This is a genomic window from Pseudomonas chlororaphis subsp. chlororaphis, from assembly GCF_003945765.1.
Lineage (GTDB): Bacteria > Pseudomonadota > Gammaproteobacteria > Pseudomonadales > Pseudomonadaceae > Aquipseudomonas > Aquipseudomonas chlororaphis.
Window position 1 is genome coordinate 2,895,402 of the sequence record NZ_CP027712.1, and the last position, 56,445, is coordinate 2,951,846.

The following is a 56,445-nucleotide window of genomic DNA, read 5'->3' on the forward strand; positions in this document are numbered from 1 at the left end:
GGGGTAGATCCTTCCAGATGGACAGAATTGATCAGAAGATTCTTGCCGAGCTGCAGGCGGACGGGCGTTTGTCGGTGACCGAGCTGGCGGAACGGGTCGGCCTCAGCCTGTCGCCGTGCCATCGTCGCGTGCGGGCGCTGGAGGAGTCGGGGGTGATCCAGGGCTATCGCGCCCAGTTGTCGCCCAGCGCCCTGGGCCTGACGTTTTCGGCGATGGTCTTTGCCACGCTGCGTGAGGGCGATCACCAGGCGGTGGCCGCCTTCGAAGCGGCGCTGCTGCCGATCCCGCAGGTCGTCGAGGCGCAACGGCTGTTTGGCGAGCCGGATTACCTGCTGCACGTCATCACCCGCGACCTGCCGGCCTTCCAGCAGCTTTACGATGATCGCCTGTCCAAGCTGCCCAACGTCCAGCGCCTGACCTCGACCCTGGTGATGAAACGGGTGATTCAGGACCGCTCGCTGCCGTTGTGAGACGCGTCGACAAACACATCAGAACAACACTTCAGGGAGATACCGATGCGTGAACGAAAATCGGCAAGATTGCTGGTCATCAACCCTTCGCGAAAGGTCCTGCTGTTCCGCTTCCTGCACAAGGAAGGAGCGCTGGCGGGGGATGACTATTGGGCCACGCCCGGTGGCGGGCTTGAAGGGGACGAAACCTTCCAGGTCGCGGCGATTCGTGAACTGCACGAGGAAACCGGTATTCAGGTCAGCGCGGTGGGAGAGCCAGTGGCCGGTCGCCGGTTCCCCATGCAACTGCCCTGTGGCGAATGGGTGACCTCCGTCGAGCAATATTTTGTGGTGCACGCGCCAGACCAGCCGCTCTCTCGTGCCGGCTGGACCTCATCCGAGGCCCAGGTGATGGCCGATCATCATTGGTGGTCCGCCGATGATCTGCGAGCCACCGAGGCCACCGTCTGGCCGCAAGCGCTGGTGCACATGCTGGAAGAAGCGGGGGTGTTCGAGCGGTCCTTGTAGCGTTTTACCGCGGGCTGATTCTGGCTTGATGCGGGGCTGCCGATCTCCCGCGCGGCCGGGATTTTCCGGCTGGCGGTTTATGCCGTCGATCCAGATTCGCCCTCGACATTCACAACGGCGCCGTCGGCTCGTTCCTCTCTCTACCAACCATTAGAGGGAACGCCCGATGAAAAACACCGAACTCAGCCACATCATCCTCAGTGACCACTCGCGCATCGAGGCCGCCATCAGTACCGGCGCGGCCTGGGAAGTCTGGTTCCAGGTCGAGTTTCTGATGCTGCTGCGCGCAGCCCACCTGGGGTGCACTCGCGAAGCGCCTTACCCACCGCCGAACGGCACCCTGCACCTGGATGTACTGGCCAGCCAGGGTGTCGAGATCTATGCCATCGAGGTGAAAGTCGAGAGCGCCACCAATGCTGGCAACAAACTGTTGGCGGAAACCCGCAAGGATATCGAGAAAATCGCCAAATACACCGAGCCTGTCGAGGCCCGCTGGGTGGTTTCCCTGGCCTATAGCGACGTGGCCAAACGCTCGTTGCGCGGTTTCACGGTGGAGAACAGCGGCCACGCCATCTACCACGAGGCCGGTGCGATCGGCTGCATGATCTTCTCGGTTTGACCCGCGCAGGCGCCAGCAGGGCATGAGGCCTTCCTGGCACCTTTCGACAGTTCGCGCCCTTAGTGAGAGAACAACTGCCGGTCGCCCTGTTTCTGCGAGCCTGCGACGTAGTACGCCTCGAACCAGGCGGGCTGGCCCGAGATCGCCGTGGGTTTTTTCAGCAACAGTGGCGGTGGCTGCTTCCCCTGGGTCTCATCGGCGCTGGTGAAGGCTTTTTGCATCACGCTGCGAAAGTGCAGGTGATCGAATATCAGCAGGGCCTGGATGGCATAGACCACGGCGATTTTCTGGTCCTCGATCAGGACCAGGTGATCGCCGTTTTTTTCTTCCCCCGAAATGGACAGGTTCGAGGAACCGGTGAAGACCTTGGCGCTCGGCAGGTTGAAGTCGGTGACGACGAACTTGTTGTGTACCGAAATACCGGTGCCGCCGGACCACTCGCTGCGAAAAGGTTCCGGTGCGTACTTGGCGAGATAGGCGAAATCCACCTCGGCCGATGTGCCATCGGGCTTGATCACATCCATGCCCGAGGCCTTGTCGGTCACGCCATAGTTGAACACCGGACGCTTGTAGAGGCGGCTGATCGACTCGTACAGGGGGCCGCTGGTGATCTGGTTGAGGAAGGCGATGTTGAACAGCACCGAGCGGCTGGCCTGGTCGATCGCGCCGCCGATCGGGCTGAGCGACAGGTCGCTGCCGCTGTGTGGCGAGAAACAGAAATGCAGGCGCGGGCCGGCGGTCGTTGCGGTGCCGGTTTCGATCACGTGCCATTTCTGCGCCAGGTCGCTGGCCTCGAAGTTTTTCGGATCGCTGAAGCTGGCGTCGAAGACCCGGCCGAACAGGTCCGCTACCTCGAGGTGCTTGAACAACAGCGCATTGTTGTTCTGCACATAGCAGCCGCGGAAGCTGAAGTTGGTGGAGCCGCACAGCACCTGGTAAGGCTTGCCGTTGCGCCGGGCGATCAGCACCTTGTGATGCTGCAGGCCATGGAAGTGGCTGCGTCGAACCCGGTCCGCGCCGGCCGAGGCCACCAGGCGGCTGGCGGCCCGGGTCTCGCAGCTGTCGGGGGCGGCGTGATCGCCGGCGTCGTCGATAATGATGCGCAGGCGACTACCCAGCGCCTCCAGTCTGGCGAGGATGTCCGGTTCGTTGAAGTCGTAGGCGAAGACATCGAGGGTGGTGTCCGGCTGCCGTAGGACTTCATCCAGCACCGCGAAAATCATCGACACCGCCTCGAAGCCGAGCCACTGGTACATGGCTGTCTCGGTCTTCGGGTGGTCGAGCCCGTCCTTGGTTTTCGATGGAATCAGGCTCTTGCCATACACATCGACCTTGACGCCCGCGGGCACCCGGTCGCGGAAGGCCTGCGAGGAGGTAAAGCCCCGGGTGAAACCAATGTCGAGGATGCCTTCGTAGCTGATGGGGTCGAGGTCGATCGCCAGTTCGATGGCCGTGCCGGGAACCAGCTGGCCGTCGTTGGCCATGTGCATCATCCGGCCCCGGTAGGTGAAGGTGCCTTGGTCGACCTCATGGGGGACGTGAACCCAGCGAAACTTCTGGAAGGGCGCTTCCAGCGAGGAAAACTTGCGCTGGCCATCGACCGCGCTGTGGGTTGGCTCGTCGTAGGCGAAGGCGATGCGGTTGGGCAGGGGCTTGAAGTCGGTGCTGCCGGGAAACCGGCATTCGATGGCGAACCCCACCAGGTCGGGGGGAGGGGTGTCGACATCGAAACCGATCAGGCACATGCGTTCGCCGCGCCACAGCTTCATGGTGAAACCGTCGAGCGTCTGGGTGTTGTAGAAATCGGCCATGGGGGCGCTCCTTGCGCGGGGGGACGAGTCAAGCCGGGGCTGGATGTGTGCAGCGTAGAACAGCGCGGCGGGCGGTGGCGGTTTTAGCACGGGCCGGGTCGCGGGGGCGGGTTGTACTGCGCCCCGATGCTCTTATATGTTGCAAGCCCGACCCGTTCGACTCCTTGCAGAGAAGCCCTCGATGAACCTCGCCACCCTGTTGCTGTTTCTCCCGGCCTGCTTCGCCCTGAACATGGCGCCCGGGCCCAACAACCTGTTGTCGGTCAGGAACGCGACGGCCTACGGTTTTCGCACCTCCTGCCTGGCGGGTGCCGGGCGACTGGCCGCGTTCGCCCTGATGATCGCCCTGGCCTCGGCCGGGCTGGCAGTGGTGCTGCAAGCCTCGGAACTGCTGTTCTATGCGATCAAGATCCTGGGCGCGGCGTACCTGCTGTACCTGGCGTATCAGCTCTGGAGCGCCGACACCCAGGCCGAAACCGAAAAAAAGACCGCGCCCCTGGGGCTGGCCGCGCTGGCCCGGCAGGAGTTCCTGGTGGCCATCGGCAACCCCAAGGCGATCCTGATCTTCACCGCCTTCCTGCCGCAATTCGTCGACCCCGCGGCCCCGGTCCCCGGCCAGTTCCTGGTGCTCGGCGCCTTGTTCCTGCTGCTGGAATGGATAGCCATCAGCGCCTACGCCTGCATGGGTCTGCACATGCGCCGCTGGTTCGCCGAGCCGCGCGGCAAGAAGATCTTCAACCGCTGCTGCGCGGCGTTGTTGTCGGCGGCGGCTTCGGTGTTGCTGTTGGTGCGGCGGGCTTGAGTTGTCCGTAGATGTGCGTGCTCTTGCCGGGGGCCGTTGACGTCGCCTTCCAGCGTGATGGTTGGCACTTTGAACGATATGCAGATCGCTTCGCAGCACCTGCCCTAAGGGGCGAATGCCACCCATGGCTTTTACGGCGCTGGCTGCAATGGCCAGTGGGAAAGCGCTTTGGGGCGGGACGAGCGCTGGTATTCAATGGCGCCGCACAGGCAGTTGCCCTGGAAGGTGTCAGTCATTCAAGGGCGCACCTTGAAGCGCAAGGGCGCTCATATAAACGGCCGGTGTTGGGGAGGTAGAAGGGCTGGTTTCGGCCGTGGATTCAATCGGCCGATGCAGCGGATTGGCCATAAGCGGGTACTCAAGCTACGGGCCTGGCGTTTTGCTCGCTGCGGTTCAGTCTTCCGGCAGGTTATTGAATATTTTTTCCAGGGTTCCGTTCAGTTTGGTGATCTGGGCCTCGGTCAGGCCTTTGAAACTGGTGCGGAAGATATCGCTGGTGCAGTGCTGGACTTCTTCGATGGTATGGCGGCCGATATCGGTGAGGGAGACCTGAGTCACGCGCCCATCGCTGGCGCTAGTGTTGGTCTCCACCAGGCCATCGGCTTTCATGCGATAGACAATTTTGGTGATGGTCGAGAGCTTTGCGATGGCATGGATGGAGATTTCCGAAATGCTTGATTCGCCATTTTCCTTGAGGATGAACAGAATCCGCCAGCGCGGGATATCCATATCGATTTTTTTCAGCGCTTTCTCCATGGCCATGGAGTAGCGGCCATGCAGGCGAGCCAGCCAGTAGAAGGGAAAGTCTTCCTTCTTGAAGTCTTCACTGGCGGGGTTGTATCGGCTCAGGCGCTTTTTCGGGGTGGTCATAAAGGTTGGCGTAGTCTTTCTGGTGAGCTGGGTTGATAGCGGGCGCCATTGTCGCGCCGCACGCAGCAAAAAACCAGCAGACAGGTCACAGCGTGCCTTGGGCAAGGCCTTCAGGTCGGACGCTCGTGTGTGAGGTTTTGACGAAAGTGTCGGCCACCCTTGATCGGTTAAAACAGGGTGGGTAGGAGTGCGAAGGCCGGGGTACGGTTGAGCATGCAGAGCCGCGCCTGGGGCTGTTCGGCGCTGCTGCGAATCGCAGGTGCGAGCCCGCTGATTGGCTCGATCGATTCCGTCAGGCGGCTGGCCGCCTGACGGACCCTTGAACCAGCCACTGAGCGCTCTCGCGATTACCAGCGCGGGCCGAGTTCGGCGCACATTTTGCGAACCATGGCGTCGAAGAATTTCACCGCGAAACCGCTGTCCCGAATGAGCATGGCCGTGAGTTCGGCGCACTTGCGGCTGATCGCCTCCGGCAGCGGATTGTCTTCACCGCCCAAGGCGCCGGCCTGGCACTGGATTTCGGCGGCGCGCTGCACCGTCCACAACAGGAAGAACGCCTTGGCGATACTGCTTTCGCCGACGGCAATGCCGTGGTTGCGCAGCACCAGAATGTGCTTGTCGCCGAGGCTGTCGATCATTCGGGTTTTTTCGTCATCAAACAGCGTGATGCCTTCGAAGGTGTGGTAGCCGATCCGACCGTAGAGTTGCGCCCCATAAAAGTCGTTATGAGCAAAACCGGCCTTTTTCATGACAATCGCCGAAATCGGCGTGGTGTGCGTGTGGATCAGGCACTGAATATCTGCGCGCGCACCGTGCACTGCGCTGTGCAGGGCGAAGCCGGCAGGGTTGCCGTCATAGGGCGAGTCTTCGAGCTTCTTGCCGTGCAGGTCGACCTTGAGCAGGTTGGCCGGCGTCACTTCGGTGTAATTCAGGCCGAACGGGTTGACCAGATAGTGGTGCGCCGGGCCGGGCAGGCGTGCGGAAATATGGTTGAAGATGGTCTCGGTCCAGCCAAAGAAATCCACCAGGTGGTAGCAATGCGCAAGTTGCACGCGCAGTGCCCATTCTTCGTCGCTGCACGTCTGGGGTGTTGCCGATGGGGTCTGGTCCATGTCGATGTCCTGGTTGTAGTGAGTCAGTGACGGGCCTGTTCGCCGCGAAAGCGTGCCAGGGCAATGAGGTGGCGAGTGATGGGCATCGGGATCGCCATGCCATCGGCCAGCTCCAGCACCGCATCGCCGATGGCGGCCAGCTCCAGAGGGCGGCCTTTCTCATAGTCCTGCAGCATTGAGGTGCGCACGGCGCCCATGCCGGCGCCGAGTTCGAGAAAGGTCCTTGGATCGATGCTCACGCGCGCGCCATAAGCGGCGGCCGTCAGCAGGGCTTCGTGCAGACAACTGCTGACCAGGTCGCGGAGCTCCGGCAGGCTGTAAAGCTGCTCGAGGGTGGCGCCGGTAATCACCGAGAGCGGGTTGGAGGTGAGGTTGGCGATGATCTTGGTCCACAGGTTGTCGCGGATGCGGTCGGTGGCTCGCGCTTCTATTCCGACACTTTCAATCAGTGCGCGCACACGCTCCAGGCGCGGGCTGAGACGGTTGTCGGGTTCGCCGAAAATCATCAGGTGCGGGGTGCGCGATTCGGCCACGGCGCTGGCCGGGCAGTGTGCGGTGATGAACACTACGCAGCCGATCACGTGACGCAGATCCAAGGTCCGGCTGAGAATCGACTGCGGATCGACCGCGTTCACCTGTTGCCCCGCGTAGCGTCCACCCTCGCCGTGGAAGTACCACCACGGCACGCCGTTGACCACCGGGATCACCACCGTCTCGGCAGTCATCATCGGTTGCAACTGCGGCAGCAGGGTGGCCAGGGCTTGTGCCTTGGCGCAGAGAAAAATCAGGTCTTGCTCGCCGAGGCTGGCGGCGTCGTCGCTGGCGTCGACCCGTACATGGTGGTGGCCGTCCAGGTCGTTCAGGTGGATGCCGTCACGGCGGATGGCGCTCAGGGTTTCTCCTCTGGCCAGTACCTTGACCATGTGGCCGCTAGCAGCCAGACGTGCTGCCAGGGTGCAGCCGATAGCACCGGCACCGGCGATGCCGATGCGTAGGGGGATAGCGTTCATCGCGACTCCAGATGTTCAAAGGCCGGATAAGACCGTGCTCGACGCGCCCGGCGCCCTTCGGTCGCCGGGGCAGGGCAGCCGTCAGTTGGCGAGCATTTCCTGGTGCTTGCTGGCCAGGCCCAGATAGGCTTCGATCACGCGCGGATCGTCGGCCAGTTGCTGCGCCGGGCCCTGTATGGCGATCTGGCCGGTTTCCAGCACATAGGCGTAATCGGCCACCCGCAGGGCGGCGCGCGCGTTCTGCTCCACCAGCAGAATCGATACCCCTTGCTCGCGCAGGGCGGTAATGATCCGGAAAATCTCCCGGGTAATCAGCGGCGCCAGGCCCAGGCTCGGTTCGTCGAGCATCAGGAGCTTGGGCTTGGCCATCAGTGCCCGACCCACGGCGAGCATTTGTCGTTCACCGCCAGACAATGTCGCTGCCAGTTGTTCACGGCGCTCCCAGAGACGCGGGAACAGCTCATAGATTTCGGCCAGCGTCTCGCTGTAGCGCCGGTCGCCCCGGCGATGGCGCTGGAAGGCGCCGAGCAGCAAGTTGTCGGCCACGCTCATGCTGGTGAACAGCTCGCGTTTTTCCGGCACCAGTCCCAGGCCCCGTGAGACCATCACTTCCACTTCCGGCAAGGCTTCCAGGCTGCCATCGAAATGAACCTGCCCCCGGGAGCCAAGCACGCCCATGATTGCCGAAAGCAGGGTGGTCTTGCCGGCGCCATTGGGGCCAATCACCGTCACGATCTGGCCCTTGCCCACCGTCAGGCTGGCGTCGCTCAGCGCTTCGACTTTGCCATAGGCCACGCTCAGGTCCTTGATCTCCAGCACGGCGTCGTCGACCTGGTTGCGCGGTGTGAGGTGCGGTTCCACTTGCATGTTCATCATTCGGCTCCTCCCAGATAGGCTTCCAGTACCGCGGGATCCTTCTGTACGTCTTCAGGCAATCCCTGGGCGATCCGCTGGCCGAACTCCATGACCACCACGCGGTCGACCAGGCCCATGACGAAGTCCATGTCGTGCTCGACCAGCAGGATCGCCATGCCTTCGCTGCGCAGGCGGCTGAGCAGGACGCCCAGGGCTTCCTTTTCTTTCAGACGCAGGCCGGCCGCGGGTTCGTCGAGCAGCAGCAGGTACGGGGCGGCGCACAAGGCGCGGGCAACTTCCAGAATCCGTTGTTGGCCCAGGGCCAGGCTCCCGGCCTCTTCATACAGGTAGTCGCCGAGGCCCACGCGCTCCAGTTGATGCCTGGCTTCGCCGAGCAACCGGGCTTCCTCGCGACGATCCAGGTGCAGGGCCGCCGACAGCACGCCTTGCTTGCCACGCAAATGCGCGCCAATGGCGACGTTCTCCAGCACGCTCATGTTGCCCAGCAGTTTCACGTGCTGGAAGGTGCGGCTCATGCCCATGCGTGCCACTTGCCGGGCATTCAGGCCATTGATCTTCTGGCCCATGAACAGCACATCGCCGCTGCTCGGTGTGTCGACACCGGATAGTTGGTTGAACAGGGTGCTTTTGCCGGCGCCGTTGGGGCCGATCAGCGCGAGGATTTCGCCGGAGCGGATTTCCAGGCTCATGTCGTTGTTGGCCACCAGCCCGCCGAAGCGTTTGGTCACATGCCGCGCTTCAAGGACTCGTTCGCCATGTTCAGGCCGTCGCCGATGTGCCAGCGGCACAGCCGGGGCGTCGGTGCTGTGGACCTGGCGGCGTACCTTGGCGCGGGCCGGTATCAGGCGCGCCAGCAATGGCCAGAGACCGGCGGGCGCACGCTGCATGAGGACCACGATCAGAATGCCGAACACGATGATTTCGTAGTTGCCGGTATGCCCCAGCAGAGCCGGCAACCAGTCCTGCAACCACTGCTTGAGCAGGGTCAGGATGCCCGCGCCGAGCAGGGCGCCCCAGACGCTGCCGACACCGCCGATCAAGGCCATGAACAGGTAGTCGATGCCCATGTTCAAACCGAATGGCGTCGGATTGACGAAGCGTTGGGTGTGGGCATAGAGCCAGCCGGAAATCGCCGCGAACACCGCGGAAATGATGAAGATCACCATCTTCGAACGGAAGGTGTCGACGCCCATCGATTCGGCCATTGCCTGGCCACCCTTGAGGGCGCGGATGGCGCGGCCTTCGCGAGAGTCGAGGAGGTTCTGGGTGATGACGATCGCCAGCAACAGCAGGGCCCAGATCAGGTAGAAAATGTTCTCGCCCTTGTCCAGCTTCAGGCCGAACAACGAGATCGACGGCAGGCCACCGACGCCGGTATGGCCGCCCAGAGATTCCAGGGTGCCGAACAGGTAGTACAGCGAAAGCCCCCAGGCAATCGTCCCTAGCGGCAGGTAATGCCCGGACAGCTTGAGCGTCAGCGCGCCGAGAATCAGCGCGACCGAAGCGGTGAGCACCACGCCCACCAGCAGCGTCAGCCAGGGTGACGTTCCGGCCCAGGCCAGCCAGGCCGGCAATTGTTCGGCGGTGGTCAGGTAGGCCGAGGTGTAGGCACCGAGCCCGACGAACGCGGCCTGGCCGAAACTGGTCATGCCGCCGACGCCTGTGAGCAGCACCAGCCCCAGCACCACCATGGCGTACATGCCGATGTAGTTGAGCAGGGTGACGTAGTAGGGGGGCAACAGCAGCGGCGCAATGCCCACCGCCAGCAACAAGGCAAGTAACAGGTAGCGCGAATTCATTCTTCTTCCTCCACATGACGACGGGTGAATGAACGCCAAAGCAGGAACGGAATAATCAGCGTGAACACGATGATTTCTTTATAGGTGCTGGCCCAGAACATGGAGAAGGCTTCGATCAGGCCCACCGCCAGGGCGCCGAGTGCGGCGACCGGATAGCTGACCAGCCCGCCAATGATCGCCCCGACGAAACCTTTGAGGCTGATGACGAAACCGGAGTCGAAGTACAGTGTGGTGATCGGCGCGATCAGGATCCCCGAAAGCGTGCCGATCAGCGCGGCGAGCAGGAAGGTCGACTTGCCCGCGAGCGTCGGGGAAATCCCCATCAGCCGGGCACCCATGCGGTTGATCGCGGTGGCACGCAAGGCCTTGCCATAAAGCGTGCGCTCGAAGAACAGGTACAAACCGACGATCAGCCCCAGGGACACGGTCAGGACCCAGAGGGTCTGGCTATTGAAGGTCACCGGACCGAGTTCCAGCCCGGCTTCGGAGAAGGGCCTGGTGCGGGCGCCTTCGGGGCCGTACAGCAATAGCGCCATACCGGTCATGCTGACGTGCACGGCGATCGACACAATCAGCAGGACCAGCGAACTGGCCGAGGCGATCGGTTGGAACACCAGGCGGTAGATTTGCGGCCCCAATGGTACCACCAGCGCCAGCGTCAGCAGTGCCTGGACCGCCATCGGCAACTCGGCCAATGGCAAGGTGTTGATCAGCACCGCCAGCAGCCCCGCGTAGCCGAGCTTGAAGAGAATGCGTACGGCAAGCCGAAGGCTCGCACGTGCCGCCCCCCACAGGTCGAGCGCGCAATCGATCAGTGTCAGGCCGAGTAGCAGCCAGACCAGGGCCGTCGGGTGGCCGTTCTGCAACGTGGCCATGGTCAAGGCGCCGTAGGTCACGAATTCACCCAGGGGGATCAACAGGATCCGGGTCACGGTGAACACCAGAAGGATCGACAGGGCCAACAGCGCATAGATCGCGCCGTTGGTCATGCCGTCCTGGCCCAGCAGCATGGCTATCTGGAAATTCATAATGAGAGCTCTTGTCTACAGATTGAATATCAGGCCCGCGTGCAGGTGCGGATCGCCTCGTCGGCAATCGAGCGGGGCGTGCGGCGGGCCGTGCAACCAGGCTTCGATCAATGGTCTTGCAGCAGCATCCAGGTGCCGTTCTTGACCACGATCAATTCGCGGCCGCGTTCGTCAAAGCCGCTGTGGTCTTGCGGTGTCATGTTGTAAACACCCTGGGTGCCGGCCAGTTCGTGGCTTTGCTCGAGTGCATCGCGCAGGGCCGCGCGAAACTCGGGAGTTCCGGGTGCGCCTTTCTTGGCTGCAATCGGGATTGCCTGCTGTAGCAGCAAGCCGGCGTCGAAGGTGTTCCCGCCGAAGGTCGCCGGTTTGCTGCCATTGAGCTTTTCGTAGGCCGTGGTGTAGTCGCTGGCGATTTTCTTCGAGGGGTGGCTGTCCGGGATTTCATCGATTACGAGCATCAGGCTGGCAGCCAGAATGGTGCCTTCGACCTTTTTTCCGCCCAGCTTGAGGAAGTCCGGCAGTGCCGCGCCGTGGGTCTGGTAGATCTGCCCGCGATAGCCCTGATCGAACAGTGTGGTCTGCGGCATCACCGCCGAGCTGCCGGGCGCGGCGACCAGTACCGCGTCGGGACGGCTGGCGAGTATTTTCAGGCTCTGCCCGGTGACGGACGTGTCCTGGCGCTGGAAGCGCTCGTTGGCCACGACCTTGATGTTGTGCTGCGCCGCCAGGCCGCTCACAACCTTGGCCCAGTTCTCGCCATAAGGGTCACCGGTGCCGATGAAGCCGAGTGTCTTCACGCCCTTCTTGGCCATGTGTTCGAACAGCGCCTTGGCGATCAGGTCATCGTTCTGCGTGGTCTTGAATACCCATTTCTTCTGCTCGGTCATCGGCAGCACCACCGCGGCGGTGCCAACCGGGGCCAGCAGCGGCACGCCAGCTTCGGCGACGAACTGGATCACACCCATGGCATTGGGCGAGCCGCTCGGGCCGATGATGGCGTCGACATTTTCTTCGTCGATCAACTTCTTCAGCGCCTTCACCGTAGCGCTCGGGTCGCTCGCATCATCCAGAGAAATGTACTTCACCGCCTGATCGCCAGCCTGGGCCGGCAGCAGGGGGATAGTGTTTTTCTGGGGTAGCCCGACCAGTGCGATCGGCCCGGTGGAGGAGGTAATGACCCCGATTTTCACATCTGCCTGGGCGGCAGCGCAGACGGCACTCAACAACAACGTGGACACGGCTTTTCTGAAAAGCATGACTTTCTCCGAAGAGTTGCAACGCGGCAAAAGGCTAATGGTCAGCCGCCCCGACCACGACGTGGTGCGAGTACGGCCCAAGGTACGGCCCTGTTTTTTTGGGCGAACTGCTGCGACACCCCTGGGGCGTTACCGAGCCATTGAGGTGGCGCTCGACCATGAGCTATCGATCGAAGGCGATGAGGGCAAAAGCAGGTTGCATGCCAGAAATTTTTTGGTGCAGGGCGCAAACCCGTCATGGCGATACCCGGAGCGGGCAGTGTCGAGGCGATCCTGCCAAGGCCTTCCGGCGGTCTGTCACAGGGGCATCTGGAAGACGGATAAAACCGGCACCACACCATGCTGGGCAAGGCTTTGATCTGGATCAATAAAGGCCTTGATCGACCCCGAAAACCAAGAATTTGAACACTGAAAAATCAGTGTTTTTTTATGTTTTTTAGGTGGTTTTTTTCACGGTTTTATTTTTTTGTTTTTGGGTTTTCTGACGGAAGAGTCAACTCGATATTTTTCAAATGTTTTGTTGTTAATCGTTATTGATATGTAATTAACATATTGATTTATAAGGATAAATATTGTGTTTTCCGGTTTTTCCTATCTCTATGCCGGTGTTACCAAACTGCACGTCACTGGTGCGAAAAGTGAAAATCTGCACCGAAAATACACATCTTTTTATTTGGTAAAATTCAATTGACATTTCACGTAATTATTATGATTTTAGATTTAAGCGTTCACCCAGGCTTTCATGCCGAGGGCATCCGTTCTGGCGATACACAAAGAGCAGGTAAAGAGCATGTCGATCGTTGTCCAGGATTTAGCTTTAGGGGGAGATGGCCTTTCGGTCATGGTGAAGGACACCATCGATATCGCGGGCTATCCGACCCGTGCTTCAAGCAACGCACTGGTCGATGCTCCGGCGGCCGGCGAGCATGCCCAAGTGGTCCGGGCGCTCCTGGGTGCGGGCTGCCGGATCACCGGCAAAACCAGCCTGCATGAACTGGCTTTCGGGACTACCGGCCTCAACGCCTGGACGGGCACGGCAGCCAATCCGCGCTACCCGGGCTATATACCGGGTGGCTCCTCCAGCGGTTCGGCGGCGGCGGTGGCGGGCGGGCTTTGCGACTTCGCGCTGGGCACCGATACCGGGGGCTCGGTACGGATTCCCGCGGCGTGCTGCGGGGTTTTCGGCCTCAAGCCTACCTTTGGCCGGATCAGTCGCCAGGGTGTCATGCCGACGCACAGCACCCTCGATTGCGTAGGCCCCCTGGCGCGGGATATGGATCGCTTGATCGAAGCGATGGGCATCATCGATCCCACGTTCGCCCCCGTCCCGCTGCCCGAGCATCTTGCTATCGGCGTAGTCGCGGTGGAGGTCCACGAACAGATCCAGGCGGTGGTTAACCAGGCGCTGGGGCGTTCGCACTTCAAGCTGCTTGAGCAGACGCTGCCTGGTATGTCCGCAGCGTATGGCGCCGGGATGGCGATCATCAACGCCGAAACCTGGGCCGCGTGCGGTCATCTGCTGCAAACCGGCCGGGTCGGCAGCGATGTCGCCGACCGTTTGCGCGCAGCCAGCCTGACCACGGCCAAGTTCGTTGAAGAAGCCGAAATCACCCGTCGCGCGTTTACCGCAGAAGTGGACGCAGCCCTGGCGATCACCCCAATCCTGGCCATGCCGACCATGCCCGACTTCCCATTGCGGGTCGTCGATGCGGCCGACACTCGCGCCGCCCTGGGCATGACCTCACTGGTGCGCGCTTTCAATCTTTCCGGTCATCCGGCTCTGAGCATTCCTCTGGAAAGCGCTTCGGGGCTCCCGATAGGCCTGCAACTCATTGCCGCCCATGGCGCGGACGAACTGCTGTGTGCAGTCGCCCGCGAGCTGGTCCGGCGCCTGGAAGAGTAAATCGTCATGCTTACTATGGAGAAACCCATGACTGCGCCAAGCGAGCTGAATCACCAGCGCCGTGTGCCGATCACGGCGAATGAAGCCTTTCAGAATCTGTTGGTCGAGATTCGCACGCGTGCCCGGAATGAAGAATTCGACCAGCAAAAATGCATCTCGCAGGATGTCATCGAACAGTTCCGCACGCTCGGCGTCTATCGTGCCCTGGTGCCCAAGCGCTTCGGCGGTGACGAGCGCTCACCGGCCGAGTTTTGCCAGATGGTCGAGGACATCTCCATCGCCGATGGGTCCGCCGGCTGGGTCGCCAGCTTCGGCATGAGCCCGGTTTATCTGGCGGCGCTACCGCTGGAAACCCTGCAGAAAATCTACGCCGACTCGCCTGACGTGGTATTCGCCGGCGGGATCTTCCCACCGCAGCCCGCGCCATTTGTCGAAGGTGGCCTGGAGGTGAACGGGCGCTGGAAATTTTCCAGCGGCTGCATGGGGGCGTCGCTGATCGGGGTGGGCATCAGCCCGAAGAACGGCGAGATGCTCGGCCTTCCACGGCTGGCGGTGATGCCTCGGGAAAAGGTGCGGATCGAGCAAACCTGGAACGTCGTCGGCCTGGTCGGCACCGGCAGCCATGACGTCGTCGTCGAAGGCGTCGTGGTGCCTGAGGAGTGGACGTTCGTTCGCGGCGGTCCTTCGAGTCTTGACGAGCCGTTTTTCCGCTATCCGTCCCTGTCGTTCGCCACTCAGGTCTTGTCGGTGGTCGGCCTGGGCGTTGCGCGCGCTGCCCTCGACGAGTTGAGTGGCATGGCCAGTGGCCGAATCTCCGTGACCGGTGCGCCGTCATTGTCCGACCGGCCGCTGGCTCAGGTCGAAATGGCCAAGGCCGAAGCGGCGCTGCGCGCTGCGCGGTCGTGGTTCTACCAGGCGATCGACGATGCCTGGGCCAGCGTCCTGGCCGGCGATCCGGTGAGTGTCGAGCAGACCAATATGCTGCGCTTGTCCTCGACCCATGCCACTCGTGTCTCGGCCGATGTAGCGCGCACCGCGCAAATGCTTTCGGGTATGAGCGGGGTGTACCGTACCAGCCCCCTGTCGCGCTTCGTCAACGACACCCAGGTCATTACCCAGCACGCCTTCATGGGCGACATGACTTACCAGAACGCCGGCGCGATTTTCTTCGGCAATAAGCCGCTGCCGGGCTACCTGTAATTTTCCCTACTGATTGGTGAACCCCATGACCGATAAAAAATCCCTGCGAGTCCTGTTCTGCATCGGCATCAACCAGAACTTCTTCGATGCTCCGCGTCCCGAGGCGCTGGAGGTATGGGCCGCGTTCGGCGTCATGTGGAACGGCATCGCCGATCTGCCTGGCGTGACTGTGCTGGGCAACATGGACGATGACCAGAGCATGGTCGGCCCCTCCGCCGGTTGGCCCTGGACCACGTATCTGCTGGCCGATGTGCCGGACATCGAAACCGTCCACGCCGCCTGCAATCTGTTTCGCACCACGGAGGTCGGCGATGGCCCCTACAAACTTTGGAAGTACTGCAAGGTCGAGGCCCGTACCGGTCGCGAACTGATCATCCAGCGCTGAATCGAGAGCAGTCGCCATGTCATCACAAGAGCATTTGCGCGCACTGGAGCAGCGGCTCCAACAGCTGGAAAGCGAGAACGCCATTCGCGCCTGCATGAACCGCTACATGTTCCTGTGCGATGAACTGGGCGTGGGCTCCCCCCTCGAGGAGCTGGCCGCTCTGTTCACGGCGCAGGCGATCTGGGAAGGCAAGGGAGCCAGGTACCAGAACAGCTTCGGCGGTTACCGCGGGCGTGAGGCGATCAAAGCGATGTTTGCGACCTACATGGTCGAACCTGCGCACTTTTCGCTGAACGTGCATTTCCTGACCTCGGAGCTGATCCGGGTCAGCGGCGAGACCGCGGATGCCAGTTGGGTGATGTTGCAGGCCTCGACCTTTGCCTCGGGTGCCTCGCACCTCAACAGCGCTCGCCTCAGCGTGCGGTTCGCCCAGGAACAGGGGCAGTGGCGCATGGCGCACTTTCAGACCGAGAACCTGTTCAGTCGCCCGGTCGATACCTGGAATAGCGCCGCCCACCTGCCCGTACCTGGCCAATCCGGGGAGTGACACCCGGAATTCTTGAAGTCGGCGACGCCTGCCGACGAGGAGTGATCGTGAATAACCTGATAAACACCGTAACGCTGGACGCCAGCCCCTCCGACCTGGTTCTGCATGACCGTGTTCACACGTCGATGTACACCGATGGCAAGCTCTTCGAGCAGGAACTGGACAAGATTTTCTACAGCACCTGGATCTGGGTCGCGCATGCCAGCGAGATTCCCGATTCCGGCAGCTACAAGAGCACTTACGTCGGCAAGCAGCCGGTAATCGTCGTACGCGACCGCAAGAAAGACGTGCATGTGTTGCTCAATCGCTGCCGCCATCGTGGCGCAACGGTGTGCGAACACAAGAAGGGCAAGACCAACAGTTTCGTCTGCCCTTATCACGGCTGGAGCTACGCCCTGGATGGCAGCCTGCGTGGTGTGCCGCACCCGGAAAGTTACGGCGATTGCCTGGAAAAGGCCGACTTGCCTTTGGTCGGCCTGCGTGTCGAGCAATACAACGGCATGATCTTCGCCACCTTCAAGGATGATATCGAGCCCCTCGTCGACTTCCTCGGCCCGGCGAAGAAGTGGATTGACCTGTTCATGAAGCAGGGCGCCGGTTACCCGGTCAAGGTGGGAGGCGAGCATCGCTTCCGCTTCCCCGGCAACTGGAAAATCCAGCTGGAAAACACCACCGATGCCTATCACTTCCCGCTGGTGCACAAGTCGTTCCTGTCGTCCGTGGATGAACAGACGCTGGAGCTGTTCGATTTCGTCAAAGGGCCGGGCTACGTCGAAGACCTCGGCAACGGCCACAGCGTGATGGTGATGATCCCCGACCTGGTCGATCTGGAGGCCAATCTCGATTTGCCGATCCCGGCGCGCTTTGAGGATCTGGCCGCGCAACTGCGCGCCGAAGGCCAGGACGAGGAATCGGTCCGCCGTATCGTACGCGCGGTAGGCGGTTCGGGCTTCAACCTCAACCTGTTCCCGAACGTCGCTTGTTCCATGGCGTTCTTCCGGGTGCTGCAACCCATCGCAGTGGACGAAACCGAAATCCATCACGCGGTGATCACCATGGACGGTGGCCCGGCCGTGGCCAACCGTTATCGCCTGCGCCTGCATGAGCACTTCCAGGGCCCGATGGGGTTTGGCACGCCGGACGATTCCGAGGCATGGGAGCGCGTACAGCGCGGCGCCAGTGCCGGCACCGATCTGTGGATCATGCTCAATCGCGGCCTGCCGGGCGAAAAGGAGTCGGAAGACGGGCGGGTGAGCGATGTGAGTGCCGAGACCGGCATGCGCGCTGGCTACCAGCAGTGGAAAAAGATGATGTCGGCCTGAGTCGATGGAGAACACCATGATCAATCTGCAATTGCTCAACCAGGTCAGCGCTTTCATTTGGCAGGAAGCGGACATGCTCGATCACGGCGATTTTGTCGAATGGCTCGATCTGTGGACCGAGAACGCGACTTACATCATCCCGATCGATCCGCTGGAAACCGATTTCGAGAACACCCTGAACTACGCCTACGACGATCACCACATGCGTCAGTTGCGCGTGGCCCGATTGACCAGCGGCGAGTCGATTTCGACCACCCCGCGGGCGCGCACCGTGCGCAGTCAGTCGCGCTTTCGCCTGTTGTCGGATCGAGACGGGGTGGTCACCGTGCGTTGCGCACAGAACCTGCGCGAGTTCCGCAAGGATGTGCTCAAGCAGTACACCGCCGATGTCACATTCGAGCTGGTGCTCAGCGGTGACAGTTTCAAGATCCAGCGCAAGCTGATTCAACTGATCAACTCCACCGATACCCTCGCGGGTATCGGTTACATCCTCTGAGGACGCTGCCATGACACAGGTTGCATTGGTCACCGGAGCGGCCCAGGGGCTGGGCAGGAGCATTGCCGAGCAACTGCTGAACAGCGGCTACCGGGTCGTGATCAGCGACCGCTCGCTGGAGTCGGCGCAAGCCACCGCCGCTGAGCTGGACGCTACTGGCGAACGGGTGCTGGCACTCAAGCTCGACGTGTCGAGCAAGGTCGATTTCGAGGACGCTCTGGCGGCTGTCGTCGCGCATTGGGGGGCGTTGCAGGTGGTGGTGAACAACGCCGCGATGACCATGACCACGCCCGTGATGCAGATCAGCCCGGAAGAGTTCGATCGGGTGGTGAGCGTTAACCAGCGCGGCACGTTTGTCGGCTGCCAAGTGTTCGGCAGCTATCTGGCGACCCGGGGGTACGGGAGGATCATCAATATGGCCTCCCTGGCCGGGCAGAACGGCGGCACCGCGACCGGCGCGCATTACGCCGCCTCCAAGGGCGCAATCATCACCTTGACCAAGGTCTTTGCCAAAGAGCTGGCGGCCTCCGGTGTCACGGTCAACGCCATCGCCCCGGGCCCTGTCGAGTCGCCGGCGGTACGTGCCGCCGTGCCGCCCGAGCGCCTGGAAAAACTGATAGAGGCGATTCCGGTCAAGCAATTGGGCAACGCCGCATTCATCGGCAGGCTGATCGTGCAACTGGCCAGCGAAGACGCCTACTTCACCACCGGGGCGACCTGGGACGTGAACGGCGGGCTCTTCATGCGCTGAGGTCATTGGCGCCACGTTTTGCAACAGCAGCAGGGCGTGCCCAGGTGCGCGCCCGTACAACCAATTCGGGACAGTCCGGTATGAGCGATCAATTATTGAAAGTTATCGTGCACAAGCGCGAAGAGCAGGGCGAAGGTGTCGTCGTGCTGGATCTGAGCGATGCGTCGGGACAGCCCTTGCCCGCGTTCGAGGCGGGCGCGCATGTCGATATCCATCTCAAGGCTGGGCTGGTTCGTCAGTATTCGCTGTGTGGCGATCCGGCCAACGCCAGCGCCTATCGCTTGGGGGTACTCAAGGATCCCGCCTCGCGGGGCGGTTCGGTGGCGGTGCATGAGTGGTTGCAAGAAGGGCGCGAGATCGAGATCAGCCTGCCGCGCAATCACTTTCCGCTGGCCAGCGATGCCAGGCGCTCGATCCTGATCGGTGGCGGTATCGGCATTACCCCGATGGTCGCCATGGCCTACGCATTGAATGCCCGCGGCAGCGATTTCGAACTGCACTATTGCGGCCGCTCGCGCAGTCGCAGCGCCTTTCTCGACGAGTTGGGCAGCGCTGCGTTTGCTTCCCGGTTGCACACGCATTTCGACGACGAAGCCGTCGAACAGAAACTCGACCTGTCCAGGGTGCTGGGCACCCCCCAGGCCGGTGTACACCTGTATGTCTGCGGACCGTCCGGCTTCATGGACTGGATCATTGCCCAGGCCCTGGAAGCAGGTTACGCCGACGATCATGTGCACCGCGAATACTTCCAGGTCGAAGTCGACACCTCGGGCGCGGGCTTCGAAGTGGTTGCCCAGCGTAGTGGCAAGACCGTCCAGGTGGTCGAGGGCCAGAGCATTGTCGAGGCACTGGCTGCCGTGGGCATCAGGATTGAAGTGTCCTGTGAGCAGGGCGTTTGCGGCACCTGCTTGTGCGACGTTATCGAAGGCGAACCGGATCACCGCGACGTGTATCTCACGGATGACGAAAAATCCGCCAATGACCAGATTCTGGTGTGCTGTTCCCGAGCCAAATCCAAGAAGCTGGTGCTGGATATCTGATAGACCGGAGGGTAAGACCATGGTCGATACAACGGGATTTCGTAACTCAATGGCAATGCTCGGTGGTGCGGTTTCGATCATCACCACCGATGGCCCTGCGGGTCGTTTCGGCTTCACCGCTTCGGCGGTGTGCAGCGTGACCGACCAGCCGCCGACACTGTTGGTGTGCATGAATCGCTCGTCGTTTTCCAATGTGCATTTCAAGAGTAATGGGGTGCTGAGCGTTAACGTCCTGACGCCGGGGCACCAGGAGGTATCGGGGGCGTTTTCCAACCGCAACCTCGATGCCGAGCAGCGCTTTTCCTGCGCATCCTGGACCACCCTGGAAAGTGGGGCGCCACTGCTCGATGAGGCACTGGTGAGTTTTGACTGCCGCATCGCCCAGGCTCATGAAGTCGGATCGCACACAATTTTCTATTGCGAAGTCCTGGGTATCCGTAATGGCGAAAGCCAGGAAGGCCTGGTGTATTTCAATCGCGCCTACCACCGCTTGGGAGATGCATCCAAAGCAACTCCCTGACAGGGCTGGAACCCGGAAGTTTCGATAAGGACTTCCATGATCATTAAGTTTATTGAATAACAAGAAAGCAGTTGTCGCTGTTCTGGCGAATGACTGTGTTACGCCTTTTTTTGCAGTGAGTGGTTATAAAAACAATACTGCGGATTGACTGCCTAAGTTTAACTTTTGCTGAACTAATCTGCTTCCACTAGCCGTGCCTTTGTGCATGTAAAAAAGAAGGAACGCTTGATGTCTCAGAATCGCTGGGTAAGCCGTGGCGTCACTCCTGTGGCCGTGATGGGAATCTTCATGCCGGTCGTTGTATATGCCGACTTCGTAGATGACAGACAAGTCAGTCTGGGGATGCGCAACTTCTACATTGACCGTGATTTCAAACAGCATGACGCGCCGCAATCCCGGGTGGGCAGTTGGACCCAAGGTTTCGATTTTCGCGCGATCTCGGGTTACACCGAAGGCACGCTGCAGTTTGGCCTGGACCTTTCGGCGCAGTACGCCTATCGCTTGGACGGCGGCGGTGGACGGGGCCCGGACAGCATCATTCCGTACGATGCCAGCAAGGGCGAACAAGTCCGTGACTATGGCCGTGCGGCGCTGACCGGCAAGGTGCGTTACAACAAAACCGAACTCAAGATAGGTGAACTTCGTCCGACGTTGCCGGTGGCCTACATCGACGATTCGCGGCAATTGATCACCACGTATCACGGTGTACAGATCGAATCCAGGGAAGTGGAAAAGCTGACACTGACGGGCGGTCGCTTTACCGAAATCAGCTCCCGGGAGTCTTCCAATACCGAGAAGATGTACTTGTTCAATGGTCCCAACATCAAACGCCGCAGTGATGGGTTGAACTTTGCGGGTGCCACCTATGTATTTACCCCAAACTTGTCCGGGACTTATTTCTTCGGGCAACTGGAGGATATCTATAAACAACACTACCTGGGGCTGACCTATAACCATGATCTGGGTGCCGGTTACGGCTTGAAGACAGACCTTCGTTACTTCAATCACAGTGAAGACGGCAAAGCGCTGTACGGCGATATCGACAACCGCTCCTATGGCGTCATGACCACCCTGAAAAAAGGCGCCCACGCCTTCGGTGTCGGCTACCAGCGCATGCTCGGCGAGTCGACATTCCCGACGCTCAATGGCTATGCGCCGCAGCCTTACCTGGTGAACTGGTCGACAGTGGCGTTCGTCAAGCCGAACGAAAGCTCCTGGCAATTGCGTTATGACTACAACTTCGCGGGCGTCGGGTTGCCGGGGTTGAAATTGATGACGCGTTACATACGCGGCACCGGTATCGACCGGGGCAGCAATAGCCTCGAACAGAACGTCGAAAGTGAACGCAACATCGTGCTCGGCTATGTGGTGCAAAGCGGTCCCCTGAAGGACTTAGGTTTCGAGTGGCGCCGGATTGACGTAAAGACGCGCTATGGCAATGGCAGGGCGTCGGGGGTGGACTATCAGGAAAATCGCCTGATCACGACCTACACCTGGAAGTTCTGAAATCCCTGGAAGTCGTTCGCGGCTTCCAGGCCGGCCTGCGCATCCGGCACGGTTGAACCTCAACATTGTTTTTCCTTCGTCCGGAGCGCTCCTTCCGGACTTTTTTACCGCGGTTTTTATGCCGCGCTTTAAGGATTGCCTATGCGTCGTTTTTATACCGGCTGCGACTTGGATCGCGTTCACAGTATCGCCGAATTGGCCGAGATAGCCCGGCGGCGCTTGCCTTACTTCGTGTGGGAGTACCTCAGCGGCGGTGCGGAGGCCGAATTGACGCTCAAGGATAATCTCGCGGCGTTCAGCGCCTTTGGCCTGCATTCCAGGGCCATGGTGCCCTGCCATGCGCCCGACACTTGTCGCGCCGTGCTCGGCCGGGTGTTGCCCATGCCGATGCTGATTGGGCCGACGGGCTATAACGGCCTGCTGCACCGCGATGCCGACATTCACTTGGCCAGGGCGGCAACGGCACGGGGGCTGCCCTTCAGCCTGAGTACCGCGTCCAATACCTCGCTTGAAGAGCTTGTCGCGGCGGTGCCTGGTGTCGACCTGTGGTTCCAGATGTACGCCATGCGCGATCCGCGGGTGCAAAACGATTTGCTGCAGCGGGCCGCCGACGCAGGCTGCCGGACCCTGGTGTTGACCTGTGATGCGATGGTGCTGGGTAATCGCCAATGGGACCGGCGCAATTTTGCCAGGTCGCGCCAGCTGACATGGCGCAACAAGCTGGATGTGGTCCGCCACCCGCGCTGGCTCAAGCAGGTGATGTGGCCATCGGGGCTGCCCGGCATGGGCAACCTCGAACCCTACTTGCCACCGCGCGAGCGTAACCCCCTGGGATCGATGGCGTTTATCGGCCAGCAGATGGATACCTTGCTCGACTGGGACATGTTGGCGCGTTTGCGTGAGCAGTGGGGAGAGCGACTGTTGCTCAAGGGCGTATTGCATCCGGCAGATGTGGAGCGCGCCATCACCCTTGGGCTCGACGGCGTGGTGGTGTCCAACCACGGTGGTCGCCAGCTGGACGGTGCACTGAGTAGTCTCGACGCGCTGGCGGCCATCGCCCCGCAGGCACGGGGCAAACTCAGCCTGCTGCTCGACGGCGGCATTCGCCGTGGCAGCGACATCGTCAAAGCGCTCGCCTTGGGTGCGGATGCCGTGCTGCTGGGCCGATCCACCCTTTACGGGGTGGCGGCGGCCGGTGAAGCCGGAGCAGGACGGGCATTGGACCTGCTGACGGCTGAACTCGCACTGACCATGAACCTGATGGGCTGTACCCACCTCAATCACCTTGACGGTGACAGCGTGTTCCAGCGTCGACGCGCTTGAGCATCAAACTGCGTTGCAAGCTGGAACAGCTAACTGCGTTGCAGAACCGCCCGGATATTTGACCGCGCGCTCGAGTCGAGGGAGCTGTCGCCGGTGTTCAGCGACGCAATGTATTTTTCGTTGTGGGTGCGGATCATCCACGCATCTCTGGTCCTGAGCCGAGGTATTCATGAAGCTGTACGAGTTGATCACGTTCACCGTGCGCGTGCGCACTGTCGCCATCGCCATGGTGTGTCTGGAACAGCGCCTGCTGGCGCAAGGCGCCGGCGTGAAGTTGATGGGGTGCTGGGCATCGGAGGTCGGCCCGCTGAATCAGATCGCGATGTTGCGCGGCTTTGCCGACGAGGCGTCTCGCCAGGTCGAGCGCGAGCGTTATCTGGCGGCTGCCGACGCGTTTGGCATTGAGGCGTATCTGATGGAGATGCGCGTGGAAAACTATTCGTTGTTTCCCTTTCTCCAGCCGCTGCCTGCCGGGCGGCACGGGCCGTTCTACGAGTTTCGTATCTACGATCTGCTGCCATCCGGTCTGGCACCCACGCTGAGGGGCTGGAAAAAAGCGCTGGGCCCCAGAACCGCCGAGCAATATTCGCCGGTATATGCCGCCTTCTATGCCACCGACGGTCAGTTGCCTCGGTACTTGCACATCTGGCCGTACTACTCGCTCGAACAGCGCCTGGACGTGCGCACCCGTGCCGTACAGGATGGCGTCTGGCCGCCGGAAAACTCAGGTCCGCAACTGCGCGACATGCATTCGACGATCTACCTGCCGGCGAGCTTTTCGCCGTTGCTGTGAGACGGCCGCTAATCGGTGAGGCGCGGCTCACTCAACGCTAGTCATTCCCCACGCCATGTTTTGCCCAGGACAGTCAGGCCGACCTCACAGCTGATCCGCATCGATCACCGCCTGGGCGAACGCCCGCGGGTCTTCCTGCGGCAGGTTGTGGCCGATGCCGCCGCTGATCAGGCGGAACTGGTATTTGCCGGTGAAGCGCTTGGCGTAGTCCGCGGGGTTCGGGTGCGGCGCGCCGTTGGCATCGCCTTCGAGGGTGATGGTCGGCACGCTGATGGTTGGGGCGGTGGCCAGTTTCTGTTCCAGGGTGGCGTAGCGGCTTTCGCCTTGAACCAGCCCCAGGCGCCAGCGGTAGTTGAACACCGTGATGTCGACGTGGTCGGGGTTGTCCAGGGCCTTGGCGCTGCGCTCGAAGGTGGCGTCGTCGAATTTCCATTGCGGCGAGGCCAGTTGCCAGATCAGCTTGGCGAAGTCGTGGGTGTTTTTCTCATAGCCTGCGCGACCGCGATCAGTGGCGAAATAGAACTGGTACCACCACTGCAATTCCGCCTTGGGCGGCAGCGGGTTCTGGCCGGCCGCCTGGTTGCCGATCAGGTAGCCGCTGACTGACACCAGCGCCTTGACCCGCTCCGGCCACAGCGCCGAGACGATATCCGCCGAACGCGCGCCCCAGTCATAACCACCAAGCACTGCTTGCTTGATCTTCAGCGCATCCATGAAGTCGATGACGTCACTGGCCAGAGCGGCCGGTTGGCCATTGCGCAGGGTTTTCGCCGACAGGAAACGGGTATCGCCGTAGCCGCGGGCATAGGGCATCAGCACCCGATAACCCTTGGCCGCCAGCAAGGGCCCAACCTCATCAAAGCTGTGAATGTCGTACGGCCAGCCGTGCAGCAGAATCACCACCGGGCCATCGGCCGGGCCGGTTTCGGCGTATGCCACATCCAGCAGCCCGGCGTTGACATGCTTCAGCGGGCCGAACGGCGAAGGGGCGGCATAAGTGGTGCCGGTGCTGCTCGCATCGGTTTGCGCCGCTGCGGGCGTCTGCGCCTGGGCCGTGCCGAGGATGCCGAACAGGGTGAGGGCCAGGACCGACGCGCCGATTGTGTGGTTGCGCAGTGTCATCTTCATGCTGATCTCTCCATTGGATTGCAAACCGGGGGTGAGGATCTGGCTGATCCCCTTCAACCTGGGTTGCATTTGACGGCCGCGACGTATCTGGCCTGTGTCCGAATCCTGGGGCGGATGCAAGCGCGTGTACCGGGGAGGGCGGTAGATACAGTGGGATACACGACGTAGCCCGCGAGTCCCCGCGGATAGCCGTGGCAGGGTACGAAGCCGTTCGTGTGTCCGGACCGGCGACGGTTTTCGGCCGCGCCGTGGCCCGTCGGACGCTTTGCTCGAAGGCAATGTCTGCTTCGTGGGCAAATTTCCATTGCCAGACCCGGGCCATTGGAGGTAGTTTGTAAATCGATTTAGTAAAACGTTTTACTCAATCCGTGTAAATGTCTCAAAACAACAACAAAAGAGAACAGCCTCATGCCTCTGACCCGACGTCGTTTCGTGCAGTGTGCCGCCCTCAGTGCCTGCGCGCTGGCCCTGCCTTCCATTGCCCGTGCCGCCCCTTTGGTATTGCGCTTGTCCTCGACCATGACGGCGGACGAGAACTCGGCGCACTACCTGTTCTACCAACGCCTGGCCGAGAACCTGAAACAGTCCGTGGGCGACCGTATCCGTATCGATTTTTTCCCCAACGGCCAACTCGGCAAAGAGGCCGATGTGGTGCAACAGGTGCGCCTGGGCTCGATCGACCTGATGGTCTCCGGGAGTTCGATCTGGGCCACGGCCCTGCCGGAACTGGCGCTGCTGGACCTGGGGTTCCTGTTCGACAGCTACGAGCATGTCGCCCGCTCCGTGGATGGCGGCGTCGGCGAGATCTACAACGGGCTGCTGCGCGAGCGCACCGGTTGCTCGGTCGTGGGCTGGGGCGCGCATTTCAGCGCGCGCAGCGTCTATACCAAGCCGCCGATCAAGGATCTCGAGAGCATCAGGAATACCAAGCTGCGGGTCCTGCCGACCCAGGCGTTCATCGAAACCTTCAAGCTGCTGGGTGCGATCCCGACCCCCATTGCCTTCAATGAGGTCTACACCGCCATCCAGACGGGGGTGGTGGAAGGCTTCGAGCACGATGCCGCCAGCGTACTGGCCAACAAGCTCGACGAAGTGGTGAGCCACAGCTGGCAGACCGACCATTTGTTCAGCCCTTGCATTGCCGTGATCGGCAAGCGCGGGCTGGCGAAGATTCCTGCCGACCTGCAACCGGTGTTCATGGCGGCTGCCCGGGAGGCCAGCGTGTCCCAGCGCCGGGCGGCCGCGATCAAAGGCGCCGAAGCCATCGCCGCGCTGGGCAAGGGCGGCATGACCTTCTTCCCCATGGCTGACGCCGAGCGCGCCAGCATCCGTACCCTCATGCGCGACAAACTCTGGCTGCCGTTCACCCGGACCACGCCGTCCATGGCGTCGGTGCTGGGACTTATCGACGCGGCCAGGGCGTGATCCAGGCCAGCCCCCATAACAAGAGGAGACAGACACCATGAGTTCATCCGACGCTCTCGCTGTCGCGGATCAAGTGGTAGAGGAACATCCCGGGCAGACCAACGCAGCGGCCGCCATGGCCGACGACTGGGGCTTTGCCACAACGCCGGGCAGTGGCGGCTTGCTGGCGCTGCTGTGTCGGTGGGTCGAACGCCTGTGCGCGGTGGTGCTGGCGTTGAACGTGGCGGTGGTGTTCGTCTCGGTGATCCTGCGCTACTTCGTGCATCACCCGGTGGACTGGGCCGAGGAAGTTGCCCGTGGCCTGATGGTCATGCTGGTGTTTCTCGGCGGCGCTACGGTGCTGGCCCGCAAACAACATGTACAGGTGGACTTCTTCCGTGCGCTGTTGCCCGCCGGCTGGCAACAGGCCGCGCAGCAGACCGGGGGCTGGTTGGTAGCGGGCACGGCGGCGGGGCTGGCGTTCTCGTCCTGGCTGTTGCTGCAAGACTCGGTCAACGTCGTGACCCCGATGGGCTTGCCGCAGTGGCTGAATGTGCTGCCGGTGTTCGTCGGTGCGCTGCTGATGACGGCGGTGGGCATTGCCAATGCCGTCAACGGTGCCACTCCCGTCACCTGGCTGACGTTGCTCGGCTGCCTGCTGGTCGGCGGCTCGGTGTATGCCTGGAACACCCAGGTCGAGGCTTACGCCCTGCAACCCTGGGGCCTGCTGGTCGGCGGCTTCTTCGGCGGCCTGCTGGCGGGCGTACCGATTGCCTTCGTCCTGGCCCTGTGCGCCTTGCTGTACTTCATCGGCGATCCGTCGCTGCCGATGGTGATCTACTCGCAGCAGGTCATGGCCGGGATGGATCACTTCGTGTTGCTGGCGATTCCGTTTTTCGTGTTGGCGGGGCTGCTGATGGAAGCCAACGGCATGTCCTCGCGCCTGATCGAACTGCTGGTACGGCTCTTCGGCCGGGTACGGGGCTCGATGAACCTGATCGCCATCCTGGCCACGGCATTTTTCTCCGGCGTGTCGGGTTCGAAGCTGGCGGATATCGCCGCGGTCGGCGGGATCGTCGTGCCCGCCGTGCGCCGCACCCGACAGGACCCGGCGGAGACCGCGGCGGTCCTGGCGGCCTCCGGGGTGATGGCGGAAACCATCCCGCCGTGCATCAACATGATCATCATGGGCTTTGTCGCGAACATTTCGATCGGCGGCCTGTTCCTCGCCGGCATCGTGCCGGCGGTGATGCTCGCCCTGGGCCTGGCGACCCTGGCGGTGATCTTCGGACGCAAGGTCGACCCCGACCTGGCCTTCCCCTCGCGCCGGCCGGTCGTGCGTCTGCTGGGGGGCGCGCTGGTGGCGCTGATCATGGTGACGATGATCGGCAAGGGCGTGACCTCCGGCGTGGCCACCTCCACCGAGGTGTCGGCGTTCGCGGTGGTCTACGCGCTACTGGTGGGCGGGCTGACCTTCCGCGAGCTGACGTTCAAAGGCATCGCCAGGCTGTTCGTGCGCTCGGCCTCGATGGCCGCGGGTATCCTGTTCATCATCGCCGCCGCCTCCAGCCTGGCGTTCGCCCTGACGATCCTGCAGATTCCGGCGATCATTTCCGACTTCATGCTGGCCTTGGCGCATGACTATGGCCCCGTGGCGTTTATGATCACCTCGGTGATCATCATGGTGGTGTTCGGCGCGGTGCTCGAAGGCGCGCCGGCGCTGATCATCTTCGGCCCGCTGCTGGTGCCGATCGCTGTGCAGGTGGGCGTCAGTCCATTTCACTTCGGCACCGTCGCGGTGATCGCCATGGGCCTGGGGTTGTTCTCGCCGCCGTTCGGCCTGGGGCTGTTCGCCACCTGCGCGATGACCGGCACGCGGGTCGAGGAGGTTTCCCGGCGGATGGTCAAATACCTCTGCCTGCTGGCGGCCATGCTGATTCTGATTGTCCTTGTGCCATCGATTTCCCTGTGGCTGCCGCGCACTTTCAATATGGGTTAATGCAAAACATGACAACGATTCACGATGTGGCCGCTCTGGCGGGGGTTTCGGTCAGCTCTGTGTCCAATGTGCTCAACCAGCGCACCGACAAGCTCAGCGCCGACACCTTCGCTCGCGTCGAAGCGGCGATTCTCAAGCTCGGCTACCAGCCCAACCGGGTGGCTCGGCAGCTCAAGACTGGCCATACGCCAATGCTCGGCCTGCTGGTTCCGTCCACCGCCAACCCGATGTACGGGCAGATCGCCCTGAAGATCGAGGCCGCCGCCCGGGTGCAGTTTTCCTACCGGCTGCTGCTGGGCAACACCCACCGCGACAAGCAGCAGGAGGCCGGGATGTTCGATGACCTGCTGTCGTTCGGCGTGCGTTCGGTGATCGTGGTCTCGTCCCAGGACGACGAGCGTCACCTGGAGGCCGCGGTACAGCGTGGGCTGACGGTCGTCAGTTACGACCGGCAAACCACCGAGGACGGCGACTCGCGGGTGGACCATGTGTCGCCGGATAACTTCCAGGCGGGCTATATCGCCGCCGCGCACTTGATCGAACACGGTCATCGGCGCCTGGCGTTTCTGGTGCCCAGCGGCAAGACCATCAGCCGTACGGCGAAGATCGAGGGCTTTCGCGAGCGCGCCGCGCAGGAGGGCGCGCAGGTCAGTGCCACAGTCATCGAAGGGCCGGTGCTCGAGACGTTCGGCGATTCGGAGCTTGCCGACCTGGGATTCGCCATGGCGGCCGATCTGGCGGCGATGACGCCCAGGCCGACCGGTGTCGTCACCGTCAACGACATGCTCGCCATGGGCCTGATGTCCGGGCTCATCCAGGCGGGGCTGCGGGTGCCCGAGGACATCTCGGTGGTCGGCATGGACGGCCTGTCCATTGCCGCGTTCAGCAACCCCAGCCTGACATCGGTGGCCATGCCGCTGACCGAGATGGCCGACATCATGGTCCAGCGCGCGGTCGAGCGTTCCCGCGACCCACAGCTGCCCGCTGTCAATCTGGTGTTCCAGCCAATGCTGATTTCCCGACATTCGGTGGCCCGGCCCGGCGCCGACAAGCGAGCGTGACCATGACTGAGATCTTCCTGACCCATGCCCCCGGCGTGCGCGCCAATTACTACGCCGAGCAACCGCTCAGGCAGCTTCAGGCCCTGGGCAATGTCCGGCTCAACGACTCGCCCGATCCGCTGTCGCTGGAGCAACTGGTCGATCGGGCACAGGGCTGCTCGATCATTGTCGCCAGCCGCGAGGCGGCCGCGCCCGCCGAATTGTTCGAACGCCTGCCACAGCTTGCGGCGATCTGCCGGGTGGCGGTGGACATCCGCAACATCGATGTTGAAGCCGCCAGCCGTCACGGCGTGCTGGTCACCCATGCGACGCCGGGGTTCGACCGCTCGGTGAGCGAATGGGTGATCGGCGTGATGATCGACCTGGCGCGGGGCATCAGCCGTGCGGCCGCCGATTACTGGCAGGGCAGGGCGCCACAGGTGCTCATGGGGCGGGAGTTGCGCGGGGCGACGCTGGGGATCATTGGTTACGGCTTCATTGGCAAGTGCCTGGCCGACATTGCTCGGCTGCTGCAGATGCGCGTGTGGGTCAATGACCCGAATGCCCGGGTCGATGAGCCCGGCGTCGAACAGGTGTCGTTCGAGCAGGCCGTCGGCTCCGCCGATTACGTGGTCTGCCTCGCGCCGGCGGTCGAGCGGACCTACAACCTGTTCGGGCGCGAGGCCTTTCGCGCGATGCGCCCCGGCGCGTTCTTCATCAACGCCTCGCGCGGGGAACTGGTGGACGACGCTGCCCTGCTCGAGGCGCTGGAGCAGGGGCTGATTGGTGGCTGTGCGCTGGATGTCGGCCGCGCGCCAGACCAGATGCCCGGGCCGCTGCTGGCTGCCCATCCCAAGGTCATTGCCAGCCCGCACATCGGTGGGCTGACACCCGAAGCCAGCGAGCATCAGGCCATGGACACCGTGCGCCAGGTCCAGGCCTTGCTCGCAGGACGAGTTCCGCAGGGGGCGGTGAACCTGGCGCGCGCGGACCGCGCCCGGGATGTATTCCGGCTGCAATCCCACTAACCAGGAGTACCCGTGACTATGACCTTGCCCAGCCACGCCACCGACTGCCACGTGCACGTGTACGACCCCGTGCGCTTTGCGGCGCCATCGCCGGTCCCGACCGCGACCTGGAGCGACTACGCGCGGATGCAACAGCAACTGGGCCTGCAGCGCGCGGTGCTGGTCCAGCCAGTGGGGTACGGCTTTGACAATGCCTGCCTGCTGGATGCGCTGGTCCAGGCCGGCCAGGCAGCGCGGGGCATCGCCGTGATCAAGGCCGAAACGCGCTGGAGCGAACTGTCCCGCCTGCATCAGCAAGGTGTGCGCGGCGTACGTTTCATGATGGTGCCGGGGGCGGGCGGGGTGCTGCCCTGGGACGCGCTGGAAAGGATTTCCTGGCGTATTGCCGAACTCGGCTGGGTGATCAATCTGCAACTCGACGGCCGCGACCTGCCTTGTTATCAGGAGCGTCTGCTGGCGTTGCCGAGCAGGCTGAGCATCGACCATGTGGGCAAGTTCCTCGAGCCGGTCCCCGTTGGCCATGCTGCCTTCCAGACCCTGTTGCGCTTGCTGGACGGCGGCAATACCTGGGTCAAGCTTTCCGCTCCTTACGAAACCTCCCGGGTCGGCGCGCCGCTGTACGAGGATGTCGGCGTACTGGCCCAGACGCTGATCAATAGCCACCCGGAACGTTGCCTGTGGGCAAGCAACTGGCCGCACCCGGGGCGCGACCCGAGGCCGAGCGACAGCGCCATGCTCGACCTGCTGTCCCACTGGGCCACGGACGGCGCCTGGCGCCGGCGCATCCTGGCGGATAACCCGGCGGTCCTTTACGGCTTCGACGACTGAGGCGGCTAGCGGGCGGTGCCTGGCAGGACGGCGCGAACCCTGGCCCTGGTCGCATAAATTTGAAATGCACGCCATTGCCCGACAGAATCGCGCCCCGATCCGGCCACAGGCGCCGGAGGTTCGTGGTGAAAAGGGGCGGCAGTTGAACCAACAGACATTGTCCATGCGCCTGGAGCGCGTGGCGGCGCATGTGCCAGCGGGTGCGCGCCTGGCCGATATCGGCTCGGACCACGGCTACCTGCCGGTGGCGTTGTTGCGTCGTGGCCTTATCGCCGCGGCGGTGGCTGGCGAGGTGGCGTTGACACCGTTCCACGCGGCCCAACGCAGCGTGCGCGAAAACGCCCTGGACTCGGCCATCAGCGTGCGCCTGGCCAACGGCCTGGCGGCGATCGAGCCGGGAGACGGGATCACGGCGATCAGCATTTGCGGCATGGGCGGCGAGACCATCCGCGACATCCTCGACAGCGGCAAGGCGCGCCTGAATGGCGACGAACGCCTGATCCTGCAGCCCAACGGCGGCGAGCAGCCCCTGCGCCAATGGCTGATGGAGCATGGCTACCGCATCCTCGGCGAGGAAGTGCTGCGGGAAAACCGCTTTTTCTATGAAATCATCGTCGCCGAGCGCACCGGGCCGGTGAGCTACACCGCCGAGGAGCTGTACTTCGGCCCGCTGCAGCTGCAGGCCCGCAGCCCGGCCTTCCTGGCCAAGTGGCAGCGCATGCTGCGCCTGAAACACAAGACCCTGGCCCACTTCGCCCGGGCCCGGCAGGCCGTGCCCGAGGAGAAGCTCCAGGACATCGCCCGGCAGGCTCGGTGGATCAGCGAGTTGCTGGCTTGAGCGCGGTCCAGGGTGGGCGCTTTGAGTCAATCTGTTGCATCGACCGGTTGAATCCACAGTCGATTGCTACCATCAGCGACTGACGCCCTCTGACCCAGTGCTTATGCGCCATGCGTAGGGCTAGCCCACTGCCCGATAAAGTCGCCAACTCTCCGCTCAATGTCACTCTCAACTGTCCGCAGCCGCAGAATAGGAATGCCACTTCTAGCCAAAATCTCATTTTTCATGGCGTCCCGAGCTGCCTGCACGGGGCGGTCGTGGTACCCGCCATCGACCTCGATCACCCCTATCGGTTTCTTGCCCACTTTGAAATAGATCACGAAATCGCAACTGGCGCGCCTCATGAACGCCCGCTGGGGCTCCGTCCAGTCGAGGCTACCCGGCGATGCAAGCTTATCCAGCTGGATCTGTGTGTGGTACTTCAATGCCTGGCACGCCGGGGCTGACAGCGCTTCGCGCAGCAACTGTGCCACGATCTGCTCGGACTTGTAGCGTGAATCCTCGGGCCGCAGGCGGGCGTCCAAGCGTGCCAGAGACTGGTCGTACTCGCGGTACAGCAAGTCGAATGCCGACACCACCGGCGCGCGTACGATCTGCTCGTCCTGCGCGTAATAGCTGATGTAGCGGATCAGCGCGGCGATGTGGCCATTGTTGTCAGTGAACACCTCGTCGCCGGTCACCAGGGTGAAGCGATGTTTGGCCCGCGAAACTGCCACGTTGATCATGCGTGGGGCGTCGACGAAATCCAGGCGTGTTCGCGCCTGGTTGTAGCGCTTCTTGTCCAGCACGGTGGAGAAGACGATCTCGTCGCATTCGCGCCCCTGAAACTTGTGCACGGTGTCCTTGACGAAATCCGTCGGCAAGTGCGTGTCGGAAAGGTTGACTTGCGCCCGGAACGGGGCGATGTAACCGCGGCCTTCGCCGTCCATTCCGACGGGCTGCCCCTCGTCCTCAAGCACCTTCAGCAGGGAGTCCAATTCCCGAAGGTTGGTGTTCTTCCTGGCGTGGTTGCCCTTGGCTGTAACCACCAGGCGCAAGGGGGCTTCGCCCTTGTCCTCGGTCATAGGCAGCAGTGCGTTGTCGTAGAACTGTTGGTTGCAGAACTGGATGATCCTAGGGTGGCAACGGTAATGCTCTTTCAGTAGGGTCCTAGGCAGCGCCTCCTGGAAAACGCTGATGCACGAATCGAGTAGGCTGTAGCGTTCGCAATCGTAGGCCTCGGTGGGTGCCTGCAGTCCCAGCTTCACGGGGATGTGTGCCAACTGGCGGTTGTCGCCAACGACGATCAGGTTCTTCGCGCAGCCCAGCGGCAGGATGCCCGGCACGATATCCTGGAGAGAGGCTTCGTCGATGATCACGTAGTCGAGGATCGCGCCGGGGGCGATCGAATTGACGATGGAGTGCGTGCCGCTTCCCAGGATAGGGAAGCGCTGCACGAAGGCATCGAAATGATTGCGGTAAGTTTTGGCATCGAAGCTGTCCGACGGCGGTACCTGAAGTTGCAGATGCTGCTTCAGATGGTGCATCGATGCTGTTGTCAGTTCTTTCAGCAGGGCCGTGAAATTCGCGCGTGCCAACGATTCACGGCACGCCCGCAGCTCCGCTTCCTTGTCCCGTAGCGACTTGTCGTAGTAATGCATCTGCAGTGCATGGAAAACGGCCATGCGCGCCTCGCCCTCGGCGAATGGCTTGGTGCGAAAGATTCTGAATTTGAACAGTAGCTCGATGCGGTCTTTGAGATGAATGCGCTGCTCGCCGAGGTAAGCCAGGTAGGCCAGGAGGTCCGCAGTCTTGCGCGGTGTCAGGCCGTACTTGTCGAGCGAGCCTGTGGCCTGCGCATCGCTTTCTGCCTGCCACTGCTGCAGGTAGCGCCGCTCAATGACCAGCTCGTCCAGCTCGATTTGCAGTTGTGCTGCCCTGTTGTGGTCTTGCAGGTGCTGCTTCAAGCGGGTCAGCAAGGCCTGGATCTCATCTAGGGACGGTGCCGGCTCGGGCGCGCTTGATGGCCACGCAGGCAGGTCGGCGAAGAAGGCCTCACGTTTGTCCTGGTTGCCAAGCTTGGCGACCAAGTGGCCCAGGCCGTACTTCTCCAGCTTTTCGTAGACGTTTTCCACGGCAGCATTGTTGTTGGACAGCACCGCTACCGTCTGCCCACGTAACAGAATATTGGCGAGGATGTTGAGGATCGTCTGGGTCTTGCCGGTCCCTGGCGGACCTTCGATCACGCTGATTTGCGCGCTGAACGCCCGCTCGACCGCCTTAAGCTGACTCTCGTTAAGCCCGAACGGATAGATGAGCCCCTGACCCGGCGCCAGCGTGCCGTTGCGCCCCGTACAATAGGCTTGCAAGGCAGTGCCAGCGATGGCGGGCAGTTTTCCTAGCTGGCGCACCACATTGTCGGCAATTTCACGATCAGTCTTCGACTCAGCGTGATCCTGTCGGGCATTCGCCACGATAGTGAAATAGCGGAAGACCGGCGTTTCCTTCATCGATGTCGGGGCGGTAAAGCCGATACCGTCCATCTTGTAGACATAGGGCTTTTCGGCGCCCTGGTAGTGCACGACGGCATATCGCTCGCCGTAAATCGTAGCTTTGGCAATGGGCGTGACGATCGTGCTGCCGGGCTTGTGCAGCAATACATTGGTCAACTCGCGGGTGGGCGAAACTTGGCAGTTACTGAGCGGGCGGGTGTATTTTTTCTTAGAGGGGAAGTGACAGATCAGTTCCAGGGCTTCGTACTTGTCGCTCCAGCGAATCGCCCAGTCGCTGATCTTTGCGGTCTTGTCCTCACCATCCACCTGAATCGAAGCCATATTCCTTATCCCTATGCGCATGACATCCGGTTTCGCCTCGCGCCGAATGCTACTTTCTCCAAGAGGAGTCATCTTGCCATCATTGCGCGCAGGGTCGATAGCCGGTTCATGCGTTTAGTCATCTTCCGTGCTTCCGGCCGAGAGCAGCCCATCGCAAACGGCAGCTATCGACCCAAAGCAGTGTCTAGCAAATCCGGAGCAATTCACTGATGTGGAAATCAAATCCGGCCATGGGATTTCGGGCGTTCAAACTGGCTATTCGCGGGCTCCTTGCGCAGCGGCAAACGTGCGGCTGCGATTATGGGTTTGAACCAGTCGGCACGGCTTAACGGCCATGTTCCGTATGCGTATTTAAAGGGCGTGCTCACGCGACTGCCGATGCAGCGGCCGAGCGAGATTATCGAGTTGCTGCCGCATAGATGGGCGCCCGTTTAACCACGCAAGGTCTTTTGGGCGCACGCTTACTGTCCAGGGCCTGGCCAAAGGTTTTAGAAAATGCGTAAGCGATGGGCTTGAAACTGGAAGCAGGCTGCAACTTCCGTTTCCCAGATGCTGACAGTTCAGTTGGAAGAGTTGTTCAGCTGTTGAAGCTCAAGTTGCTTGGCAGCACTGGCTTCGAGGTTTGCACGCTCCTCATCCAGATACCGATAAATACTTTGGAGGTTGGCGATTTTCTGTTTGATTTCTGCCATCTTCTTTTCAATTAACTTAGCGCCGTCAGCACAATCAATCAGCTTGTTCCGCTGCGCATCCAGAATCTCGCCTATTTCCCCCAGGGAAAACCCCATGCTTTGCGCGCGCTGGATAAAATCCAGATCCTGCAGAGTTTGCGTTGTGTAAACGCGATAGTTGTTAGTTTGCCGCAGCGATGAGATCAGACCGATTTGCTCGTAGTAACGCAGCGTATGGCGGCTGGCGCCGCTGCGGGCCTCGAGTTCGCCGATTTTCATGAAAACACCGCTTGACTATAGAGTTGGGTCGATAGTTTACGCTTGATTTCTCACCTTAAACAAGGAACAGGGAAATGAGCGTGGAGTGCTTTGTCACGGGGGGGACCGGCTTCATCGGTCAACATTTGGTGGCGTACCTGAGTGCAAAAGGTCACACCGTTCGGGTGTTGATGCGTCGCCCGGAGCGACTAGCTGCACTGCGGGAGCAAGTCGATAATTTGGGAGGTTGCGCAAGCCGGGTATTTGCCGTAGCTGGCGATCTGGAACGGGACAATCTCGGGCTGAGTCTTGCTGACCGAGAAGTGCTAAGGCACGCCAGAGTCATATTCCACCTAGGCGCTCACTTCGCATGGGGGCTTTCAGTGGAGCAGTCTCGTGCGGTGAATGTGGAAGGGGCAAAGCGCGTGGCGCTGTTGGCGGCTGAGCAAAAAAGCCGGTTAGTGATGATCGGCGGCTACATGCTGAAAAATCATGAACATCTGCAACGCATCGGAATTGATCCTCGTTATCCGCAGCTGACGAATTGGCCTGCCGTCTACCGACATGTCGGTGGTTACGAGGGGAGCAAGCTGGAGGCACATTTTGCGACCCTGGAGGTCATGTCCGCCAAGGGCGGGGAGATTACCGTTGTCCACCCTGCAACGGTCTGTGGCCACAGCCGCACGGGGCATATCCTTGACGGTCAGCCGCTGGTGGAACTGATACGCAACCTTGTGCAGAGAAAGCTGACTGCAGTGCCCGGTACCGCCGAGCACTGGCTGCCGCTGGTCACCGTGGATTACCTGGTTGAGCTGGTGGCGGTGTGTGCTTTCGATCCTGCCATGGTGGGCCAGGAACTGCTGGCGCTTGATGACCAGACTCCCAACTTGCGAGAACTCCTGGTACAGGTGGCACAACCTTTGGGCTTAAAGTCTCCCAGGCATTACATTTCACTCCGATTGCTGAAGTTACTACTGAGTATTCCTCCCGTCGCGTGGTTTTTGAATACAAAACCCGAAGCCTTGGACTTTATCCAGACCACGCGTTTTGATACAGCGGCGGTCGAGCAATTTGCCAACAGGCATGGAATAGCCAAACCGGACATACGTCAGTCTTTGCAGCACACTGCAACGTTCGTCAACTCATATTGCCTAGCCAAGGGCTAGGCTCTTTGACTTTTCCCTTTGAGGCGACAAAGTCGTTAGTCCCGATTAAATGGACTTTCCTAAGGTAAGTGTTGGTGGGATCTTCGTATCCTCAAACTTTGCGCCGTCGATGTAGGGCGGCATTCTATCGAACGACCATTCAGCGACAGGGATCGTCATCAATGCCATCTACTTTCAGCAAAGGCGTCATATTTGCACTCTCCGCTGCGGCACTGAACGCAACGATCGGTGTACTCAGCAAAGTACTCATGAGTAATGGTTTCACCGCCAGCAGTGTCGCGGTCATCAAGACCCTACTGGGTTGCGTGCTTCTCTCGATCTTACTGTTTTTCCTCAAGCGTCCGGCGGCGTCGAGCAAATGGACTCAGGCGGCTATCTGCGCATTCCTTGGCATCTTTGTGCTGTTCCATTTCGAAACGTCCGCCTATCGACACTACGCTGCGGCAGGTGTGGTGGTGGTGCTGATGGCCAGTGCCTCAATTTCCTCGATCATTCTGGGGCGCGTTTTCCTCAAGGATGCCATCACCGCGAACGCTACCGTTGGCGCCGCACTGGCTATCGCTGGGATCTCGGTGATCTTCGGCGGCGACTTGCAGCAAGGCTTTACCCTGCAGGGTGCTGCGCTCGCCTCCATGGCCGGCTGCGGCTATGGGGCCTTTTCGGTTGCCATGAAGCGTATGGGGGTGTCGGGGGGGCTGCACTTCACCCGACAATTGTTGTTCTTTGGCAGCCTGTACCTGCTGATGCCGGCGGCGGCCGATGGTTTCGCGATGGGCGAGCTGTCGCCGCTGGCGATCGCCGCGCTGCTGGCGCTGGCCACGCTGCCGACGATCCTGGGCTTCTTCTGCACCACCAAGGCCATCGAGTATCTCAAGCCATCCCAAGTGCAAGCGCTGGAGCTGACCGAACCACTGTTCGCCGCGCTGCTGGCGTTTGTGGTGCTCAATGAAGTACCGCGCGAAAGCCTGTACGCGGGAGCGGCACTGATCATCGTCGGCCTGTGTTTCTCCAATGAACTCATCCGCTTGGGCAGCAAAGCATCCGTCCCTTCGACCGAGTGAGCTATTTTCGGAGTCTGATGACTTTGGCAATCAGTGGTTTTTAAGTGTTTTGAGCGATTGGACCGCTCCTGGCCGGAGCGGATATTCGATACCTCCCAGCCAAGCGGAACCGAGCGGGATCTCGCCTGTTGACCCGTTCTATCCAGTAATATGCAACCCCCATCCTCCGACGAGTCTGAAAATGGACCCTCACTCGATTCTGGCTTTTACCCTGGTCGCCGCGATTGCCATCGCCAGCCCGGGGCCTGCGACATTGATGGCGATCAACAACAGCCTCGCCCATGGCCAACGCAGCGCGGTGTGGTCCTCGTTGGGCAATGCCAGTGGCCTGTTCTGCCTGTCGGCGGCTGCGATGCTGGGGCTGGGGGCGTTGCTTGCCAGTTCCGAGTTGCTGTTCAACGCAGTGAAGATCATCGGCGCCGGTTATCTGTTCTATCTGGGGATCAGGCAGTTGTTCAAAAAGAGCCCGATGCTCGCGGACGGTATCCAGGATGACGTGAAGAAGAGCAGGCCCACTCGCGTGAAGCTGTACAAGTCGGCCTTCCTGACGGCGGTGACCAACCCCAAGGCGACGATGTTCTTCACCGCGCTGTTCCCGCAATTCATTGATCAGGGCGCGCAGCTGCTGCCGCAGTTCCTGATCCTCACTTCGATCTTCATGGGGCTGTCGGTGGCGTCCTTGAGCCTGTATGCCGCACTGGCCTCCCGGGCCAAGGGCGTGCTGACCCGGCCCGAGCTGTCCCGCTGGGTCAGTCGGGTGGTGGGCTCGACCTTCATCTGTTTCGGAGCGGCCATCCTGACCATGCGTCGACAGGCTGCATAAGAGGAGTGTGGCTATCCATGGATGGTTGGTTCTGGCCGGAACCAACCATTCCCATGCAACCGCTAACGACCCAAAGCGCTCATCTTGCGGCCTTTGGGAAACCCGTGGCTCCAAGGTTATGCATTCAGTGCGCGGCACAGGAATCCGGCCCGATATCGTTAGCTGATATCATCCGAAACCTTACCGGCCGAGTAGAAAGACCATGAACCGTCGTAAAAAAATCAATCAGCTATTAAAAGCCAACGCGAAAAAGGCCAGTGCCAAGCTGGCGCCGCGCAGCAAGCCCAAATACATCAGCAAGGCCGACCGCTTGAAGCTGGCTGCCGAATCCAGTCCCGAGTCCGTGGTGTCCTCCGAGAGCTGATATCGCTGCTTTTCCGGGTGGCTTCAGGCTGCCCGCCAAACCGGATCGCCTGCCCACGCCTGGCCGCCCCGGCCTTAACGCAGGCTCCACGACACCCCGAGATACATCGCCATGCCTTCCCCCGGCGTCGAGCGCGCGGCATCCAGGCCTTTGTCGTCGTAGCCCGGGGTGACGGTGGCGGCGTAGTGCTGGTCGGTCAGGTTGCGCAGGTCGAGCCAGGTCTGCCAGTCGCCCTTGGGCGCGTTGTAGCCCAGGGTGGCGCCGAACAGCGCGTAGGGATCGGCGTAATAGCTGTTGGCGTAGTCCACCGCCACCTTGGACACCAGTTGCGTGTTGAGCGCGGCGAAGAAGCCCTGGGGCCAGTCGTAGCGCAGTTCGCCCTGGTAGTAGTGCATCGGCAGGCCCGGCAGGCGGTTGTCGCCGAAACGTTCATCGTCGCGGTAGTGGAAGTCGCTGAAGGTGTAGCTCTGGCGCAGGCTCAGCTGGCCGCCGTCTTTCCCTGACCACAGCTTGCTCTGCAGGCTGGCTTCCACGCCCTGGTGCACGGTGGGGCTGGCGTTGAGCTCGTAGGGGGTGGTGGCGTTGGCGTCCGGCAAGACCGAGAGCAGTTCGTGGCGCACCTGGGCGTAGTACCAGGCCAGGCTCCATTGGCCGATGGCGCTGTCGCCACGACCGCCGAGCTCCAGGGTGGTGGCGGTCTGGTTGTGTAGCTTGATCGGGTCGCGCTGGGTGCCGGTGGCGGCGCCGCTGCCGGCCGGGAAGCGAATGTTGGAGCTGTAGATCAGCGACCAGGGGTGGGGCGCCTCGACCGAGCGGCTGAGGTTGCCGAACAGTTGCAGGTCGGGGGTCAGCTGGTAGCGCAGGCCCACGCGCGGCGCGTAGTCCCAGTCGCCGAGGCTGGTCTTGCCACCGCCGTCGGGGTAGGTCACGGCGCTTTCGCGGCGGGTGTAGATGGCGGCCAGGCCGGTGGTCAGCCACAGATCGTCGGCGATTTCCAGGTCATTGCCCAGATGCAGGACGCTGTCCGAACCCTGGTAGGTGAAGTTGCGCATGTGGGTGCCCGGCGCGTAGCCGGCGGTGTTGCCGCTGGGGATACGCACCAATTCGCTGGCCCCTGAGTTGGGCAGGTGCTTGGTCACGCGCAGGCCCAGGGTGCTGTGGCTTTCCAGGCCCCAGAGGGTGTCGCGGCGCTTGTAGTCGAAGGTGCCGCTGACATCGGTGTAGGCCACCTTCAGGCGGTTGGGGCCTTCGCGCAGGTCCATGGGGTAGTCGTGGTAGACCAGGCCGGTCTGGATACTCGAATCGTCGTCGATGTACCAGGTGGTCTTGTTGCCAATAAAGGTGCTGCCCGGCTGGTCGCGGCTGTCGTTACGCGTCACGTAGGCCGGGTTGGCCGCCCGTGGGTCGTGCTCGATGGAGCCTTTGGTGACCCGCCCGGCGAGGTCGTTGTCGGTCTGGCGATGGCGGATGTAGAAGCGGGTTTCCAGGTTCGGGTTGAAGCGATAACCGAAATTGGCGATGACCCCCTGGCTCTTGCTGGCGCTGTGGTCCTGGTAGCCGTCGGAGCGGGCGTCGGTCAGGGACAGGTAGTAGTCGAAGTCGCCCAGCACCTGCCCGGAGCTGACCTGGCGCTGCTGATAACCGTGGCTGCCGGTGGCGTAGCGCACCTGCAACTTCGGCGCGTCGTAGCCGGTGTGGCTGATGTAGTCGATGGCGCCGCCCAGGGCCAGGGCGCCGCGGTCGAAACCGTTGGCGCCGCGCAGCACTTCCACACGGTCCAGCCACAGCGGCTCGAGCAACTCATAGGGCGTGCCGCCCGGGCCGCTCAGCGGCAGGCCGTCGAGCATCGTGTACAGCCCCGAGGCATGGGCGCCCGGCGCGCGGTTGATCCCCGAACCACGGATCGAAATCTTCACCCCTTCGTTGCCCGCGGACTGGGCATAGACCCCCGGCTGGTAGGCCAGCACATCCTGGTTGCTGGCCACGCGGCCCTGCAGCGGGCGGCGCAGGTCCACCACATTGCCGCCGCCGGGCACCTGGGCCAGCCGGGTCTTGGCTTCCTCGATCGATGCGTCTTCGCCACTGCGCTCCTCGGCGCCGATCAGCACCTGCCCCAGCTCCAGGCCCTGGGCTTCGGCCAGGGCCGGACAGACAAGGGCCAGGCCCAGCAAGGCAGAGGGCAGGGGACGGGGCGAGGGCATTGGGGGGGAACTCCAGGCATGGGGGAATGGGCAGAGAGAACTGCGACGTATGAAAGAACGAGGGAAACACATGGCAATTTTGTCTTTTGCCTGGCAGGCGCAGATCGGCAGGAGTCCAGCGTCCATGCCCGTGCGCTATCAAGGCTGTTCGCAATGGATATATCCGCGCATCGGCGTTCGGCTATCGTCACCCTATATGACTCGATCGCGCAGCCGCTGTGCTTTTGCGTTGACGCTATGTCGGCCGCTGCTGCGATTCACCCAGCGCTCTCAAACGCGAGGACATCACGATGAGCACCCACAAAGCCGTCGCTGTTTCACTGGCCATTCTCAGCGCAACCTTCCTGGCATCGGCCGCGCTGGCCGAGGGCACAGGGTTGATTGCCGCCACCCCCGCCGAACTGAAATGGACACCCGCGCCCTCGGTAGGGCCCGGGGTGATGATTTCGGTGATTGAAGGCGACCTGAAAAAACCAGAGCCTTTCACGATGCGCCTGATGCTGCCGGCCAACACGAAAGTCGGCGTGCATACCCACCCCGTGACCGAACGTGTCACCGTGATCTCGGGTACCTTCTACTTCGCCACCGGCGACAGCTTCGACGCGGCCAAGGCCAAGGCCTATCACCCGGGTGACACCCTGATCATTCCCGTCGGCACGCCGATGTACGCCGCCACGCAAAAACAGGAAACCGTGCTCCAGCTCCACGGCACGGGCCCCTGGGGCATCACCTACCTCAACCCGGCGGACGACCCCAGGAACAGCAAAAAATAGCGAGCAGAGCCTGGCAGTGAATCCGTCGTGCCCGACCTCGCCCGCCCTGTTGTCACCTGGAAAGGGCAACCGGGGATTCACTCGATCAGGCTGAGCATGGGCAAATCGGCTGGCGAATACTCAGCTAATGCCGCAGGCGGGCATTGGCTGCCATGCTCTGTCGTTTGGGGGAGGGCTGGCGGCGGAGGGCTTGCTGCGGTCTGTCACGGCGTCTGCCAGATCAGGGGACGATCGATCTGCCGATATGTGGTTGAAAAACACGCAAAGAAAACCGACTCTGCTTACCTCTCATCCAGGGCCCGACGTTTTGCGCCCGCCATCACCCTTCGTCAAAGCCCTCGATCAAAGGTGCCTCCATGCTGCTTGCCCGCTGGCTGCCAGGCTTGGCCAATCTCCTGCAATACCGCCGCGAATGGTTCAGGTACGACCTGCAGGCCGGTTTGTCGGTGGCCGCCGTGCAGATCCCGATTGCCATCGCCTACGCCCAGATCGTCGGGCTGCCGCCCCAGTACGGCTTGTACGCCTGCGTCTTGCCGATGATGGTCTATGCCCTGGTGGGCAGTTCGCGGCAGTTGATGGTCGGGCCGGATGCGGCCACCTGCGCCATGGTCGCCGGGGCGATCGCCCCTCTGGCGCTGGGCGATCCCGAGCGCCTGGCGCAGTTGGCGGTGATTGTCACGGTGCTGGTCGGCCTGATGCTGATCGGCGCCGGCATTGCCCGGGCGGGGTTCATTGCCAGCTTTTTCTCGCGGCCGATCCTGATCGGCTATCTGAACGGCATCGGCCTGAGCCTGCTGGCCGGGCAACTGGGCAAGGTGCTGGGCTACAAGATCGAAGGCGACGGTTTCATTCTCAGCCTGCTGAACATGCTGCAGCGGCTTGGCGAAACCCATCTACCGACCCTGGCCATCGGGGCGGGCGCCCTGGCGCTGCTGATCTGGCTGCCGCGGCGCTTTGCCAGGTTGCCGGCGGCGCTGGTGACGGTGGCTATCGCCACCCTGTGCGTCGGGGTGCTGCGCCTGGACCGTTACGGGGTCTCCGTACTGGGGCCGATCCCTTCGGGCATGCCGCAGTTGAGCTGGCCCGAAACCAACCTGAGCGAACTGAAACGGCTGCTGCGCGATGCTCTGGCGATCGCCACGGTGAGTTTTTGCAGTGCGATGCTGACGGCCCGCAGCTTCGCCGCGAGGAACGGTTATACGGTCAACGCCAACCATGAGTTCCTGGCGCTGGGGGTGTCCAATATCGCCGCCGGGGTCTCCAGCGGTTTCGCCATCAGCGGCGCCGATTCGCGCACGGCGGTCAACAGCATGGTGGGCGGCAAGAGCCAGTTGGTGGGGATCATCGCCGCCCTGGTGATTGCCCTGATCCTGCTGTTCTTCACCGCGCCCATGGCCTGGATCCCCCAGGCGGCGCTGGGGGCGGTGCTGTTGATGGCCGGCTGGGGGCTGATCGATATCCAGGCGATGCGGGTCATCCGCAAGCTCAGCCGTTTCGAGTTCTGGCTGTGTGTGCTGACCACCCTGGGGGTGATTGGCGTGGGGGTGCTGCCGGGCATCATCGTCGCGGTGCTACTGGCGATCCTGCGGTTGCTCAAAAGCATCTATCAGCCCACCGACGCGGTGCTGGGCTGGGTGCGCGGGATCGAAGGCCAGGTCGATATCAGCCAATATCCGCAGGCGCGCACACTGGCGGGGCTGGTGGTGTATCGCTTCGATGACGCGATCCTGTTTTTCAACGCCGACTACTTCAAGGCGCGCCTGCTCGAGGCGGTCGAACGCGAGCCCGAGCCCCGCGCCGTGCTGCTGGTCGCCGAGGCGGTGACTTCGATCGACGTCAGCGGCATCGTGGCCCTCAGGGAGCTGCGCGACACCCTGCTGGCCCGCGGCATCATCCTGGGCATCGCCCGGCCGCACGGGGCATTCCTGCGGATGCTGGTGCGTTCAGGCCTGGCGCGCGAGCTGGAGCAGCAATTGTTGTTCCCCTCGGTACGCGCCGGCATTCGCGCTTATCGGATCTGGCGCAATCAGGTGCAGCGCAAGGCGCAGAAAGAGGCGCCTCGGGCTGGCACCCTGCCAGCGCCCGCCAAGCCGACGCCATGACTGAACGCGGCCTTGGCCAGTCATCACCAACGCTTGACCCAAGAGGAGGTACGGCATGCAACGATTCACTGGCGGTTGCCTGTGCGGCAAGGTGCGGTTCGTGGCGTCGGGGCCGCCATACCGGGTCGGTTTGTGCCACTGCCTCGACTGCCGCAAGCACCATGGCGCGCTGTTCCATGCCTCGGCGATCTTCCCCGAGGACGCGGTGACCGTCGAGGGCGAAACCCGCGACTACGCCGGGCGGTATTTCTGCCCGCACTGCGGCTCGTCGGTGTTCGCCCGCAGCGCCGACGAAATCGAAGTGAACCTGGGTGCCCTGGACGCCCCCGACCAACTCAAGCCCACCTATGAAAGCTGGACTATTCGTCGCGAGTCCTGGCTGCCGGCGTTTCCACTCGCCAGGCGCTACGAGCGCGACCGTGATGCCAGCAGTCGCTTCGAGCAATAGCTGTCGCCCAGGCTTATGACCAGGGCGTCTCGGGCGTCACCCCGCGCGGGCGTTTCGCCAGGAGCTTGCGGGTGGTGTCGACGAAGGGCGTGACGATCAGGCTGTAGACCGTCAGGTAACGCCGCTGGTCCTGCTCGCCGGTGCCGAAGCGCAGCGGCTCGGGTGTCGAGGAGGTGACGTAGAGCGTGCCGAACATCCAGTCCCAGAGGGACAGGTTGGTGCCGAAGTTGCGGTTGAAGTGACGGGGCGCGTCGCTGTGATGGATCTGGTGCTGGGCCGGGCTGTTCAACACATGCTCCAGCCGCGGGCCGAACGACAGCCAGACATGGCTGTGCCGCAGGTTGGCCGCCAGGCTGTTGAAGATGAATATCAGGTAGGTCACGCCGAACAGGGTGTAGCGGCCGATCTCACCGCCGCAGGCATACCAGAAGCAGCCGGCGTAGAGGCCCAGGCCGAGGCTGATGCTCAGCTTCTCGACGATCTTTTCCACGAAGTGCACCCGGCTCGCCGTCGCTGGCACCAGTACCGGCGCCGAGTGATGGACCTTGTGGAAGGCCCACAGCCAGCGCGAGTGAAACGCCCGGTGCGCCCAGTAATGGAGGAAGTCCTTGAGCAGGAACACCCCCAGCCCGTAGAGCAGCGCCAGCCCCAGGTTCTGGCCCAGGCGCGGGCGCTCGCCCCAGAGGTTGCTGAAAAAGGCCAGGTAGTCCCCGGAGCGCAGGATGTAAGGGTCGACCAGATGGACGATGGGCAACACCAGCGCAACCTTGAGGATGGCGCGCACGAAGTAGTAGCGGTAATCCAGCAGCGCCGAGGGATGCAGGTGCACCCGACCGCCGCCGAGGAATTGCCAGAACGACCGGGCGTGGCTCAGGCCGCGGCGCTTTCGGAAACGGAACAGGCCATAGGCGACGCCGTAGGACACGCACAGGAACAAGACCCCGAGCCGGCCGTTCAGATTGAAAATGCCGAGAAACTGCGCGGTGACAGGGGCGATTACCCACTCGGTCAGGTGCTTGTAGACAAGCGACAGGGCATCCACGAATCGCCAGCCTCTGAGCCAGAAAAAAGAATGGCATTGTAAATCAGTTCGGTTTGGCCGGGCAGGGTGGCGCGACAAGCAGGCAAGGTGCCCCGCGCGCCATCCGCCTGGAACTGGCCGCGACTGTTGGAGTACGCTGGCTGCTCGCTGTATTCCGGAGGTGCCTGGCTCATGACCCTGTTACGGGAATCCGCAAACCGGTTGCTGCAACCTCGGGTGGGCGCGGGCTGCATCCGCGCGCGCGGCGCCGAGGGCGCGGTCCTGCAGTCGGCGTCGCTGTTCGACGGCCTGGTGACCATCGATCATCGTCGCTGGGCCTGCCGCGAAGCCGAGCTCAGCTGGACGGCGCCGCAGCACGTGGTGATCCTCACGGAGCGCGGGGCAACGGCAAAGACTCATATCCGCAGCAGTTCAACGCTCACCTACGAAGGCTGCGACCGTCCCGGCTCGATCAGCTTCGTGCCGGCCGGGGTCGAGCGCCAGGGTTACTTTCGCGATGCCGACCTGATCTATACCGCCCTGTGGATCGACACAGCCCTGGATTTTCCCGGCTGCCCGCGGCTGGCCGAATTGCCCATGCGCATCAACAGCGGCGATGGGGTGATCCACTCGCTGCTCTCTGCCCTCAGTACCGAGATGGTCAGTGGGCAGGTCCTGGAAGCCAGCTACATAGAACACCTGGTGGCGCTGGTGGGGTTGCGCCTGGGCCGGGTCGATACCGCCAGCGCTGGCGGCGGACGCCTGGGGCCGGAACTGCTCAAGCGCTTGCGCGACTACGTCGATGCGCGCATCGACGGCAGCCTCTCGCTGACCGAACTGGCGCGGATTGCCGGCATGCCCGTCGATACCTTCGCCCGTCACTTCAAGGCCGAGACCGGCATGGCGCCCTATGCCTATGTGATCGAGCGCCGGGTGCGCCGCGCCGAAAGCCTGCTGCGGGCCGGCAGCATGCCGATCAGCGCCATGGCGCTGGAGCTGGGGTTCTCCAGCCAGAGCCACTTCACCTCGACCTTCCGGCGGATCACCGGGACCACTCCGAACAGCTACCGCCAGCAGGCGTCCGGAATCCTGACAAGCTCGTCCTGATACTTGAAAGAACGGCGCCGCGCCCTTGGCGATACTCGCGTCCAGCCGTTCATTTCAGGAGAGCACCATGGAAGACCTGGATTCTCCGCGTCCGTCGCGCCGCGCGCTGCTGCAAGCCGGGGCCGCCGCCAGCCTGCTTTGGGTGGGGGGCAGCGGCGCGCTGGCCCAACCCGCCCCGACGCCGCCCAGCCCCTCCCGCCCATTGTCGTCCCAGGCGATCACCCTACGCATCAATGCCAGCGACCAGCTGCTGGACCCCGACCCACGCACCACCTTGCTCGACGCGCTGCGCCATCAACTGGGCATGACCGGCTCGAAGAAGGGGTGCGACCACGGCCAGTGCGGCGCCTGCACGGTGCTGGTGAATGGCCGCCGGATCAACGCCTGCCTGAGCCTGGCGGTGATGCATGACGGCGACGAGATCACCACCATCGAGGGGCTGGCCAATGGCGATCTGCTGCACCCCATGCAAGCCGCCTTTATCGCCCGCGACGCCTTCCAGTGCGGCTACTGCACGCCGGGGCAGATCTGCTCGGCGGTGGGCATGCTCCAGGAGGTGCGCGCCGGCTGGCCGAGCCATGTCACCGACGACCTGACAGGCCCGCCCGCCGGCCTGAGCGACAGCGAGATCCGTGAACGCATGAGCGGCAATCTGTGCCGCTGCGCGGCCTATCCGAATATCGTCGCTGCCATCCGCGACGCCGCCGAGGAGGCCTGAGCCGATGATGCCTTTCAGCTATGAGCGCGCGCGCGACGTACAGCAGGCGGTCAGCCTGATGGCCGCGCAGCCAGGGGCTCGTTTTATCGCCGGTGGCACCAACCTGATCGACCTGATGAAGCTGGGCATCGAGCGGCCCAGCCACCTGATCGATATCAGCCGCTTGCCCCTGGCCGCGATCGAGGACAGCGCCGACGGCGGCCTGCGTATCGGCGCCCAGGTGTGCAACAGCGACCTGGCCGCCGACAGCCGGGTCCGCCAGCACTACCCGCTGCTGTCCCAGGCGCTGCTGGCAGGTGCGTCGGGGCAGATCCGCAACAAGGCGTCGACCGCGGGCAACCTGTTGCAACGCACGCGCTGCCCGTACTTCTACGACCCGGGCATGGCCTGCAACAAGCGCGAGCCCGGCAGCGGCTGTTCGGCCCTGCGGGGGCACAACCGCATGCACGCGATTCTCGGCGCCAGCGAGTCGTGTATCGCGGTGCATCCCTCGGACATGGCGGTGGCCATGGTTGCCTTGGAGGCGCGGGTGGAAACCCTCCTGCCCGACGGCCAGCGCCGCTCCCTGGCCCTGGATGAGCTGTACCGCTTGCCCGGGACCACGCCCGAGCTCGAAACCCGGCTGGCCCATGGCGAGATGATCGAGGCCATCACGCTGCCGCCACCACCCCCGGGGCGGCAGCTGTATCGCAAGGTGCGCGATCGCGCTTCCTATGCCTTCGCTTTGGTCGCCGTGGCGCTGGTGCTCGAAGTCCGCGCGGGGCAGGTGCGCACGGCCCGCATCGCCCTCGGCGGCGTCGCCCCCAAACCCTGGCGGGCCACGGCAGCGGAACAGGTGTTGCTCGGCCAGCAATCCGCTATGGCGGTTTACCAGCGCGCCGCCGAGGCCGCCCTGGCCGGCGCGCGCGGGCAGGGCGGCAACGATTTCAAGATCCCCCTGGCCAAACGCACCCTGCGCCAGATGCTGGCCAGTGCGACTCAAGAGCGAGCATTGGCATGAGCACATCAGGACCCACCCCATCCGCCGCCAACGGCCCGATCGGCCAACCGCTGGACCGGGTCGACGGCCGACTGAAGGTCACCGGCCGCGCGACCTACGCCTACGAGCAGCGGGAAATGGGCGACACCGCCTATGGCTACATCCTCGGCGCGACCATCGCCCGGGGCCGCATCAGCGCGATCGACACCCGCGAGGCCGAACGCACGCCGGGCGTGCTCTATATCATGACCCATCGCAACGCACCGGCCCAGGCGGCATTCGGCCCGGCGGTGACGCCGACCACGGGCGAGGTGTTCACACGGGCCCGGCCGGTGTTGGCGAGCGACGCTGTGCGCTACTACGACGAACCGGTGGCGCTGGTGGTGGCCTCGACCTTCGAGGCCTCGCGCGCGGCGGCTCGGCTGATTCGCGTGCGCTACTCGCCGGAGCAGGGCGACTTCGACCTTGCTTCCCGCCTGGCCCAGGCCTACATCCCGCCGCGGACCAACGCCGGCTTCCAGACCGACAGTGCCATCGGCGATTTTGAATCGGGGTTCGCCAATGCGCCGGTCAAGCTCGACAGCACCTACAGCACCCCGTACCAAAGCCACGTGCCAATGGAGCCCCATGCCTCTATCGCCGTCTGGTCCGGGGAAGAGCTGACCCTCTACACCTCGGCGCAAACCCTGGCGAACTTCCGTGGCGGGCTGGCCAACACCCTGGGCATCGAGCCGGCGCGTGTGCGTATCGTCAGTCCTTATATTGGCGGCGGCTTTGGCGCCAAGCTGATCATCCATCCCGACGCGGTGCTGGCGGGGCTGGCCGCGCGGGTGCTCAAGCGCCCGGTGAAGGTGGCCCTGACCCGCCAGCAGATGTTCGCCAACGCCGGTTACCGCCCGGCCATGCAGCACCGGGTAAGGCTGGCGGCGGACAGCAGCGGTAAGCTGACGGCCCTGGGGCACGACGTCTGGTCGAGCACTTCGCGTTTCGAAGAGTTCTGCGAGCAGACCGCGGTGTTTGCCCGCTCGCTGTATGCCGCGCCGAATCGCCTGACCCGCCATCGGCTGGTGCCGGTGGATCTCAATCGCGGCGAGTGGATGCGCTCGCCGGGCGAAGCGCCGGGCATGCTCGCCTTCGAGAGCGCCATGGACGAACTGGCCGAACGCCTGGGCCTGGACCCCATCGAACTGCGGGTGCGCAATGAGCCGGAGTTGGACCCCGAACTCGGCGTGCCGTTCGCCTCGCGCAACCTGCTGGCCTGCATGCGCACCGGTGCCGAACGCTTCGGCTGGAGCCGCCGCAAGCCTAAGCCCGGCAGCGTGCGCGAGGGCCGCAAGTTGATCGGCATGGGCATGGCCGCGGCGATCCGGCCCAATTACCTGGGGTTGTCCAGGGCCCTGGTGAGCCTGGGCCCGACAGGGCGGGTGCTGGTGCGCCTGGACATGACCGATATCGGCACCGGCACCTACACCATCCTGACCCAGGTCGCCGCCCACAGCCTGGGGGTGCCGATGTCGGCGGTGCAGGTGCAACTGGGTGACAGCCGCTTCCCGCAGACTTCGGGCTCCGGCGGCTCCTGGGGAGCGGCCAGCTCCAGCTCGGCGGTGGAGGCCGCTTGCCAGGCCCTGAAGCAGCAGATCATCCAGGCCGCCGGCGCGCCTTACAACCAGGCGCCGGTACGCTTCGCCGACGGCCGTATCAGCACCGGCGAGCGCTCGGAGCGCCTCAGCGATCTGCTGCTGCGAGTGGCTCCCACGGGGTTGCAGGCCGAAGGCAGCGTCGGGCCGATGGGGGAGGACTACAAGCAGTTTTCCCAGCATTCCAACGGCGCGCACTTCGTCGAAGTCGCGGTGGACATCGACACCGGCGAAGTCCGCCTGCGGCGCATGCTCGCGGTGATCGGTGCCGGGCGCATCCTCAACCCCAAGACCGCGCGCTCGCAGATCCTCGGCGGCATGGCCTGGGGCGTCGGCGCGGCCCTGATGGAGCAGACCCTGCTGGACACCCGCCACGGCCATTTCGTCAACCACGACCTGGCCGAGTACCTGATACCGGTCAATGGCGATATCGCGGCGATGGACGTGCTGTTCCTCGAAGAGCCCGATCCCAGGGCCAACGCCCTGGGCATCAAGGGCCTTGGCGAGCTGGGTGTGTGCGGGGCCGGGGCGGCGGTAGCCAATGCCGTCTACAACGCCACCGGCATCCGGGTGCGCGAGTTCCCGCTGACCCTGGACAAGCTGCTGCCCGGGCTTGCGGCCCTGGAGGCGTAGGCGCAGCCTGCATCGACAAAAAATCTCGACGGCATGCCCTGGATTGGGCAGGCTTGTGGGCTCGCACCCGCCCGGTTGGCGGGTGTGGAATTCAAGCCATCAGTCGACGGACTCCTCCATGAACCTTGCCACCCTGGTGCTGTTTCTCCCGGCCTGTTTCGCCCTCAACATGGCGCCAGGGCCGAACAACCTGCTGTCGATCCGCAATGCCACCACCTATGGCTTCCGCGCTTCCTGCCTGGCGGGAGTAGGGCGGCTGGCCGCCTTTGCCCTGATGATCGCCCTGGCGGCGGCCGGGCTGGCGGTGGTGCTGCAAGCTTCGGAACTGCTGTTCCACGGGATCAAGATGCTCGGCGCCGGCTACCTGCTGTACCTGGCGTATCAGCTGTGGACGGCGGATACCCAGGACGAGGCCGAGAACAAGACCGCGCCACTGGGCCTGCAGGCCTTGGCCCGGCAGGAGTTCCTGATTGCTATTGGCAATCCGAAAGCGATATTGATCTTCACCGCCTTCCTGCCGCAGTTCGTCGACCCGCAAGCCCCGGTTCCCGCCCAGTTCCTGGTGCTCGGCGCACTGTTCCTGGCCCTGGAGTGGGTCGCCATCAGCGCCTATGCCTACATGGGCCTGCACCTGCGCCGCTGGTTCGCCGAGCCACGGGGCAAGAAGCTCTTCAATCGCTGCTGCGCGGTGCTGTTGTCGGGGGCTGCTTCGGTGTTGTTGTTGGCGCGGCGGGCTTAGTTTTGGCCGGCGGGAATAGGGCGGTTTGTAGTCAGGGGCTGATGGGCCAGGTGCAGGAAGGGATGCGCATCGGCATGAATTTCAATCGGCTGCCTTTCAAGGATAATCTTTCGCCTACATCTGGCTGAGACCCACCTATGCCTTTCCTCGACAACCTTATTGCCTTCACGTTTGCCGCGACACTATTGACCCTGACGCCCGGCCTCGACACCGCCCTGGTATTGCGAACGGCCACTGTGGAAGGAAAGCAGCAGGCTTTACGCGCGGCCCTTGGCATCAGTGCGGGCTGCCTGTCGTGGGGCGCAGCCGTGGCTTTTGGACTGGGGGCACTGATTGCCGTGTCAGAGCTGGCGTTCAATGTCTTGAAATACTGCGGTGCGGCCTATCTGGCCTGGCTCGGGCTCAACATGCTGTTGCGGCCCCGCCAATCATTGTCCCCTGCCGGCGGCACTGACAAGACAACGACGAACTGGTTCTTCAAGGGGATGATGGGCAATGTCCTGAACCCCAAGATCGGTATTTTCTACGTCTCTTTCCTCCCCCAATTCATTCCGCAAGGTCAGCCATTGATTACCTGGACGTTTGGCCTTGTCGGCATTCACCTCGCCATCGGATTGCTCTGGTCGATCATCCTGATTGGCGCGACCCAGCCGCTGGCCAAAATGTTACGCAGGGAGAAGGTGATTACCTGGATGGATCGCGCCACTGGCATGATTTTCGTGCTTTTCGCGGCTCGTCTTGCCTTCAGTAAACGGTAGGTTTTGAGGCCGTTCGGTGGTCATGTCCGTGATGGCGACGAATATCGGCAGTCGAGGCGAGAAGGGCTAGCGAAGCCGCGCTTTTCGGCGTTCGCTTGCCAGTCGCCGTGATTGGCGGCTTGTGGCCGAAAGTTGCCAGTCGTGAGCGGCAGCTTTCGGCCAACATCGTCAATTGCCGCCAACACCTTGGCGGCCCGAGAGCGCCTGCCGTTGCGCGACGATTCCTGCTTATCCCTACCGTTAGTCGGGTATTTCTGAGGGTTTTGGCGCAACGGCTAGCCTGCAGCCTAGCGTCAGGGATAACGCTGAACATTCGGTCCATGAAGGGCCAGTACGTCTCGTCCTCCCGATGCTTTATCTGCTGAGGAGACGATAATGAAAAAAAACCTGAAACGGTTGGCGTGCCTTGGTGCTGGCTTCACCAGCGCGCTCGCCATGGCCGATGCGGCCAGCCCGCCGGTGCTGTCACCTGCGATTCCCTTCGACGTCATCCCTAAACCCCCCTTTACCCTGGACAACCTGCAACACGATTTCGACGTGCTTTCGTGGCAGACCTTCGTCGCCCTGAACTGGCCCGCAAGCGCCGACGGCAGCGCCAACACCTCGGCGAAGATCGGCGCGCCGGGGCAGACGGTTTGGGAGTCGTGGAAGGAGAGCTACGAGATTTTCCTGCCCCAAGGCCAGAAGCCGGTAGCCTGGAACCAGAAGGCGCCGCTACCCGCGGCCTGCCAAGGCAAGGGTGACCTGCCCGTACTGCAACAGATGGGCAAGGTCGCCGGTGTGCTCGACGAATTCATCCAGCCATTCAAGACAGGCCCACTGGTGGACCAGAACGGCACCTACACGCGCAACGCGATCATGGTCAACCAGCCGATGTTCGACAACATCGTCAACAATGGTCTCTACAGCAAGGAAGGCCAGCAAGCGTTCCTGAGCAAGGCCGACAACCGCATCGCCTTCGCCTGCGGCTTGCAGAAAAACAAGCAGGTCGGCGCGATCATGGTCAAGTCGGCCTGGAAGGTACTCGGCGGCAACGACAACCCGCAGGACTTCCACGCCGTCGACGCCTTGGTCTACACCCCCGGCAACGCCGACCCGAACAAGGGTGCGCTGATCCCCGAGTCGTGCAGCGCGCAGAAGGTCGGGCTGGTCGGCCTGCACATCGTGCACAAGACCCAGCGCGCGCCGCAGTGGGTATGGTCGAGCTTCGAGCACGTGCGCAACGTGCCGGAAAAGACCACGCCGATGAACGAGCGTAAGGGCCCCTACCTGTTCTACGACGCCCAGGCCAGCGGCCGCCCGGTGAACGAGCCTCCAGCGCAGCCGTGGGACCCGTCGAAGAAAGCCACGCCTTCGCAGATCGTGCGGGAAATCCCGCTCACTGCCGCGACCCACCAGCTCAATGCGCAGTGGCAAGGCGCGCTCAAGGGCACGGTCTGGGCCAACTACCAGTTGATCAGCACCCAGTGGCCGACCGCCCCCGCCGATGATTGCCAAGTACCGTCGCCAACCAACCCGCTGGGTACGCCAGCGCCGAACTTTCTGGCCAACGCCACCCTGGAAACCTACAACCAGGGTACCACGCCACAGGCCTCGTCCAGCTGCATGGAGTGCCACAACAACGCGACCACCCGGGTGACCCAGTCCCCGCGCACTAGTTTCGCCGATTTTACCTTCCTGCTTGAACGTGCCCAATCCACCGGCGCCAAGGAGTGATGCCATGAGCGACCCGAACCTGAAGAGCTTCATCGACCTGTCCGCCGCGCTAACTGGCCTGTCAGCCAAACTGCTCGCGCCGTCCGTCGACCCGATCAACCTGCCGCCGCTGTTCTTCGCCACTGCCCAGCAAGGCATGGGCACCGCAGCGTTCAGCAACCTGCTGGAGCTGTACGCCAGCATCAAGATCCAACCGCCTGCGGAAATCGCCAGCGCCGTGCTCGGCAACTCGAACCCGCAGATCGCCCAGGGCGCCCGTTCGATCATGAAGCTGTGGCTGCTTGGCAGCTGGTACCAGCCTTATGACCAAGGCAACGCTCACAAGGGGGACACCCGCGTGGTCTCCGACCAGGCCTACAAGGAAAGCTGGGCGTGGAAGATCGCCCAATCCCACCCCATGGGCTACAGCCAGTACCACTTCGGTTACTGGGCCGAGCAGCCACCGACTCTCAAGCAATTCACCGGTGTCGACGCCAAGGAAGGGCAGCAGCCATGAGCAATTTACAAACCCAGAACATCGAAACCGCCGATGTGATCGTCGTGGGCGCCGGTATGGCCGGCAGCGTCATGGCCTATCAGTTGGGCCTGGCCGGCTTGAAAGTGCTGGTGCTCGAGTCGGGTCCGGCGACTCCGCCTAACCGCAGCGAGTACCTGGAGCGTTTCTACACCGACGTGCTCAAGTTGCCTGAGTCGCCATACCCACCCGAGCAGACCGAGCAGACCCCGGCCACACAGTTCGCCCCGCGAGCGACTATCCAGGACTTGATCACCGCCGGCAGCCCCGACCCGAACAAGGTGCAGAAGAGCTATCTGGTACAGAAGGGGCCGCAACTGTTCGCCAGCACCTACGAGCGGGTAGGCGGCGGCACCATGTGGCACTGGATGGGCACGGCCCTGCGCCTGTTGCCCAACGACTTTCGCATGCGCACTGCGTACAACGTCGGGGTCGACTGGCCGATCAGCTACGACGACCTGCAGACCTCCTACTGCCGTGCCGAGGAGGAGATGGGCGTGTCCGCCGATGTCGCTTCGCAGACCTACCTGGGCGTGACCTTCCCGCAGGGCTATGAGTACAGCATGCACGGCATCCCGCCGTCGCTGGTCGACCAGGGCCTGGGCAAGAACGTCACGAGCACGGTGTACCAGAGCCCGGAGAAGGCGCCCGACGGCAAGCCGTACCCAGGTGTCACCCTCAACGTCCGGCAGACCCCGGCCGGGCGCAACTCGCAAAGCGACAACGGCCGCCGGGTGTGCGCTGGCAACACCAGCTGCACACCGATCTGCCCGATCCAGGCCAAATACGACGCCACCGTGACCATGGCCAAGGCGCTGGATACCGGCAACGTGCGTATCCTCTACCAGAGTGTGGCGAGCAAGGTGCAGGTCGATGCCAGCGGCGTCACCGGCATCGAGTACATCCAGTACCAAAACGACCGCACGCGCAAGAATGGCGTGGCTCAGGGTAAACGCTACGTGATCGCCGCCCACGCGATCGAAACGCCGAAACTGCTGCTCAACTCGGTCGGCCCGCACAGCCCCAATGGTGTGGCCAACAGCAGCAAGCAGGTCGGCCAGGCGTTGGCCGACCACCCGGTGTACCTGGCCTGGGGCCTGATGCCCGAAGGCAAGCCTTTGTTCCCGTTCCGCGGGCCACTGTCCACCTCGGGGATCGAGGACATGCGCGATGGCCCGTTCCGCAGCCAGCGTGCCGCCTGGCGTATCGAGATCGGCAACGAGGGCTGGAACTGGCCGGCGAAAGATCCGTACAACACGGTCTGCGATTTCATCGACGGCACTAACAACGGCGGCGCTAACCCCAACAAGCTGGCGTTGTCCGGCCAGGCGCTGGTGCAGCAGCTCAACAGCGTGCTGACCCGCCAGTTCCGCCTGGGCTTCTTGATCGAACAGGTGGAGAAAGACCCCGACAATGCGCTGTGCCGGGTGGAGAAGAGCACTGAGTTCACCGACGGCTTGGGCCTGCCTCGGCCACAGATCACCTACGAACTGTCCGACTACACCAAGGAGGGCTTCAAGCAGGCGCGTCTGGCCGCCACGCATATCATCACCAAGCTGATGGCCGCCACCGAGCTGACCGACCGGAATCCTAAGCTGGCGCCCGGCTCGCAAACGGTGTTCGAGTACGACGGCCAGAAATACGCGTTCTTCGGCGCTGGCCACCTGATGGGCACCTATCGCATGGGGTCGGACCGCACCAAGTCGGTGGTGGACAAGGACCAGCGCAGTTG

51 protein-coding genes and 1 pseudogene (1 of these 52 cut by a window edge) are annotated in these 56,445 nt (G+C 62.7%); 39 read left to right on the plus strand and 13 right to left on the minus strand.

Annotation, left to right across the window (positions count from 1 at the left end):
* The first annotated feature begins 17 nt into the window (after nt 1-17).
* The 3 genes from C4K27_RS13395 (at nt 18) to C4K27_RS13405 (ending at nt 1,596) form a co-directional block, all read left to right on the plus strand.
* Nucleotides 18-470 carry an Lrp/AsnC family transcriptional regulator gene (locus C4K27_RS13395; RefSeq protein WP_053260817.1) on the plus strand — a complete coding sequence of 151 codons (453 nt, stop codon included), beginning with the start codon at nt 18-20 and terminating at the stop codon, nt 468-470.
* A gap of 45 nt (nt 471-515) precedes the next feature.
* Nucleotides 516-977 (plus strand): NUDIX hydrolase, encoded by a 462-nt coding sequence (locus tag C4K27_RS13400; RefSeq protein ID WP_053260818.1) that lies wholly within the window; start codon nt 516-518, stop codon nt 975-977.
* 166 nt (nt 978-1,143) lie between these two features.
* Nucleotides 1,144-1,596 (plus strand): hypothetical protein, encoded by a 453-nt coding sequence (locus tag C4K27_RS13405; RefSeq protein WP_053260819.1) that lies wholly within the window; start codon nt 1,144-1,146, stop codon nt 1,594-1,596.
* A 59-nt stretch (nt 1,597-1,655) separates the two neighbouring features.
* Here C4K27_RS13405 and C4K27_RS13410 read toward each other — a convergent pair whose 3' ends face one another.
* Nucleotides 1,656-3,407, minus strand: coding sequence for a phospholipase D-like domain-containing protein (locus C4K27_RS13410; RefSeq protein ID WP_053260820.1), 1,752 nt, complete (start codon nt 3,405-3,407; stop codon nt 1,656-1,658).
* Between the two features lie 181 nt (nt 3,408-3,588).
* On the opposite strand from C4K27_RS13410, the gene C4K27_RS13415 reads away from it, so the two are divergent.
* A complete protein-coding gene (locus tag C4K27_RS13415; protein WP_053260821.1) occupies nt 3,589-4,209 on the plus strand; it encodes a LysE family translocator in 621 nt (206 codons plus the stop codon).
* A 393-nt stretch (nt 4,210-4,602) separates the two neighbouring features.
* On the opposite strand, the gene C4K27_RS13425 is transcribed toward C4K27_RS13415, so the two are convergent.
* The 7 genes from C4K27_RS13425 to C4K27_RS13455 form a co-directional block, all read right to left on the minus strand.
* Nucleotides 4,603-5,079 carry a MarR family winged helix-turn-helix transcriptional regulator gene (locus C4K27_RS13425; RefSeq protein ID WP_007931992.1) on the minus strand — a complete coding sequence of 159 codons (477 nt, stop codon included), beginning with the start codon at nt 5,077-5,079 and terminating at the stop codon, nt 4,603-4,605.
* A 347-nt stretch (nt 5,080-5,426) separates the two neighbouring features.
* A complete protein-coding gene (locus tag C4K27_RS13430) occupies nt 5,427-6,191 on the minus strand; it encodes a class II aldolase/adducin family protein (protein ID WP_053260822.1) in 765 nt (254 codons plus the stop codon).
* Nucleotides 6,192-6,214: 23 nt separating this feature from the next.
* Nucleotides 6,215-7,201 carry a ketopantoate reductase family protein gene (locus C4K27_RS13435; protein WP_007931987.1) on the minus strand — a complete coding sequence of 329 codons (987 nt, stop codon included), beginning with the start codon at nt 7,199-7,201 and terminating at the stop codon, nt 6,215-6,217.
* A gap of 81 nt (nt 7,202-7,282) precedes the next feature.
* On the minus strand, nt 7,283-8,077 hold the full coding sequence (locus C4K27_RS13440; protein WP_172963059.1) for an ABC transporter ATP-binding protein: 795 nt from the start codon (nt 8,075-8,077) through the stop codon (nt 7,283-7,285).
* Nucleotides 8,074-9,876, minus strand: coding sequence for a branched-chain amino acid ABC transporter ATP-binding protein/permease (locus tag C4K27_RS13445; protein WP_007931983.1), 1,803 nt, complete (start codon nt 9,874-9,876; stop codon nt 8,074-8,076). Before C4K27_RS13445 ends, C4K27_RS13440 begins: the two co-directional genes overlap by 4 nt.
* Nucleotides 9,873-10,904 carry a branched-chain amino acid ABC transporter permease gene (locus tag C4K27_RS13450; protein WP_007931981.1) on the minus strand — a complete coding sequence of 344 codons (1,032 nt, stop codon included), beginning with the start codon at nt 10,902-10,904 and terminating at the stop codon, nt 9,873-9,875. The genes C4K27_RS13445 and C4K27_RS13450 overlap by 4 nt, the downstream gene beginning before the upstream one ends.
* 107 nt (nt 10,905-11,011) lie before the next feature.
* Nucleotides 11,012-12,160, minus strand: a complete 1,149-nt coding sequence (locus C4K27_RS13455) for an ABC transporter substrate-binding protein (RefSeq protein ID WP_053260824.1) — start codon at nt 12,158-12,160, stop codon at nt 11,012-11,014.
* A 790-nt stretch (nt 12,161-12,950) separates the two neighbouring features.
* Between C4K27_RS13455 and C4K27_RS13460 the strand changes: the two genes are divergently transcribed.
* The 12 genes from C4K27_RS13460 (at nt 12,951) to C4K27_RS13515 (ending at nt 23,946) form a co-directional block, all read left to right on the plus strand.
* Nucleotides 12,951-14,063: an amidase gene (locus C4K27_RS13460; protein ID WP_037036061.1), complete on the plus strand. Its 1,113-nt coding sequence runs from the start codon at nt 12,951-12,953 to the stop codon at nt 14,061-14,063.
* A 27-nt stretch (nt 14,064-14,090) separates the two neighbouring features.
* Nucleotides 14,091-15,263 carry an acyl-CoA dehydrogenase family protein gene (locus C4K27_RS13465; RefSeq protein WP_007931976.1) on the plus strand — a complete coding sequence of 391 codons (1,173 nt, stop codon included), beginning with the start codon at nt 14,091-14,093 and terminating at the stop codon, nt 15,261-15,263.
* Between the two features lie 25 nt (nt 15,264-15,288).
* A complete protein-coding gene (locus tag C4K27_RS13470; protein ID WP_007931975.1) occupies nt 15,289-15,648 on the plus strand; it encodes a hypothetical protein in 360 nt (119 codons plus the stop codon).
* A gap of 16 nt (nt 15,649-15,664) precedes the next feature.
* On the plus strand, nt 15,665-16,195 hold the full coding sequence (locus tag C4K27_RS13475; protein ID WP_007931973.1) for a nuclear transport factor 2 family protein: 531 nt from the start codon (nt 15,665-15,667) through the stop codon (nt 16,193-16,195).
* Between the two features lie 47 nt (nt 16,196-16,242).
* Complete coding sequence (locus C4K27_RS13480; RefSeq protein WP_007931970.1) at nt 16,243-17,517, plus strand: aromatic ring-hydroxylating oxygenase subunit alpha; 1,275 nt, start codon at nt 16,243-16,245, stop codon at nt 17,515-17,517.
* Nucleotides 17,518-17,536: 19 nt separating this feature from the next.
* Entirely contained in the window at nt 17,537-18,013 is a 477-nt protein-coding gene (locus C4K27_RS13485; protein WP_037036083.1) for an aromatic-ring-hydroxylating dioxygenase subunit beta, read from the plus strand.
* Between the two features lie 10 nt (nt 18,014-18,023).
* Nucleotides 18,024-18,764 carry an SDR family NAD(P)-dependent oxidoreductase gene (locus C4K27_RS13490; RefSeq protein ID WP_053260825.1) on the plus strand — a complete coding sequence of 247 codons (741 nt, stop codon included), beginning with the start codon at nt 18,024-18,026 and terminating at the stop codon, nt 18,762-18,764.
* A gap of 80 nt (nt 18,765-18,844) precedes the next feature.
* Nucleotides 18,845-19,804, plus strand: a complete 960-nt coding sequence (locus tag C4K27_RS13495) for a PDR/VanB family oxidoreductase (RefSeq protein ID WP_053260826.1) — start codon at nt 18,845-18,847, stop codon at nt 19,802-19,804.
* Nucleotides 19,805-19,823: 19 nt separating this feature from the next.
* A complete protein-coding gene (locus C4K27_RS13500; protein WP_007931961.1) occupies nt 19,824-20,324 on the plus strand; it encodes a flavin reductase in 501 nt (166 codons plus the stop codon).
* 228 nt (nt 20,325-20,552) lie between these two features.
* A complete protein-coding gene (locus tag C4K27_RS13505; RefSeq protein WP_053260827.1) occupies nt 20,553-21,830 on the plus strand; it encodes an OprD family porin in 1,278 nt (425 codons plus the stop codon).
* A gap of 141 nt (nt 21,831-21,971) precedes the next feature.
* Nucleotides 21,972-23,153, plus strand: coding sequence for an alpha-hydroxy acid oxidase (locus C4K27_RS13510; protein ID WP_007931959.1), 1,182 nt, complete (start codon nt 21,972-21,974; stop codon nt 23,151-23,153).
* A gap of 169 nt (nt 23,154-23,322) precedes the next feature.
* Nucleotides 23,323-23,946, plus strand: coding sequence for an NIPSNAP family protein (locus tag C4K27_RS13515; RefSeq protein ID WP_007931954.1), 624 nt, complete (start codon nt 23,323-23,325; stop codon nt 23,944-23,946).
* An 84-nt stretch (nt 23,947-24,030) separates the two neighbouring features.
* Here the strand turns inward: C4K27_RS13515 and C4K27_RS13520 are convergent, their stop codons facing one another.
* Nucleotides 24,031-25,074, minus strand: a complete 1,044-nt coding sequence (locus tag C4K27_RS13520; protein WP_053260828.1) for an alpha/beta fold hydrolase — start codon at nt 25,072-25,074, stop codon at nt 24,031-24,033.
* Between the two features lie 408 nt (nt 25,075-25,482).
* Here C4K27_RS13520 and C4K27_RS13525 point away from each other — a divergent pair, with 408 nt between their 5' ends.
* From C4K27_RS13525 to C4K27_RS13550, 6 genes are all read left to right on the plus strand, one after another.
* Nucleotides 25,483-26,499, plus strand: coding sequence for a TRAP transporter substrate-binding protein (locus C4K27_RS13525; RefSeq protein WP_053260829.1), 1,017 nt, complete (start codon nt 25,483-25,485; stop codon nt 26,497-26,499).
* Between the two features lie 37 nt (nt 26,500-26,536).
* Nucleotides 26,537-28,477 carry a TRAP transporter large permease gene (locus C4K27_RS13530; protein ID WP_223815919.1) on the plus strand — a complete coding sequence of 647 codons (1,941 nt, stop codon included), beginning with the start codon at nt 26,537-26,539 and terminating at the stop codon, nt 28,475-28,477.
* Nucleotides 28,478-28,485: 8 nt separating this feature from the next.
* Nucleotides 28,486-29,538, plus strand: a complete 1,053-nt coding sequence (locus C4K27_RS13535) for a LacI family DNA-binding transcriptional regulator (protein ID WP_053260974.1) — start codon at nt 28,486-28,488, stop codon at nt 29,536-29,538.
* 2 nt (nt 29,539-29,540) lie between these two features.
* Complete coding sequence (locus C4K27_RS13540) at nt 29,541-30,545, plus strand: NAD(P)-dependent oxidoreductase (protein ID WP_053260831.1); 1,005 nt, start codon at nt 29,541-29,543, stop codon at nt 30,543-30,545.
* 18 nt (nt 30,546-30,563) lie between these two features.
* Entirely contained in the window at nt 30,564-31,373 is an 810-nt protein-coding gene (locus C4K27_RS13545; protein WP_053260832.1) for an amidohydrolase family protein, read from the plus strand.
* A gap of 142 nt (nt 31,374-31,515) precedes the next feature.
* A complete protein-coding gene (locus C4K27_RS13550) occupies nt 31,516-32,211 on the plus strand; it encodes a tRNA (adenine(22)-N(1))-methyltransferase (protein ID WP_053260975.1) in 696 nt (231 codons plus the stop codon).
* 101 nt (nt 32,212-32,312) lie between these two features.
* On the opposite strand, the gene C4K27_RS13555 is transcribed toward C4K27_RS13550, so the two are convergent.
* The gene (locus C4K27_RS13555) at nt 32,313-35,024 is read right to left on the minus strand and encodes an AAA domain-containing protein (protein WP_053260976.1); all 2,712 of its coding nucleotides are present in this window, start codon (nt 35,022-35,024) and stop codon (nt 32,313-32,315) included.
* Between the two features lie 216 nt (nt 35,025-35,240).
* Between C4K27_RS13555 and C4K27_RS13560 the strand changes: the two are divergent.
* Nucleotides 35,241-35,459: pseudogene (locus tag C4K27_RS13560) on the plus strand (transposase domain-containing protein); the annotation flags it as partial.
* A gap of 125 nt (nt 35,460-35,584) precedes the next feature.
* Here the strand turns inward: C4K27_RS13560 and C4K27_RS13565 are convergent.
* The gene (locus tag C4K27_RS13565; RefSeq protein ID WP_053260833.1) at nt 35,585-35,974 is read right to left on the minus strand and encodes a MerR family transcriptional regulator; all 390 of its coding nucleotides are present in this window, start codon (nt 35,972-35,974) and stop codon (nt 35,585-35,587) included.
* 74 nt (nt 35,975-36,048) lie between these two features.
* Here C4K27_RS13565 and C4K27_RS13570 point away from each other — a divergent pair, with 74 nt between their 5' ends.
* The 4 genes from C4K27_RS13570 to C4K27_RS13585 all read left to right on the plus strand — a co-directional run bounded on the left by C4K27_RS13570 (nt 36,049) and on the right by C4K27_RS13585 (nt 39,367).
* The gene (locus C4K27_RS13570) at nt 36,049-37,119 is read left to right on the plus strand and encodes an SDR family oxidoreductase (protein ID WP_053260834.1); all 1,071 of its coding nucleotides are present in this window, start codon (nt 36,049-36,051) and stop codon (nt 37,117-37,119) included.
* Between the two features lie 161 nt (nt 37,120-37,280).
* A complete protein-coding gene (locus C4K27_RS13575; RefSeq protein ID WP_053260835.1) occupies nt 37,281-38,180 on the plus strand; it encodes a DMT family transporter in 900 nt (299 codons plus the stop codon).
* A gap of 181 nt (nt 38,181-38,361) precedes the next feature.
* Complete coding sequence (locus tag C4K27_RS13580; protein ID WP_009043496.1) at nt 38,362-39,003, plus strand: LysE family translocator; 642 nt, start codon at nt 38,362-38,364, stop codon at nt 39,001-39,003.
* A 202-nt stretch (nt 39,004-39,205) separates the two neighbouring features.
* Nucleotides 39,206-39,367 carry a DUF2986 domain-containing protein gene (locus tag C4K27_RS13585; RefSeq protein WP_081002268.1) on the plus strand — a complete coding sequence of 54 codons (162 nt, stop codon included), beginning with the start codon at nt 39,206-39,208 and terminating at the stop codon, nt 39,365-39,367.
* A 74-nt stretch (nt 39,368-39,441) separates the two neighbouring features.
* Here the strand turns inward: C4K27_RS13585 and C4K27_RS13590 are convergent, their stop codons facing one another.
* Nucleotides 39,442-41,568 (minus strand): TonB-dependent receptor family protein, encoded by a 2,127-nt coding sequence (locus C4K27_RS13590; protein ID WP_053260836.1) that lies wholly within the window; start codon nt 41,566-41,568, stop codon nt 39,442-39,444.
* Nucleotides 41,569-41,858: 290 nt separating this feature from the next.
* Between C4K27_RS13590 and C4K27_RS13595 the strand changes: the two genes are divergently transcribed.
* The 3 genes from C4K27_RS13595 to C4K27_RS13605 all read left to right on the plus strand — a co-directional run bounded on the left by C4K27_RS13595 (nt 41,859) and on the right by C4K27_RS13605 (nt 44,891).
* Nucleotides 41,859-42,341, plus strand: coding sequence for a cupin domain-containing protein (locus tag C4K27_RS13595; protein ID WP_053260837.1), 483 nt, complete (start codon nt 41,859-41,861; stop codon nt 42,339-42,341).
* Nucleotides 42,342-42,697: 356 nt separating this feature from the next.
* Nucleotides 42,698-44,443: a SulP family inorganic anion transporter gene (locus tag C4K27_RS13600; protein ID WP_053260838.1), complete on the plus strand. Its 1,746-nt coding sequence runs from the start codon at nt 42,698-42,700 to the stop codon at nt 44,441-44,443.
* A 55-nt stretch (nt 44,444-44,498) separates the two neighbouring features.
* Entirely contained in the window at nt 44,499-44,891 is a 393-nt protein-coding gene (locus tag C4K27_RS13605) for a GFA family protein (protein WP_053260839.1), read from the plus strand.
* Between the two features lie 13 nt (nt 44,892-44,904).
* On the opposite strand, the gene C4K27_RS13610 is transcribed toward C4K27_RS13605, so the two are convergent.
* The gene (locus tag C4K27_RS13610) at nt 44,905-45,933 is read right to left on the minus strand and encodes a sterol desaturase family protein (RefSeq protein WP_053260840.1); all 1,029 of its coding nucleotides are present in this window, start codon (nt 45,931-45,933) and stop codon (nt 44,905-44,907) included.
* A 171-nt stretch (nt 45,934-46,104) separates the two neighbouring features.
* Between C4K27_RS13610 and C4K27_RS13615 the strand changes: the two genes are divergently transcribed.
* The 9 genes from C4K27_RS13615 to C4K27_RS13655 form a co-directional block, all read left to right on the plus strand.
* Entirely contained in the window at nt 46,105-47,019 is a 915-nt protein-coding gene (locus C4K27_RS13615) for a helix-turn-helix domain-containing protein (RefSeq protein ID WP_053260841.1), read from the plus strand.
* Nucleotides 47,020-47,086: 67 nt separating this feature from the next.
* Nucleotides 47,087-47,737 (plus strand): 2Fe-2S iron-sulfur cluster-binding protein, encoded by a 651-nt coding sequence (locus tag C4K27_RS13620; protein ID WP_053260842.1) that lies wholly within the window; start codon nt 47,087-47,089, stop codon nt 47,735-47,737.
* A 4-nt stretch (nt 47,738-47,741) separates the two neighbouring features.
* Nucleotides 47,742-48,737 carry an FAD binding domain-containing protein gene (locus C4K27_RS13625; protein WP_053260843.1) on the plus strand — a complete coding sequence of 332 codons (996 nt, stop codon included), beginning with the start codon at nt 47,742-47,744 and terminating at the stop codon, nt 48,735-48,737.
* Nucleotides 48,734-50,986 carry a xanthine dehydrogenase family protein molybdopterin-binding subunit gene (locus tag C4K27_RS13630; RefSeq protein ID WP_053260844.1) on the plus strand — a complete coding sequence of 751 codons (2,253 nt, stop codon included), beginning with the start codon at nt 48,734-48,736 and terminating at the stop codon, nt 50,984-50,986. The genes C4K27_RS13625 and C4K27_RS13630 overlap by 4 nt, the downstream gene beginning before the upstream one ends.
* Nucleotides 50,987-51,104: 118 nt before the next feature.
* Nucleotides 51,105-51,725, plus strand: a complete 621-nt coding sequence (locus tag C4K27_RS13635; protein ID WP_053260845.1) for a LysE family translocator — start codon at nt 51,105-51,107, stop codon at nt 51,723-51,725.
* Nucleotides 51,726-51,862: 137 nt separating this feature from the next.
* A complete protein-coding gene (locus tag C4K27_RS13640; RefSeq protein WP_053260846.1) occupies nt 51,863-52,483 on the plus strand; it encodes a LysE family translocator in 621 nt (206 codons plus the stop codon).
* A 375-nt stretch (nt 52,484-52,858) separates the two neighbouring features.
* On the plus strand, nt 52,859-54,199 hold the full coding sequence (locus C4K27_RS13645; protein WP_053260847.1) for a hypothetical protein: 1,341 nt from the start codon (nt 52,859-52,861) through the stop codon (nt 54,197-54,199).
* 4 nt (nt 54,200-54,203) lie between these two features.
* A complete protein-coding gene (locus tag C4K27_RS13650) occupies nt 54,204-54,695 on the plus strand; it encodes a sorbitol dehydrogenase (RefSeq protein WP_053260848.1) in 492 nt (163 codons plus the stop codon).
* Nucleotides 54,692-56,445, plus strand: partial view of a GMC family oxidoreductase gene (locus C4K27_RS13655; RefSeq protein WP_053260849.1) — the 5' portion only. The gene runs 505 nt beyond the window's last position; only the first 1,754 of its 2,259 coding nucleotides appear in the window; it begins with the start codon at nt 54,692-54,694; its stop codon lies beyond the right edge, outside the window. Before C4K27_RS13650 ends, C4K27_RS13655 begins: the two co-directional genes overlap by 4 nt.

What these genes read in the sequence shown, in the direction of transcription:
- C4K27_RS13520 (WP_053260828.1), bottom strand. Translation starts at nt 25,074, where the DNA reads ATGAAGATGACACTGCGCAACCACACAATCGGCGCGTCGGTCCTGGCC.
- C4K27_RS13635 (WP_053260845.1), top strand. Translation starts at nt 51,105, where the DNA reads ATGAACCTTGCCACCCTGGTGCTGTTTCTCCCGGCCTGTTTCGCCCTC.
- C4K27_RS13575 (WP_053260835.1), top strand. Translation starts at nt 37,281, where the DNA reads ATGCCATCTACTTTCAGCAAAGGCGTCATATTTGCACTCTCCGCTGCG.
- C4K27_RS13600 (WP_053260838.1), top strand. Translation starts at nt 42,698, where the DNA reads ATGCTGCTTGCCCGCTGGCTGCCAGGCTTGGCCAATCTCCTGCAATAC.
- C4K27_RS13580 (WP_009043496.1), top strand. Translation starts at nt 38,362, where the DNA reads ATGGACCCTCACTCGATTCTGGCTTTTACCCTGGTCGCCGCGATTGCC.
- C4K27_RS13565 (WP_053260833.1), bottom strand. Translation starts at nt 35,974, where the DNA reads ATGAAAATCGGCGAACTCGAGGCCCGCAGCGGCGCCAGCCGCCATACG.
- C4K27_RS13650 (WP_053260848.1), top strand. Translation starts at nt 54,204, where the DNA reads ATGAGCGACCCGAACCTGAAGAGCTTCATCGACCTGTCCGCCGCGCTA.
- C4K27_RS13490 (WP_053260825.1), top strand. Translation starts at nt 18,024, where the DNA reads ATGACACAGGTTGCATTGGTCACCGGAGCGGCCCAGGGGCTGGGCAGG.
- C4K27_RS13510 (WP_007931959.1), top strand. Translation starts at nt 21,972, where the DNA reads ATGCGTCGTTTTTATACCGGCTGCGACTTGGATCGCGTTCACAGTATC.
- C4K27_RS13475 (WP_007931973.1), top strand. Translation starts at nt 15,665, where the DNA reads ATGTCATCACAAGAGCATTTGCGCGCACTGGAGCAGCGGCTCCAACAG.
- C4K27_RS13605 (WP_053260839.1), top strand. Translation starts at nt 44,499, where the DNA reads ATGCAACGATTCACTGGCGGTTGCCTGTGCGGCAAGGTGCGGTTCGTG.
- C4K27_RS13445 (WP_007931983.1), bottom strand. Translation starts at nt 9,876, where the DNA reads ATGAATTCGCGCTACCTGTTACTTGCCTTGTTGCTGGCGGTGGGCATT.
- C4K27_RS13590 (WP_053260836.1), bottom strand. Translation starts at nt 41,568, where the DNA reads ATGCCCTCGCCCCGTCCCCTGCCCTCTGCCTTGCTGGGCCTGGCCCTT.
- C4K27_RS13470 (WP_007931975.1), top strand. Translation starts at nt 15,289, where the DNA reads ATGACCGATAAAAAATCCCTGCGAGTCCTGTTCTGCATCGGCATCAAC.
- C4K27_RS13540 (WP_053260831.1), top strand. Translation starts at nt 29,541, where the DNA reads ATGACTGAGATCTTCCTGACCCATGCCCCCGGCGTGCGCGCCAATTAC.
- C4K27_RS13515 (WP_007931954.1), top strand. Translation starts at nt 23,323, where the DNA reads ATGAAGCTGTACGAGTTGATCACGTTCACCGTGCGCGTGCGCACTGTC.
- C4K27_RS13620 (WP_053260842.1), top strand. Translation starts at nt 47,087, where the DNA reads ATGGAAGACCTGGATTCTCCGCGTCCGTCGCGCCGCGCGCTGCTGCAA.
- C4K27_RS13525 (WP_053260829.1), top strand. Translation starts at nt 25,483, where the DNA reads ATGCCTCTGACCCGACGTCGTTTCGTGCAGTGTGCCGCCCTCAGTGCC.
- C4K27_RS13410 (WP_053260820.1), bottom strand. Translation starts at nt 3,407, where the DNA reads ATGGCCGATTTCTACAACACCCAGACGCTCGACGGTTTCACCATGAAG.
- C4K27_RS13500 (WP_007931961.1), top strand. Translation starts at nt 19,824, where the DNA reads ATGGTCGATACAACGGGATTTCGTAACTCAATGGCAATGCTCGGTGGT.
- C4K27_RS13555 (WP_053260976.1), bottom strand. Translation starts at nt 35,024, where the DNA reads ATGGCTTCGATTCAGGTGGATGGTGAGGACAAGACCGCAAAGATCAGC.
- C4K27_RS13630 (WP_053260844.1), top strand. Translation starts at nt 48,734, where the DNA reads ATGAGCACATCAGGACCCACCCCATCCGCCGCCAACGGCCCGATCGGC.
- C4K27_RS13625 (WP_053260843.1), top strand. Translation starts at nt 47,742, where the DNA reads ATGATGCCTTTCAGCTATGAGCGCGCGCGCGACGTACAGCAGGCGGTC.
- C4K27_RS13435 (WP_007931987.1), bottom strand. Translation starts at nt 7,201, where the DNA reads ATGAACGCTATCCCCCTACGCATCGGCATCGCCGGTGCCGGTGCTATC.
- C4K27_RS13615 (WP_053260841.1), top strand. Translation starts at nt 46,105, where the DNA reads ATGACCCTGTTACGGGAATCCGCAAACCGGTTGCTGCAACCTCGGGTG.
- C4K27_RS13640 (WP_053260846.1), top strand. Translation starts at nt 51,863, where the DNA reads ATGCCTTTCCTCGACAACCTTATTGCCTTCACGTTTGCCGCGACACTA.
- C4K27_RS13455 (WP_053260824.1), bottom strand. Translation starts at nt 12,160, where the DNA reads ATGCTTTTCAGAAAAGCCGTGTCCACGTTGTTGTTGAGTGCCGTCTGC.
- C4K27_RS13395 (WP_053260817.1), top strand. Translation starts at nt 18, where the DNA reads ATGGACAGAATTGATCAGAAGATTCTTGCCGAGCTGCAGGCGGACGGG.
- C4K27_RS13430 (WP_053260822.1), bottom strand. Translation starts at nt 6,191, where the DNA reads ATGGACCAGACCCCATCGGCAACACCCCAGACGTGCAGCGACGAAGAA.
- C4K27_RS13460 (WP_037036061.1), top strand. Translation starts at nt 12,951, where the DNA reads ATGTCGATCGTTGTCCAGGATTTAGCTTTAGGGGGAGATGGCCTTTCG.
- C4K27_RS13465 (WP_007931976.1), top strand. Translation starts at nt 14,091, where the DNA reads ATGACTGCGCCAAGCGAGCTGAATCACCAGCGCCGTGTGCCGATCACG.
- C4K27_RS13415 (WP_053260821.1), top strand. Translation starts at nt 3,589, where the DNA reads ATGAACCTCGCCACCCTGTTGCTGTTTCTCCCGGCCTGCTTCGCCCTG.
- C4K27_RS13440 (WP_172963059.1), bottom strand. Translation starts at nt 8,077, where the DNA reads ATGATGAACATGCAAGTGGAACCGCACCTCACACCGCGCAACCAGGTC.
- C4K27_RS13405 (WP_053260819.1), top strand. Translation starts at nt 1,144, where the DNA reads ATGAAAAACACCGAACTCAGCCACATCATCCTCAGTGACCACTCGCGC.
- C4K27_RS13425 (WP_007931992.1), bottom strand. Translation starts at nt 5,079, where the DNA reads ATGACCACCCCGAAAAAGCGCCTGAGCCGATACAACCCCGCCAGTGAA.
- C4K27_RS13545 (WP_053260832.1), top strand. Translation starts at nt 30,564, where the DNA reads ATGACCTTGCCCAGCCACGCCACCGACTGCCACGTGCACGTGTACGAC.
- C4K27_RS13450 (WP_007931981.1), bottom strand. Translation starts at nt 10,904, where the DNA reads ATGAATTTCCAGATAGCCATGCTGCTGGGCCAGGACGGCATGACCAAC.
- C4K27_RS13585 (WP_081002268.1), top strand. Translation starts at nt 39,206, where the DNA reads ATGAACCGTCGTAAAAAAATCAATCAGCTATTAAAAGCCAACGCGAAA.
- C4K27_RS13505 (WP_053260827.1), top strand. Translation starts at nt 20,553, where the DNA reads ATGTCTCAGAATCGCTGGGTAAGCCGTGGCGTCACTCCTGTGGCCGTG.
- C4K27_RS13595 (WP_053260837.1), top strand. Translation starts at nt 41,859, where the DNA reads ATGAGCACCCACAAAGCCGTCGCTGTTTCACTGGCCATTCTCAGCGCA.
- C4K27_RS13495 (WP_053260826.1), top strand. Translation starts at nt 18,845, where the DNA reads ATGAGCGATCAATTATTGAAAGTTATCGTGCACAAGCGCGAAGAGCAG.
- C4K27_RS13530 (WP_223815919.1), top strand. Translation starts at nt 26,537, where the DNA reads ATGAGTTCATCCGACGCTCTCGCTGTCGCGGATCAAGTGGTAGAGGAA.
- C4K27_RS13535 (WP_053260974.1), top strand. Translation starts at nt 28,486, where the DNA reads ATGACAACGATTCACGATGTGGCCGCTCTGGCGGGGGTTTCGGTCAGC.
- C4K27_RS13400 (WP_053260818.1), top strand. Translation starts at nt 516, where the DNA reads ATGCGTGAACGAAAATCGGCAAGATTGCTGGTCATCAACCCTTCGCGA.
- C4K27_RS13570 (WP_053260834.1), top strand. Translation starts at nt 36,049, where the DNA reads ATGAGCGTGGAGTGCTTTGTCACGGGGGGGACCGGCTTCATCGGTCAA.
- C4K27_RS13645 (WP_053260847.1), top strand. Translation starts at nt 52,859, where the DNA reads ATGAAAAAAAACCTGAAACGGTTGGCGTGCCTTGGTGCTGGCTTCACC.